Origin of the sequence: Solitalea longa, assembly GCF_002920915.1 — a bacterium.
Classification (GTDB): Bacteria; Bacteroidota; Bacteroidia; order Sphingobacteriales; family Sphingobacteriaceae; genus Solitalea; species Solitalea longa.
This window is the reverse complement of sequence record NZ_PQVF01000017.1, coordinates 1-57671: the sequence shown is the minus strand read 5'-3', so window position 1 is coordinate 57671 and position 57671 is coordinate 1. Positions and strand designations below refer to the sequence as shown.

General features: G+C 38.1%; 51 protein-coding genes, 4 tRNA genes and 1 riboswitch (1 of these 56 running past the window's edge). Of the genes, 33 read left to right on the top strand and 22 right to left on the bottom strand.

The window, feature by feature from the left end; all coding sequences use genetic code 11:
• On the bottom strand, positions 1 to 909 hold the 5' portion of the coding sequence (locus C3K47_RS18190) for a DUF4468 domain-containing protein (RefSeq protein WP_103790592.1). 264 nt of this gene lie to the left of the window's left edge; the window shows 909 of its 1173 coding nt (coding positions 1–909); it begins with the start codon at positions 907 to 909; the stop codon falls past the left edge of the window.
• A gap of 372 nt (positions 910 to 1281) precedes the next feature.
• On the opposite strand from C3K47_RS18190, the gene C3K47_RS18185 reads away from it, so the two are divergent.
• Both C3K47_RS18185 and C3K47_RS18180 read left to right on the top strand, forming a co-directional pair.
• The gene (locus C3K47_RS18185; RefSeq protein WP_103790591.1) at positions 1282 to 2214 is read left to right on the top strand and encodes a PorP/SprF family type IX secretion system membrane protein; all 933 of its coding nucleotides are present in this window, start codon (positions 1282 to 1284) and stop codon (positions 2212 to 2214) included.
• A gap of 250 nt (positions 2215 to 2464) precedes the next feature.
• Positions 2465 to 4870: a gliding motility-associated C-terminal domain-containing protein gene (locus C3K47_RS18180; protein WP_103790590.1), complete on the top strand. Its 2406-nt coding sequence runs from the start codon at positions 2465 to 2467 to the stop codon at positions 4868 to 4870.
• Between the two features lie 73 nt (positions 4871 to 4943).
• Here C3K47_RS18180 and C3K47_RS18175 read toward each other — a convergent pair whose 3' ends face one another.
• The 4 genes from C3K47_RS18175 to C3K47_RS18160 all read right to left on the bottom strand — a co-directional run bounded on the left by C3K47_RS18175 (position 4944) and on the right by C3K47_RS18160 (position 9152).
• Positions 4944 to 6857, bottom strand: a complete 1914-nt coding sequence (locus C3K47_RS18175) for an AMP-dependent synthetase/ligase (protein WP_103790589.1) — start codon at positions 6855 to 6857, stop codon at positions 4944 to 4946.
• Positions 6858 to 6978: 121 nt separating this feature from the next.
• Positions 6979 to 7305, bottom strand: coding sequence for a HesB/IscA family protein (locus tag C3K47_RS18170; RefSeq protein ID WP_103790588.1), 327 nt, complete (start codon positions 7303 to 7305; stop codon positions 6979 to 6981).
• 116 nt (positions 7306 to 7421) lie between these two features.
• Complete coding sequence (gene iscU / locus C3K47_RS18165; RefSeq protein ID WP_103790587.1) at positions 7422 to 7835, bottom strand: Fe-S cluster assembly scaffold IscU; 414 nt, start codon at positions 7833 to 7835, stop codon at positions 7422 to 7424.
• Positions 7836 to 7937: 102 nt separating this feature from the next.
• Positions 7938 to 9152, bottom strand: coding sequence for an IscS subfamily cysteine desulfurase (locus tag C3K47_RS18160; protein ID WP_449441367.1), 1215 nt, complete (start codon positions 9150 to 9152; stop codon positions 7938 to 7940).
• Positions 9153 to 9330: 178 nt separating this feature from the next.
• Here C3K47_RS18160 and mce point away from each other — a divergent pair, with 178 nt between their 5' ends.
• The 15 genes from mce to C3K47_RS18085 all read left to right on the top strand — a co-directional run bounded on the left by mce (position 9331) and on the right by C3K47_RS18085 (position 20977).
• Positions 9331 to 9732, top strand: a complete 402-nt coding sequence (gene mce, locus C3K47_RS18155; RefSeq protein WP_103790586.1) for a methylmalonyl-CoA epimerase — start codon at positions 9331 to 9333, stop codon at positions 9730 to 9732.
• Positions 9733 to 9837: 105 nt separating this feature from the next.
• The gene (locus tag C3K47_RS18150; RefSeq protein ID WP_103790585.1) at positions 9838 to 10296 is read left to right on the top strand and encodes a GNAT family N-acetyltransferase; all 459 of its coding nucleotides are present in this window, start codon (positions 9838 to 9840) and stop codon (positions 10294 to 10296) included.
• Positions 10297 to 10442: 146 nt separating this feature from the next.
• Positions 10443 to 10518: transfer RNA gene (locus tag C3K47_RS18145), tRNA-His, on the top strand.
• A 112-nt stretch (positions 10519 to 10630) separates the two neighbouring features.
• On the top strand, positions 10631 to 11269 hold the full coding sequence (locus C3K47_RS18140; RefSeq protein WP_103790584.1) for an endonuclease III domain-containing protein: 639 nt from the start codon (positions 10631 to 10633) through the stop codon (positions 11267 to 11269).
• A gap of 63 nt (positions 11270 to 11332) precedes the next feature.
• Positions 11333 to 11797, top strand: a complete 465-nt coding sequence (locus tag C3K47_RS18135) for an SRPBCC family protein (protein WP_103790583.1) — start codon at positions 11333 to 11335, stop codon at positions 11795 to 11797.
• Between the two features lie 28 nt (positions 11798 to 11825).
• A complete protein-coding gene (locus C3K47_RS18130; protein WP_103790582.1) occupies positions 11826 to 12695 on the top strand; it encodes an ABC transporter permease in 870 nt (289 codons plus the stop codon).
• Complete coding sequence (locus C3K47_RS18125) at positions 12692 to 13441, top strand: ABC transporter ATP-binding protein (protein ID WP_103790581.1); 750 nt, start codon at positions 12692 to 12694, stop codon at positions 13439 to 13441. The genes C3K47_RS18130 and C3K47_RS18125 overlap by 4 nt, the downstream gene beginning before the upstream one ends.
• Before the next feature lie 149 nt (positions 13442 to 13590).
• Positions 13591 to 13803, top strand: a riboswitch (cobalamin riboswitch).
• Positions 13804 to 13906: 103 nt separating this feature from the next.
• Entirely contained in the window at positions 13907 to 15826 is a 1920-nt protein-coding gene (locus C3K47_RS18120; RefSeq protein WP_103790580.1) for a TonB-dependent receptor plug domain-containing protein, read from the top strand.
• 20 nt (positions 15827 to 15846) lie between these two features.
• Complete coding sequence (locus C3K47_RS18115; protein ID WP_103790579.1) at positions 15847 to 16395, top strand: DUF6580 family putative transport protein; 549 nt, start codon at positions 15847 to 15849, stop codon at positions 16393 to 16395.
• Between the two features lie 108 nt (positions 16396 to 16503).
• Positions 16504 to 17013 (top strand): bifunctional adenosylcobinamide kinase/adenosylcobinamide-phosphate guanylyltransferase, encoded by a 510-nt coding sequence (locus tag C3K47_RS18110; protein WP_103790578.1) that lies wholly within the window; start codon positions 16504 to 16506, stop codon positions 17011 to 17013.
• Positions 17014 to 17727, top strand: a complete 714-nt coding sequence (locus tag C3K47_RS18105; protein WP_103790577.1) for a Dph6-related ATP pyrophosphatase — start codon at positions 17014 to 17016, stop codon at positions 17725 to 17727.
• On the top strand, positions 17728 to 18759 hold the full coding sequence (gene cobT, locus C3K47_RS18100; protein WP_103790576.1) for a nicotinate-nucleotide--dimethylbenzimidazole phosphoribosyltransferase: 1032 nt from the start codon (positions 17728 to 17730) through the stop codon (positions 18757 to 18759).
• Positions 18760 to 18887: 128 nt separating this feature from the next.
• A complete protein-coding gene (locus C3K47_RS18095; protein WP_103790575.1) occupies positions 18888 to 19736 on the top strand; it encodes an adenosylcobinamide-GDP ribazoletransferase in 849 nt (282 codons plus the stop codon).
• Complete coding sequence (gene cobC, locus C3K47_RS18090; protein ID WP_103790574.1) at positions 19721 to 20287, top strand: alpha-ribazole phosphatase; 567 nt, start codon at positions 19721 to 19723, stop codon at positions 20285 to 20287. Before C3K47_RS18095 ends, cobC begins: the two co-directional genes overlap by 16 nt.
• A 3-nt stretch (positions 20288 to 20290) precedes the next feature.
• The gene (locus C3K47_RS18085) at positions 20291 to 20977 is read left to right on the top strand and encodes an SIR2 family NAD-dependent protein deacylase (protein ID WP_103790573.1); all 687 of its coding nucleotides are present in this window, start codon (positions 20291 to 20293) and stop codon (positions 20975 to 20977) included.
• 70 nt (positions 20978 to 21047) lie between these two features.
• On the opposite strand, the gene C3K47_RS18080 is transcribed toward C3K47_RS18085, so the two are convergent.
• The 3 genes from C3K47_RS18080 to C3K47_RS18070 form a co-directional block, all read right to left on the bottom strand.
• A complete protein-coding gene (locus C3K47_RS18080) occupies positions 21048 to 21569 on the bottom strand; it encodes a DUF6580 family putative transport protein (RefSeq protein ID WP_103790572.1) in 522 nt (173 codons plus the stop codon).
• A gap of 48 nt (positions 21570 to 21617) precedes the next feature.
• A complete protein-coding gene (locus tag C3K47_RS18075) occupies positions 21618 to 21860 on the bottom strand; it encodes a hypothetical protein (RefSeq protein ID WP_103790571.1) in 243 nt (80 codons plus the stop codon).
• An 88-nt stretch (positions 21861 to 21948) separates the two neighbouring features.
• Complete coding sequence (locus C3K47_RS18070) at positions 21949 to 22851, bottom strand: nucleotidyltransferase family protein (protein ID WP_103790570.1); 903 nt, start codon at positions 22849 to 22851, stop codon at positions 21949 to 21951.
• Positions 22852 to 23125: 274 nt separating this feature from the next.
• Between C3K47_RS18070 and C3K47_RS18065 the strand changes: the two genes are divergently transcribed.
• On the top strand, positions 23126 to 24442 hold the full coding sequence (locus C3K47_RS18065) for a sugar MFS transporter (RefSeq protein WP_103790569.1): 1317 nt from the start codon (positions 23126 to 23128) through the stop codon (positions 24440 to 24442).
• Between the two features lie 455 nt (positions 24443 to 24897).
• Positions 24898 to 26364: an MFS transporter gene (locus tag C3K47_RS18060; RefSeq protein ID WP_103790568.1), complete on the top strand. Its 1467-nt coding sequence runs from the start codon at positions 24898 to 24900 to the stop codon at positions 26362 to 26364.
• Between the two features lie 184 nt (positions 26365 to 26548).
• On the opposite strand, the gene C3K47_RS18055 is transcribed toward C3K47_RS18060, so the two are convergent.
• Together C3K47_RS18055 and C3K47_RS18050 are read right to left on the bottom strand one after the other, a co-directional pair.
• Positions 26549 to 26773, bottom strand: a complete 225-nt coding sequence (locus tag C3K47_RS18055; protein ID WP_103790567.1) for a DUF2905 domain-containing protein — start codon at positions 26771 to 26773, stop codon at positions 26549 to 26551.
• A gap of 120 nt (positions 26774 to 26893) precedes the next feature.
• Positions 26894 to 29065 carry a S46 family peptidase gene (locus tag C3K47_RS18050; protein ID WP_103790566.1) on the bottom strand — a complete coding sequence of 724 codons (2172 nt, stop codon included), beginning with the start codon at positions 29063 to 29065 and terminating at the stop codon, positions 26894 to 26896.
• Between the two features lie 292 nt (positions 29066 to 29357).
• Here C3K47_RS18050 and C3K47_RS18045 point away from each other — a divergent pair, with 292 nt between their 5' ends.
• From C3K47_RS18045 to kynU, 3 genes are all read left to right on the top strand, one after another.
• On the top strand, positions 29358 to 29834 hold the full coding sequence (locus tag C3K47_RS18045; RefSeq protein WP_103790565.1) for a GAF domain-containing protein: 477 nt from the start codon (positions 29358 to 29360) through the stop codon (positions 29832 to 29834).
• A gap of 35 nt (positions 29835 to 29869) precedes the next feature.
• Complete coding sequence (locus C3K47_RS18040) at positions 29870 to 30478, top strand: DNA-3-methyladenine glycosylase (protein WP_103790564.1); 609 nt, start codon at positions 29870 to 29872, stop codon at positions 30476 to 30478.
• A gap of 82 nt (positions 30479 to 30560) precedes the next feature.
• Entirely contained in the window at positions 30561 to 31835 is a 1275-nt protein-coding gene (gene kynU, locus C3K47_RS18035; RefSeq protein WP_103790563.1) for a kynureninase, read from the top strand.
• 147 nt (positions 31836 to 31982) lie between these two features.
• On the opposite strand, the gene C3K47_RS18030 is transcribed toward kynU, so the two are convergent.
• Complete coding sequence (locus C3K47_RS18030) at positions 31983 to 32435, bottom strand: 6-pyruvoyl trahydropterin synthase family protein (RefSeq protein WP_103790562.1); 453 nt, start codon at positions 32433 to 32435, stop codon at positions 31983 to 31985.
• A 148-nt stretch (positions 32436 to 32583) separates the two neighbouring features.
• On the opposite strand from C3K47_RS18030, the gene C3K47_RS18025 reads away from it, so the two are divergent.
• From C3K47_RS18025 to C3K47_RS18015, 3 genes are all read left to right on the top strand, one after another.
• Positions 32584 to 32889, top strand: coding sequence for a phosphoribosylpyrophosphate synthetase (locus tag C3K47_RS18025; RefSeq protein WP_103790561.1), 306 nt, complete (start codon positions 32584 to 32586; stop codon positions 32887 to 32889).
• A gap of 24 nt (positions 32890 to 32913) precedes the next feature.
• Complete coding sequence (locus C3K47_RS18020; protein ID WP_103790560.1) at positions 32914 to 33471, top strand: glycoside hydrolase family 19 protein; 558 nt, start codon at positions 32914 to 32916, stop codon at positions 33469 to 33471.
• Between the two features lie 64 nt (positions 33472 to 33535).
• Complete coding sequence (locus tag C3K47_RS18015; protein WP_103790559.1) at positions 33536 to 34438, top strand: histone deacetylase family protein; 903 nt, start codon at positions 33536 to 33538, stop codon at positions 34436 to 34438.
• On the opposite strand, the gene C3K47_RS18010 is transcribed toward C3K47_RS18015, so the two are convergent.
• From C3K47_RS18010 to C3K47_RS18000, 3 genes are all read right to left on the bottom strand, one after another.
• Positions 34435 to 35820: an MATE family efflux transporter gene (locus C3K47_RS18010; RefSeq protein ID WP_103790558.1), complete on the bottom strand. Its 1386-nt coding sequence runs from the start codon at positions 35818 to 35820 to the stop codon at positions 34435 to 34437. The two genes, C3K47_RS18015 and C3K47_RS18010, sit on opposite strands and share 4 nt — an antisense overlap.
• A 102-nt stretch (positions 35821 to 35922) precedes the next feature.
• On the bottom strand, positions 35923 to 36546 hold the full coding sequence (locus C3K47_RS18005) for an ATP-binding protein (protein ID WP_103790557.1): 624 nt from the start codon (positions 36544 to 36546) through the stop codon (positions 35923 to 35925).
• A gap of 12 nt (positions 36547 to 36558) precedes the next feature.
• The gene (locus C3K47_RS18000) at positions 36559 to 37044 is read right to left on the bottom strand and encodes a DUF4442 domain-containing protein (protein ID WP_103790556.1); all 486 of its coding nucleotides are present in this window, start codon (positions 37042 to 37044) and stop codon (positions 36559 to 36561) included.
• A 206-nt stretch (positions 37045 to 37250) separates the two neighbouring features.
• Between C3K47_RS18000 and C3K47_RS17995 the strand changes: the two genes are divergently transcribed.
• The 4 genes from C3K47_RS17995 (at position 37251) to C3K47_RS17980 (ending at position 43523) form a co-directional block, all read left to right on the top strand.
• Positions 37251 to 38510 (top strand): MFS transporter, encoded by a 1260-nt coding sequence (locus C3K47_RS17995; RefSeq protein ID WP_103790555.1) that lies wholly within the window; start codon positions 37251 to 37253, stop codon positions 38508 to 38510.
• Between the two features lie 220 nt (positions 38511 to 38730).
• Positions 38731 to 39630 carry an oxygen-dependent coproporphyrinogen oxidase gene (hemF, locus tag C3K47_RS17990; RefSeq protein WP_103790554.1) on the top strand — a complete coding sequence of 300 codons (900 nt, stop codon included), beginning with the start codon at positions 38731 to 38733 and terminating at the stop codon, positions 39628 to 39630.
• A 189-nt stretch (positions 39631 to 39819) separates the two neighbouring features.
• A complete protein-coding gene (gene gyrA / locus C3K47_RS17985; RefSeq protein ID WP_103790553.1) occupies positions 39820 to 42357 on the top strand; it encodes a DNA gyrase subunit A in 2538 nt (845 codons plus the stop codon).
• 32 nt (positions 42358 to 42389) lie between these two features.
• Entirely contained in the window at positions 42390 to 43523 is a 1134-nt protein-coding gene (locus C3K47_RS17980) for a tetratricopeptide repeat protein (protein ID WP_103790552.1), read from the top strand.
• Between the two features lie 77 nt (positions 43524 to 43600).
• Here the strand turns inward: C3K47_RS17980 and mgtE are convergent, their stop codons facing one another.
• From mgtE to C3K47_RS17940, 8 genes are all read right to left on the bottom strand, one after another.
• Positions 43601 to 44983, bottom strand: a complete 1383-nt coding sequence (gene mgtE / locus C3K47_RS17975; RefSeq protein ID WP_103790551.1) for a magnesium transporter — start codon at positions 44981 to 44983, stop codon at positions 43601 to 43603.
• A 252-nt stretch (positions 44984 to 45235) separates the two neighbouring features.
• Positions 45236 to 45979 (bottom strand): polyprenol monophosphomannose synthase, encoded by a 744-nt coding sequence (locus tag C3K47_RS17970; RefSeq protein WP_103790550.1) that lies wholly within the window; start codon positions 45977 to 45979, stop codon positions 45236 to 45238.
• 164 nt (positions 45980 to 46143) lie between these two features.
• The gene (locus C3K47_RS17965) at positions 46144 to 47559 is read right to left on the bottom strand and encodes a peptide MFS transporter (RefSeq protein WP_103790549.1); all 1416 of its coding nucleotides are present in this window, start codon (positions 47557 to 47559) and stop codon (positions 46144 to 46146) included.
• 28 nt (positions 47560 to 47587) lie between these two features.
• A complete protein-coding gene (locus C3K47_RS17960) occupies positions 47588 to 49225 on the bottom strand; it encodes a peptide MFS transporter (protein ID WP_103790548.1) in 1638 nt (545 codons plus the stop codon).
• 328 nt (positions 49226 to 49553) lie between these two features.
• Complete coding sequence (locus tag C3K47_RS17955) at positions 49554 to 51725, bottom strand: S9 family peptidase (protein ID WP_103790547.1); 2172 nt, start codon at positions 51723 to 51725, stop codon at positions 49554 to 49556.
• 31 nt (positions 51726 to 51756) lie between these two features.
• A complete protein-coding gene (locus tag C3K47_RS17950) occupies positions 51757 to 52665 on the bottom strand; it encodes a hypothetical protein (protein ID WP_103790546.1) in 909 nt (302 codons plus the stop codon).
• A 149-nt stretch (positions 52666 to 52814) separates the two neighbouring features.
• Positions 52815 to 53483 carry a hypothetical protein gene (locus tag C3K47_RS17945; RefSeq protein WP_103790545.1) on the bottom strand — a complete coding sequence of 223 codons (669 nt, stop codon included), beginning with the start codon at positions 53481 to 53483 and terminating at the stop codon, positions 52815 to 52817.
• Between the two features lie 260 nt (positions 53484 to 53743).
• Positions 53744 to 54919, bottom strand: coding sequence for an acetyl-CoA C-acyltransferase (locus tag C3K47_RS17940; RefSeq protein WP_103790544.1), 1176 nt, complete (start codon positions 54917 to 54919; stop codon positions 53744 to 53746).
• A 223-nt stretch (positions 54920 to 55142) separates the two neighbouring features.
• Between C3K47_RS17940 and C3K47_RS17935 the strand changes: the two genes are divergently transcribed.
• From C3K47_RS17935 to C3K47_RS17920, 4 genes are all read left to right on the top strand, one after another.
• The gene (locus C3K47_RS17935) at positions 55143 to 57188 is read left to right on the top strand and encodes an HD family phosphohydrolase (RefSeq protein WP_394341690.1); all 2046 of its coding nucleotides are present in this window, start codon (positions 55143 to 55145) and stop codon (positions 57186 to 57188) included.
• A gap of 153 nt (positions 57189 to 57341) precedes the next feature.
• Positions 57342 to 57431: transfer RNA gene (locus C3K47_RS17930), tRNA-Ser, on the top strand.
• Positions 57432 to 57442: 11 nt separating this feature from the next.
• A tRNA-Pro gene (locus C3K47_RS17925) sits at positions 57443 to 57519 on the top strand.
• Positions 57520 to 57549: 30 nt separating this feature from the next.
• Positions 57550 to 57623: transfer RNA gene (locus C3K47_RS17920), tRNA-Pro, on the top strand.
• The last annotated feature ends 48 nt before the right edge of the window (positions 57624 to 57671 follow it).

The following is a 57671-nucleotide window of genomic DNA, read 5'->3' as shown; positions in this document are numbered from 1 at the left end:
TAACTCATCAGTCTCTTTTTGTTTCTTCAACTCCAACTCTAATTTCTTAATGTCGTCTTGCATCTTCTTCAAATCTTCCATTGTTTTTGGAGCTTCTGCTGGTTTGCTGGCCGATAATTGGGCTGCAACCGATTGTTGTTTTACAGGTTCGATCGTCGAAGTGTTATTAGCTACCAAAACCTCTGTTTTGGTTTCAGCTTTAGGTTGATTATTATTTGCAGCCACAGTTTGAACAGGTGCAGTTTTTTGTTCAACAACTACTGAGACTGGATTTGTTGAAGCTACAGTTTGTGCAGGTGTATTTTTATTGAATTCGGAATTTAGTTGATCAGCTCTTTTGGCAATGGCTGATACATCTACCGGATTTAGGAACTTATTCAAACTTGCAATTGCTTCCTTGATTAATTTATCTGTAGCAACTGCATGCATTTTATTTAATGGTTTATAATCGCCATTATCTTTAAATGCTATTTCTTTTAAAAGAAGATCTTCAATAGGAGTGGTCCATGTGGCAGTAAAAGCATTATTGCCCGAAGCGTTTTCTGATGAATAGATATCAGTCATTTCATAATTATACCCACCATTGCGAACTGTAATGGTCATGGTCCAGGTAAGTTTGTTTTGAAACTCAGCGTTGTTTAGTTTAGTAATGTAACCCGCAAATCCTTTTGCTATGATGGTCCCGCTCTTTAAATCATCTTTATGAAGTACTTTGTTTTCCTGTTGGAAATTAAGTTGGATCCATTCTTTTGTACGTTGAAAAAGCTCTACTTTATTGAAAGAGGTATCTACAGAGACAGAAGCTTTGTATGAAATTTTATTGGTACTGTCACTCAATGCAAATTGAGGAGTTTGTGCAAGCAGGGTAACAGGTAATATAAATAGGAGCGGTAGTAAAAATTTCTTCATAAAATTTACAAATAATAAGTATGGTAAGTGTTGGTTTAATTAATAAGTAATAATGTAATAGTTTGGTTAGAGTTTATTACCGTATTTTTGTTTTAAAAGTTACATAAAGCATCATTTTTTTATATGTTGGTTTATATTTGGTAAACACGAAAAATGTAAATCAATAGTTAATATTTTGAATGTTTTTTAGTACATTAATTAGGGCTGTTTTTTATAAATGCTACTTTTAGGAACTGTTAAAAGAATTAATTTTAAAGAGGCTTTTGGCTTAAATTTTGACTACCATTTGTTTTAGATAATGAAACTAATATTAATGATTTGCCGTACAAAAGGAGTAGATTTACCAGCAACGAGACCGTAACCGTAATTTTAATGAAGAATTTACTACTAACGTTTATTTTACTGCTGCTAGGCGGGTTTGTATATAGTCAACAACGACCGCAATACACACTCTACATGCAGAACAATTATATCCTTAATCCTGCTATTGCCGGTATTGAAGATTATTATGATATGAAATTGAGCTACCGCTCTCAGTGGGTTGGTCTTGAAGCTGCTCCTAAAACCGGTTATCTTTCTTTTCAAATGCCAATAGGAGATGTTGATGATCGTCACCATGGTATAGGAGGAAATATCGTTTCTGATAAAACAGGTCCTACCAGCCGCTTATCCTTTGATGGAAGTTATGCCTATCACTTGCCTATTTCAGGTGCGATGAAAGTTTCATTTGGTGTATCAGCGGGCTTTACCCAATATACTACCGATGCAAGTTTGCTAAATCCTGCTGATCCTAATGATCCGGCAATTGCAAATAGTCGTATTTCTCAGTTCTTACCTGACGTATCTGCTGGTATCTGGTTATATTCTGATAAGTTTTATGTTGGAGCTTCTGGCTTGCAACTTGTTCCTGTAACCTTGAATTATGGAAGTGCAGCTAATAATACCGATGATAATCGCTATCGTGCCCATTACTTCTTTACGGGAGGTTATCGTTTTCCTATTGGATATGATTTCTTAGCAACACCATCTATTATGATCAAATGGATCGATCCGGCTCCTGCTTCAATGGATTTTAACTTTAAACTGATGTATCAGGAAACAGTTTGGGCAGGTGTTTCTTATCGTAAAGCCGACAGCTTTTCAGCGTTGCTTGGGGTAAATATCAGCTCATTAATAAATGTGGCCTATTCATATGATTATGGTGTAAACGAATTAACAGATTTTCATAAAGGTAGCCATGAGGTCATCTTAGGTCTTCAGTTGAATAATTCAGGACGATTAAAATGTCCTCGCAACGTTTGGTAACAATCATTTATTTATAAAAAAGAAAAAGCGGTTCTGGATCTCCAGAGCCGCTTTTTCTTTTACTGAAAAGGGTGTAGTAGCAATCTGTGACAATATTGTTAAGGTTTTTATTAATTGACTCTTCCATTTTAATCTCACATTAATTTTTAGTAAATTATTACAACAATCAAATGGTCAGAAATGGTTGTTAATTCTTATAAATGAACATACTTGCTTAAAAATTCATTGTTGCGCTCTAATCTAAATTTACATGCTTTACATTCGTATAAGGAACTTTCTTCCGTTGATATACTGTTTAGGTATATTAAATGCGTTTATTCCACACCAGTCAGTCGCACAAAACTCCAATAAAGGAACCGATTTTTGGGTCGGTTTTATGACACATATCGAAGGTGTTTCCGGACCTCGAGGGGCTATCATGTCTATCTATATTACTTCGGATATTTCCACCTCCGGCACAGTTTCAGTTCCGGGTATCAGTTCCATTCAAACTTTTTCAGTCACAGCAAATACAGTAACAACGGTAAGGATTCCGGTAGGGGCTTATGTCGATAACCAGCAGTCGGTGCTAAACCGAGGCATTCATATTGTTTCAAATGACCCCATTGTTGTATATGCGCATATTTATGCCTTTGTTATCTCTGGCTCTACATTGGTTTTACCAACAAATACGCTAGGCCGAAAATACGTAGTGTCAAGCTATCGACCCAATGCAAGCGAAGGAGGCAGCTTTTCACAGTTCATGGTGATTGCCACCAATAACAACACTACAGTACGAATAACCCCTAAAGCGAATACGGTTAATGGAAATGTAGCTGGTGTGTCTTTTGATGTTACTATGAATGAAGGAGATGTTTACGAGGTTCAATCTAAGGGCGATCTTTCGGGGTCTACAGTCGAATCAATAGGGAATGGGAATGATGAAGAAACCTGTAAGCGGATAGCCGTATTTGGAGGAACGACCTGGTCACCGCTGGGCTGTCCGAATGCCGACACGGGAGATAATTTATTTCAACAAATGTATCCGGTTAATTCATGGGGAAGGGAGTTTATCACGATGCCATTTAAAACAAGGGGGGGAGATTTTTTTAGAGTATTTGCAGCTGAAAATGGGACAACAGTGAGTATTGATGGCTTTAATTCCACATTGAGCGCTGGCGAGTTTATTGAAACCGAGATGGTTAATAAACCTTTGCATATAGTGGCTGATAAGCCTATCTCTGTTGTTCAGTTTAGTGTTACACAGGTTTGTGATGGCAGTTTGGGAGATCCGGAAATGATCATATTGAATCCGGTAGAGCAAAACCTGAAACGTATCACCATGTACTCCACAAATAATTATCAAATATCCAGGAATTATGTAAATGTATTAATTAAAGCGAGTGGCAAAAGCAGTTTTCGAATTAATGGACGACCACCACGTACGAGTTTTACTGATATTGGTGGTACAGCTTATTCCTATTTACAAGAAGATATTCAGGCAGGAAGTTTTACACTCACTGCAGATTCGGGCTTTAACGCAATTGTATATGGATTTGGCGATATAGAGTCGTATGGTTACTCTGCCGGCTCCAATATTGAGGATCTCGACAAAAAGATCATTGTTAAATCTAATAACATTGAAATACAGGGCGCATGTATTGAAGTTCCTTTGACTTTTGAAGTAGTATTACCTTATCAACCATCCGAATTGGTTTGGAACTTTGGTAATGGCTTGATAGTTACAGATGATAACCCAATCAGTACTTCAACAAAGGCACCATTTATTTATGAGTACAGTAATGGAAATGCAGGAAATCAGGTAACGTTTACACAGGCAGGAAAGTATACAATTCAAGTAACAAGCACCAGGCCTGGTGAAGCAGGTTGCGAAGCTATTGATGAATTATTATATGAATTAAATATTGAATCGATACCTGATATTCGCACTCAACCCCTTATCGAAACTTGTCAACGCGATGGTTTGATCAATTTACTAGCGTTATTAAGTCAGCGACCAATTAATACCTATGAATTTTCAGGAGAGGCCATTACAGATTCTCTTTTCAATCCTTTGCTTGCCGGTCCTGGCACGCATGTAATTAATCTTTCTTACAAAAGTGAAAATGGTAATTGCAGTAAGCAAATTTCCTTTTCAATAAATGTTAAAACTTCTCCAATAGCAGACGCTGGAGAGGATGTCTCCATTGATTTAGGTGAAAGTATATCATTGTCTGGTAGTTTAAGCAGTGATGTGTCTTCATTTAGTTGGTCGCCTTTAGCAACCCTTGATAACCCTAATAGTCTCACTCCAATAGCTAATCCAACTGAAAATACAGACTATGTTCTTACAGGAACTGCTGCAAATGGCTGCACTTGTAAGGATACGGTTACGGTAAGAGTTTTTAGTGATTTGAAAATCCCCAATGTGTTTTCACCTAATAGCGACAACTTAAATGATACATGGATCATAAAAGGTATTGTAAACTATCCGGATGCTGATGTGCATGTGTTTAACAGATTTGGTGATGAGATGTTCTATTCACATGGTTATGCAGTTCCATGGGATGGAAGAACAAAAGGAAAGGCAATTCCATCTGCAACTTATTATTATGTTATCCGACCCAATAGCTCCCGGTTACTGCCTATTTCAGGCTCTGTAACAATTGTCTATTGATAAGCGAAATTTGAAACAGAAAGACCGATGCTATAAGGGCATCGGTCTTTTAATTATATAAGCTTTACTTTTATTAATCAGCTTCTACCACATCTTCATATAGTTCATCAATTTCGTCGGCGTATTTCTTTTCAATAATCCTCCGTTTGGTTTTTAATGTAGGTGTAAGTTCGCCGGTTTCAATGCTGAAAGGATGACGTTTAATAGCGAAATTTTTAATCCGTTCGAATTTGGCAAGTTCGTTAGAGAGTCTTTTTATGTCTTCCTTGATCCAGTTAACGATTTGCTCATCTTCAATAAACTGATCGGGTTCATTAAAGAAATCTTCATCCAGGTCAAAGCTTTCTCTTAGCGAATCATGAGAGGGGACGATAATTGCAGTTAGGTAATCCCGCTTATCACCGATCAGGAAAATCTGTTCAATACGGGTACTTTTCAAATAAGTATTTTCAACCTGAGTGGGATAAATGTTTTTTCCGTAAGAATTGATCAAAATGTTTTTTATACGATCAGTGATCTGAAGGTTGCCCTTGTTAAATCTTCCAACATCACCTGTATGAAACCAACCATCTTCGTCTATAACTATTGCCGTTTCTTCTGGTTTGCCCCAATATCCTTTCATTACGCAAGGCCCTTTAACAATGATCTCGCCTTCGGCAGATTCAAAGTTAGGGTCAAAACTCTCATAGGTTTGTTTGGTATAAATTTCTTTAGTATCGGTATTTTGTATAGCTACAACAATTCCCGGGATCACTCTTCCAACCGTACCAATTACCTGACGATGAAATTCGGTAACAGCCATTACAGGAGAGGTTTCCGTCAGGCCATAACCTTCCAGGATCTTAATACCAAGGTTTCCGAAAAACTCACCAACATTTTTAGGTAAAGCGGCGCCACCAGAAATCATAAACTTGAGGTTTCCACCGGTTTTTTCTTTGATCTTGCTGAAAACAAGCTTTTCGGCAAGGCCCAATTGTGCTGACAAAATTATTCCCAATGGCTCTCCAACTTCTTTTCGCTCTCTTGCTTTGCGTCCAATTTCCATTGCCCACAAAAATATTTTTGATTTGAGCCCTCCACCGGCAGTTCCGTTTTTAGTAGCTTTTTCGGTGATTCGTTCTAACAATCGAGGAACAACGCTCATTACCGTTGGCTGCACTTCCATCATGTTTTTTCCCAACAATTCTAAACTTTGAGCATAGGCAATTTGAGCACCTTTGACACAACAAACATGATAGGTGGCTGTGCGCTCAAAAACATGGGATAGTGGTAAAAATGAAAGGAACACATCATCGGAAGTAATCACAGGGATTTGTACAAGACACTCTCTCACATTACTTATAAAGTTCGCATGGGTAAGCATGGCACCTTTGGGTGTTCCCGTGGTTCCTGAAGTGTAAATTAGGGCTGCTACGTCATCAGGCTGAACCATTTCTCGGGCCTGAAATATTTTTCCGGCGTATTTTGATAATAGAGCTTTGCCCTCTTCCAGAACCTCACTAAATGCAATTACCTTCTTTGAACCATGATAATGATGAGTGATCTTCGCGTAATCATCAAAAGCGGGAATAATATATTCAAGGGAAGAACAATTGTCGGCAATTTTTAAAACTTTGCGCAATAAAAAATGGTTACCAACCAACAGGGTTTTCATTCCTGAATCATTGATGATGTGTTCAATTTCAGGTTCGGAAAGAGTAGGGTAAATGGAAACGTTTATTGCGCCTAATTGCTGAAGACCTTGATCGAAGAAAACATACTTAGGTCCATTTTCAATCAGAAGACCTAGTCGGTCAGCCTTTTTAATGCCAATTTCCATGAACCAAGCCGAAAGAGCATCTGCATTGGCCAATGTTTCACCAAAGCTTATCGACTTATATTCTGTACCGATCTTTTCTGATAAAAAAGGGTCATTAGGTGATTTAACTCCCTGAACTACATTTCTTAATAGTTGAGGAATAGTAGTTCGTTCAGTTATTTGCGCCATAAGGTTGTTTCATAAGAATTTTGAAAGCAAAGTTTCAAATGTGCAAAAAAAAAATCCAACTATACAAGAAAAGGCTTCTGTTTGGTACAGAAGCCCCTTTATTTTAATGTAAATCAATTACTTAAACTGAAAAGCTCTCTCCGCAGCCGCAAGTACGGCTGGCATTAGGGTTAATAAAGTTAAATCCTTTACCATTTAAACCGTCTGTAAAATCCAGTTCAGTGCCGGCCAGGTATAAAAAGCTCTTCATATCCAATGCGATTTTGAGTCCCTTATCCTCGAACATCTGATCGCCGGTTTTAACCTCGTTGTCAAAATCTAAATTGTACGATAAACCAGAGCAACCGCCACCTTGTACACCTACCCTTAAAAAATAAGTGTTATCAAGCTGTGCATCACTCATCAGGTTATCAATTTTTGATTTTGCCTTATCTGTTATTGTAATCATTCGTATAGAATCAAGAGTTAAGAAACAAGAGACAAGAAATGCTCTTTTTTCATATTAGAGAAACAAGGAATGCTTTGAATTGTCTTCTGTCTTGTTTCCAGGTTCTTTTATCTCAATTAATGGTGCGATTTTTCTAATTGAATAGGCTCAAAACCGTTTTTAACACGATAATCGTTAATTGCTGATTTAATAGCGTCTTCAGCTAAAACTGAACAGTGAATTTTTACCGGAGGTAAGGCCAATTCTTCAACAATATCCATATTGTCAATTTCCATAGCCTGATCAACGGTTTTACCTTTTAACCATTCTGTAGCAAGTGATGAAGAAGCGATAGCTGATCCGCATCCAAATGTTTTGAATTTAGCATCAGTGATCACATTATTATCGTCAACCTCAATTTGTAAGCGCATTACGTCGCCACATTCAGGAGCACCAACTAAACCGGTGCCCACATTCTTTTTAGCTTTATCGAGAGTACCTACGTTACGTGGGTGAGTGTAATGATCGATAACTTTTTCTGAGTAAGCCATATTTTCTTAATTTTTTAAGTCGTAAGATTATTAAAGTTTAACTGTTGAGGTACAATTTTAGAAGTGATAAATCTAACCTCTAAAATCTAACTTCTTGCTTTCTTAGTGTTCTGCCCATTCAATGCTGTCAAGGTCAATGCCTTCTTTAAACATTTCCCAAAGCGGACTTAATTCGCGTAAGTGAGTAACTGCTTTTTTAGTTACTTCAATCGCGTAATCAACTTCTTCTTCTGTTGTAAAGCGGCCTAAACCAAAACGAATAGATGAGTGTGCAAGGTCATCATTTAATCCTAAGCTTTTTAAAACATACGATGGTTCTAATGAAGCCGATGTACAAGCAGAGCCAGATGAAACAGCAAGATCTTTCATCGCCATCATTAAGCCTTCACCTTCAACATATTTGAAAGAAACGTTACACACATGAGGTAATCGGTTTTGGGTATTTCCGTTTACATATGTTTCTTCCATTACAGTAACACCTTTTTCAAGTTTATCGCGAAGTGCAGCTAAACGAACCGATTCGCTAGCCATTTCTTCCATTGCAATTTCGCAAGCTTTACCAAAGCCAACAATACCAGGAACGTTTAAGGTACCTGAACGCATTCCTCTTTCGTGACCACCTCCATCAATTTGAGCGGTTACTTTAACTCTCGGGTTTTTACGACGAACATATAAAGCTCCACAACCTTTTGGACCATACAATTTGTGGCCAGTAAACGACAGTAAGTCAATTCCATCGGCAATTACGTCAACTGGAATTTTACCCACCGCCTGCGTTGCATCAGTGTGAAATAATACACCGTGTTTATGTGCAATTGCTGAAATTTCTTTAACCGGTTGGATAACGCCAATTTCGTTGTTGGCATACATCACCGAAATTAAAATGGTTTTATCAGTAATAGCATCTTCCAATTCTTTTAAATCGATCAAACCATCAGGTTTAACCTGAAGATAGGTTACTTTTCCGCCAATTCTTTCGATGTGATGTGCTGAGTCTAAAACACATTTATGTTCAGTAACAACGGTAATAATATGATTACCTTTTTGCTGATACATTTCGTATACGCCTTTAATAGCAAGGTTATTCGACTCAGTAGCGCCTGAAGTAAAAATGATCTCTTTTTCAGTAGCGCCTATAATTTTAGCAACTTGACCGCGGGCATAATCAACAGCTTCTTCAGCAACCCAACCAAATGAGTGATTGCGGCTTGCTGCGTTGCCAAATTTATTTGTAAAGTACGGCAACATTGCCTCTAACACACGAGGATCCATTGGTGTAGTGGCGTTGTTATCCAAGTAAATAGGTAACTCCAACATAATTTGTAAATTGTCTAAATAAAGCATTGCAAAAGTAACACAAATTTTCCGATTTGTGCCTTGGGATATGGTTTTATTTGATTGATTTTTACATTTGCTTTACATTTTTTGCAAATGTTTTAATGCCGTCAAAAACCAACTTATTGAATAACATAATTTATCATCAATAGTTTTCACCATGTTAAGAATAGACCATATTGGAATTGCTGTAAAGGACCTCAACTCTTCATCCAAATTGATTGAACAGTTATTGGGAAAACCTAGCTATAAAACTGAAACAGTGGAATCGGAAAAAGTAACCACCGAATTTTTTGAAATCGGTGAGAGCAAGATCGAGTTGTTGCTGGCCGAAAGCGAGGATAGTCCGATCGCTAAGTTCATCGAAAAAAGGGGAGAGGGTATTCACCACATCGCTTTTGAAGTGGAGGATATTGAAAAGGAAATTGAACGATTAAAGAACGAAGGTTTTCAGTTTATTTCCGACAAACCTAAGCAAGGTGCCGATAATAAGATGATTTGCTTTTTGCATCCTAAAACCAGCAATGGTGTTTTAGTTGAATTGTGCCAGAGCAAGGAATAGAATGATAGAATGATAGTATGAGTGAATGATAGAATGATCGAGTGATGGAACGAAAGAATGATGGAATACTGGATGAATAATTATGGTAATTAAAGTGGTTAATCGATGATAAATTGGGTTTTTAAAACTTTTGATGAGCTTACCGCAGCAGAACTGTATGCCATAATTCAGTTGCGGGAGGATATTTTTATTGTGGAACAAAATTGTCCGTTTTTGGATTGTGATGGCAAAGACCCGAATTGCTGGCATTTAATGGGATGGGAAGATGGAAAATTGGCAGCCTATTCACGTATTGTTCCTCCCGGTGTTGCATTTGAAACCGCATCAATAGGTCGCGTGGTTACATCAAGAGAAGCAAGAAGGCATGGTTTTGGCAAATTGCTTATGCAAAAAGCGATTGAGAAAGCGGAAGAATTAGGGTTTAATGAACTTACCATTGGAGCCCAGTACTACCTTCTAGGATTTTACCAAAGCTTTGGGTTTATAGAGTTCGATGAAATTTATTTAGAAGACGGAATTGAACATATTTATATGCGTAGGGAGAAGTTGGAGCCTAAAGATTAAGCCTTATTTCGCATAACTGATAAAAACTCGTAAATTAAAGTGCTTCATTTATTGATAATTATCGATTTTTTTGAAAAAAGATTGCATTAATATTTTGCAAAAAAAGATAGGAGTATTACTTTTGCAGTCCCAAACGGGAAATAAACGGTGGTTTTAGCTCAGTTGGTTAGAGCGCCTGATTGTGGTTCAGGAGGTCGTGGGTTCGAGCCCCATATTCCACCCGGAAATAAAAAGCAGCCCAAAAGGCTGCTTTTTTCGTTATTGCTAATTTGAATTTATTCTTTACTACCTATTATTTAGCTTAGCACTGCAATCTTTAAACATCAAAAACTATATGTCTGCTAACGTAAACTGGCCCGAAGCCATTAAACCGCTGATTGAAAAATATAAAAACACACGTCACCCATTGGAGTATGGGAATATTTACCAATTAGTAGTAATGGTCATACTATCAGCCCAAGACTCTGACCGGAATATTAATAAAATCGCTCCAAAACTATTTGAGGCATTTCCGAATATGGAGTCGCTTTCGAGGGCAACAGCAGAAGCGCTGTACCCTTTTATTAGTGGCGTGCGCAACTTTGGCAATAAAACCAAATGGTTAATGGAGTTGGCTCAGAAAGTGAAAGAGGATAAGAATATTCCAACCAATTTGGAGGAGTTAACCGAATTACCAGGAATTGGCCGTAAATCAGCCAATGTGATCTTACGCGAGTCGGGTAAGCCTGCTGAAGGGTTAATTGTTGATTTACACGTTGTTCGTGTGGCGCCAAGATTAGGAATAGCTACAGGTACGGATCCAAAAAAAATTGAAAAGCAGCTAATGGACACTTTACCTAAAGAAGAGTGGGATGCAGGTATGGCCATTTCGTTTTTGGGTCGCGAAATTTGTCGCCCTACACCTAAATGCGAGATATGTTTAATGAGATCGGTCTGTGAGTATTATAAGACACAAAAAGGAATTGTAAATTAAGAAGTAAGATTTAGGGTGTAAAACTATCTAAATCAAGTTAAATTGTGATTAAAAGAATCCACTATGCAACCACTTCAAGAAATAACCAATCCTTCACCTGATCAGCTGATCGTTACCTCAAGATTGATCAATTTTAATAGAGAACTTGTTTTTAGAGCCTGGACCGAGGCGGAACATCTTAAAAACTGGTGGGGACCTCAAGGTTTTACCAATACTTTTAATGAGTTTGATCTGCGCCCCAATGGTTACTGGCGTTTTATTATGCATGGTCCGGATGGAAGCGATTATCCTAATGAAAGTATCTTTGTAAAGATTGAAAAGCCGGAGAAAGTGGTTTTTGATCATTTGTCGGGGCATTTATTCCAGGTAATAGCCACTTTTGAAGATATAGGCGATAAAACCCAAGTGGTTTTTAAGATGATATTTGATTCGGCTGAGGAATGTGCTAAAGTAAGAAGCTTTGTTGAAGGTGCCAACGAAGAGAATTTTGATAAGCTGGAAGCTGAGCTGAAGAAAATGGCTGAGTAATTCAGCCTAAAAAGATAAATTAGGCCCAATGAATTTTTACATTACCGCGCTTTTATTGGGCCTTAGCCTTTCGGCAATTGCCATGGGAATATTCATTTCCATGAAAATTTTTAACATTCCGGATATAACCACAGATGGAAGTTATACACTTGGAGCCGTTATTACGGCTGTTTGTTTAACTCACGGCTATCCCATTTGGTTAACTTATTTGTTATCTGTAATGGGTGGGGCTTTGGCAGGAAGCATTACTGGTTTTATTCATACCAAGTTAAAAGTGAATGCCTTGCTTGCGGGAATATTAGTGATGACCGCCCTGTATTCGGTTAACTTGAGCATTCTGGGTCGTTCAAACATTCCATTGCTAAATATTCGTAACATCTTCGAAGTCATCAGCCCTACTTCCAACCTCGATATTAATAGTTCCATCGCTTTACTGATCAATATTGCTCTTTTATGGACAGGACTTTCTTTACTTCTTAAAACCGATTTTGGTTTGGCGATGCGTGCCACAGGAAACAGCGAAAGCATGATTAAGGCTTTGGGCGTAAACACCGACCGGATGAAAATTATTGGCTTGGCAATTTCAAACGGCTTGGTTGCAACGGCAGGTTTTTTAGTGTGTCAATACCAGGGTTTTGCCGATATAAGCATGGGTATTGGTATTGTAATAGTAGGTTTGGGCTCGGTAATGATTGGCGAAACGCTAAATAATTGGTTGTCGGTAACCAATATTTGGCTGCAATTGCTATTCGTAATTGCCGGAGCTATTGTTTTTCAATTGGTTTTAGCCTTTACTCTTTCACTTGGTATTGATCCCAATTTACTCAAGCTTTTAACCGCTCTGTTTGTGCTAATTATAGTAAGTATTCCACAATTAGGTTTTCGTAAACAATCATGATCAAGCTGAACAATGTTTCCAAGAGCTTTAACAAGGGGAAAGCCAACGAAGTTAATGCGTTAAGATCAACAACTATTGAAATCAAACATGGCGACAATGTTGTGGTAGTGGGCGCTAATGGATCGGGTAAGTCAACGTTTTTGAATCTTATTGCCGGAAATTTGAACCCAACTCATGGAACGATTTTACTTCAGGATGTGGATGTAACCCAATTGGCTGAGTATAATCGTTCAAAGTGGATTGCCCGTGTTTTTCAAAACCCATTGAGTGGAACAGCTCCAGATCTCAGTATCCTTACCAATTTCCGGTTGGCGGCGCTTCGTACTAAACCTAAAAATCTTACAATTGGTACAGATAAAGCATTCAAAGAGTTGGTTCAGCAAAAGCTTTCAACTCTAAAAATGGGTCTGGAAAACAAGCTGGATCAACCAATGGGAAGTTTATCCGGTGGACAAAGACAGGCATTAACGCTTTTAATGAGTGTGATGGACGATGCTAAAATTCTGTTGTTAGATGAACCTACTGCAGCTCTCGATCCTCGCTCAGCCAATTTTGTGATGCAAACCGCCGATAAAATAATTCAGGATTATAATTTAACGGCCGTTTTAGTGACCCATAACCTAAAGGATGCTTATACTTACGGTAACCGTATCTTGCAGTTTTCGGAAGGTGTAATTCTACGTGATATTTCTTCGGAAGAAAAAAAACAATTGGAACTTACTGATTTGTTTGCCTGGTTTGAATAAGGTGATAGTTCATGGAGTTTCTTTACTATCGACCATGGTCAATGTACGATGGTCAAAAACTAAAGTGCTGATAATTAAAACCAAATAAAATTTCTTCCTGTTAATTTATTGACACTCCAATATCCTCTTTGTATTTATTTAATCAAGTATTACATTTGCGGCGCTTTGGTCTCCATTATAGTTTTTAATGGGGTTAAAAGGGAATCAGGTGAAAATCCTGAACAGGCCCGCTGCTGTAAGCTCGGCCTGATCAATCAATGATCAGGCTTATCCGGCACTCTCACGCCACTGTCTGTATATGACGGGAAGGCTCCGGATGAAAATGAGTAAGTCAGAAGACCTGCCAAGGCATGATAACTTATTCATAGCTTTCGGGGACCAAAGCTGGAATGTAAATACTGCTAGCGTATTTTCATTACTTTCCTTGTTGGTTATGGGCTTTTTTAAACTCATAAACTATCAAAATTGAAAAAACTATTTACTCTTACTGTCCTAACAGCTGTTTCGCTGTTTGCCTTTGGACAAGAAAAGAAACTTGATCTTAATGAAGTTTCTGTTACCGCCACCAAATTCGACAAAAAATCTTCGGAAACCGGAAAAGTGGTTTCAGTCATCACTCGTGAAGAAATTGAGCGCAGCGGTGGTAAAAACATCAACGACCTGCTCAATATTCAATCCGCCTTAAATCTAAATGGAGCTAACTCTAACCGTGGAACCAATATTTCGACCTTTTTGCGTGGCGCACCAAGTGGTTATGTATTGATTTTAATTGACGGTATTCCGGTAAGTGATCCTTCGGAAACTTCAAACAATTATGATTTAAACCTTATCAATTTAGCCATGGTTGATCGTATTGAGATTCTTCGTGGCGGGCACTCAACGCTTTACGGTTCAGATGCCGTTGCAGGAGTAATTAATATCATTACCAAAAAAGGGGGAGAGAAAGCCTTTGGCTTAAATGCCCTGGTTACCGCAGGAACATATAAGACCTATAAACAAAGTCTGGGTGTAAACGGTCGCTTTAAACAAGTTGATTATAACCTGGCCTTAGCCAATGAAAGTTCAAAAGGGTTTTCATCAGCTCAAAAACCAGCTGAGGTTACCAACGCTTTTGAAAATGATAACTTTCGTTTAAAAGGGGCAAATCTTAATCTTGGATGGTCACCTATTTCTGATCTTTCTATCAGGCCCTTTGTGCGCTACAGCGAAACGAAGATGATGCTTGATTTCGGCGCGTTTACAGATGATAAGGATTACGATGGTAAATCTTCTGAATTAGCTACCGGGTTTGCCACGAATTGGAAACGGTCAAAAGCCGATTGGTTTTTTAACTATAGCTATAATAATGTAAAAAGGTATTTCTTAAATGATACCATTGCTGATAAGGTAGAATATAATCTAAACGACACGAAGGGCAACCTGCACAATGCTGAATTGTATGGTAAATTTTCTATTGCAGATCATGTAGAGCTATTAGCCGGAACAAGTTATCGGTTTTCGAATACCGAACAGGAAAGTAAATACATCAATACGTCTTGGAATTATACTTCAATAGCTCACCTAAACCCCGATTCAGCTAAGAATTCAATTGCGAGCCTTTATGCTTCGGTTTTCTTAAATAATTTACATGGGTTTAATTTTGAATTGGGTGGTCGATTCAATCGTCATTCTATCTACGGAAATAACTTTACGTATACCATCAACCCATCGTATTTGGTTGATGAAAACACCAAGGTTTTCGTTAATATTTCCTCAGCCTTTAAAGCTCCATCCTTGTATCAATTGTATTCAATTTATGGAGATATCAATCTAAAACCAGAAAAAATAAATACCTATGAAGCCGGGTTTCAAACCGTGTTTTTTGATGGGCAAGCAAAGCTGGCATTGAGTGCCTTTAAACGTAAGGGAAGGGATGTGATTGCCTTCACCTCAAAATATGTAAATTATAATAAGCAAAATGATGAAGGAATGGAGTTGGAAGCTGAGGTTATACCGGCCAAGGACTTGACATTAACAGGTTTTTACTCCTTGGTTTATGGAGAGGTAACCACTCAAAATGCAACCTTCAATAATTTGTACCGCCGCCCGCGTAATACGTTTGGTTTTAATGCCGGGTATAAATTGAGTGAGAACTTTTTTGTTTCTGCCAATTTAAAACTGGTTGGAAAACGTGTTGATCCGTTCTATGATCCTAACACCTTTCAATCAGTAAATCTAACCTTGAATAAATATTTCCTGCTAGATGCCTACGCCGAGTACAAGTTGCTGAAAAAGCTTAAATTGTTTGCTGATTTAAAGAATATTACCAATGAAAATTATGTTGAAACTACCGGTTATAACAGCCGTGGTTTTAACACAAACGTTGGTTTAAGTTTTAGTTTATAACCTACATAAATCAAAAATAGATGATGAATAATAAACCACGTGTTTTTGCTGTGCTAAGCTTTATTGCTTTGGCTCTACTTACCCGAATTTATTTATTTCCGGTACATGGCTATTCTCCAATTGATGCGATCGCAATTTTTAGCGGTGCTTATTTTGGGCGTAAATGGCTGGCATTTTTATGCCCATTATTAGCGGTGTGGATCAGTGACCAAATCGTAAACCTTCAGTTTTATCATAAAATTGTTCCGTTTTACGATGGTTTTTACTGGCAATATGGCTCTTATATTTTAATGGTTGTTTTAGCTTCGGTAATTATTAAGAAGCCTAAAGTGGCAACAGTTGGCGGCATGGCGATTACTTCGGCATTGTTATTCTTCATCATCTCTAACTTTGGCGTTTGGGCTGGTGGTATGATCTATCCAATGAATGCCGGCGGGTTAACAGCATGCTACATTGCCGGGCTTCCGTATTTAAACAGCGCAATTCTATCTGATTTAATTTACTGTGGATTATTGTTCGGAGGATTTGAATTGTTGAAATACCGTTTTCCTGTTTTGGCCAAAGCCTAAAAATTTCAATGATTTTTAATAAAAACTATTAATCAACCACAGTCAACACAGGGTTTCGCAAAATTAGCTGCGCAACATGTGTTGGCTGTGGTTGTTTCTTTATAACCCATGATCATTTTTGTTTCCGGAGGAGTAAAGTCGGGCAAAAGCCGATATGCTCACAATTTGGCCAAAAGCTTAAGCGCCAATCCTGTTTATGTTGCTACGGCAAAAATTTGGGACGATGATTTTAGAGAACGGGTTGAGCGTCACCAGTCAGATCGCGGTCCTGAATGGGAAAACTTTGAAGAAACCCACCGTGTAAGCTTACTCCCAATTGAAAATAAAGTGGTGGTAGTTGATTGCCTGACCTTATGGCTTACCAATTTTTTCATGGATCACGATCAGGATATTGAAGTCAGCTTAGCACTTTTTAAAGCTGAAATCGATAAGCTGGAACAAATTTCCGGAACCTTTATTTTGGTTTCCAACGAGATAGGTATGGGCGTTCATGCAGATACGGCCATTGGACGCAAATTTACCGATTTGCAGGGCCTCGCTAACCAATATACTGCTTCAAAAGCATGCAAAGTAGTTTTTATGGTTTCAGGAATTCCGATGACAGTTAAAGGGTTTTAAATGGAACGAATTAAAACAGCCCTGTTTTGGAGCGGAGGAAAAGATTCCGCTTTTGCATTGTATGATCTTTTAAATCAGTCTGATCAGTTTGAAGTATGTTGTCTTATTACTACTGTAAACGAAGAATTCAAAAGAATTTCAATGCACGGGGTAAGGGAGGAATTGCTTGATTGGCAGGCCCAACGCATTGGTATGCCATTAAAGAAAATGTATGTTCCTGCCTCTTGTACCAATGAAGATTATGAAAACGCCTTAAATAAGGTGTTTATCGACTTAAAAAATGAAGGTATAACTACAATTGTTTATGGTGATATCTTTTTAGAGGATCTGAAACTTTACCGGGAAAACTTACTCAATAAGGCAGGTTTAAATGGCTATTTTCCATTATGGAAACAGGATACTGCTGCTTTAGTTGCTAAATTTATGAACCTCGGATTTCTATCGGTTGTATGCTGCGTTAAGTCAGAAATATTGGATAGAGAGTTCTGCGGAAAAATAATTACTACGGAATTCATAGCTGCTCTTCCCAAAAATGTTGATCCATGCGGAGAAAACGGAGAGTTTCATAGTTTTTGTTTTGATGGTCCTTTGTTTTCAAAGGCTATTGAATTTGAACTAGGTGAAACGGTTTTTAAACCCTATAGTTTTAAAACAGATGCGACAGAAAAAGAACAGGGTTTCTGGTTCACCGACTTAATTTCTAATGATAAATAGATGATAGCATTTAATATAGAACGACCAGATCAATCGACATTGGACGATATCCAACATAAAATTGATTTTAAGACCAAACCTCTTGGAGCTTTAGGTGATTTGGAAAAGCTGGCTGAAAAGCTGTGTTTGATTCAACAAACACTTGAACCGGCATTACGCAATCCGAACATAATTGTTTTTGCTGCTGATCATGGTATTGCTGAGTCAGGTGTAAGCAAATATCCACAGGAAGTTACCTATCAAATGGTGCTTAACTTTGTTTATGGCGGTGCAGCAATAAACGTGTTTTCGCGTCAGCATGGCATCGAACTTAATATTGTTGATGCTGGTGTAAAAGGAGATTTTGTCGATGTTCCTTTGGTAATTAACCAAAAGATCGCTCAGGGAACCCGCAATTTTGCTATTGAACCTGCTATGAGCATTGCTGACGCTGAATTAGCTATTCAAAAAGGAGCAGATTTAGTAAATCAAATTGCCGCAAAAGGTTGTAATGTTATCGGTTTCGGAGAAATGGGTATTGCCAATACATCTTCAGCTTCGGTAATAATGCATAAAATAACGGGTTTGCCTCTGTTAAACTGTGTTGGCAAAGGCACTGGATTGGATGATGAACAGCTTGCATCGAAAACGCAAGTGTTGCAAAATGCGCTTGCCAAACATGTTGCCAATTCTCCAATAGAAATATTAAACACCTTTGGAGGTTTTGAAATTGCTCAAATGGTTGGGGCCATACTACAGGCTGCTGCAAATAAAATGATCCTTCTGGTAGATGGTTTTATTACCACTTCGGCTTTGCTGATTGCGCAGGCCATCCATCCAGCAGTTATTGATTATTGTATTTTTTGTCATCAGGGCGATGAAAACGGCCACAAAGGAATGCTTGAATATTTAAATGCAAAAGCCATTTTAAAGTTAAATATGCGTCTTGGCGAAGGATCAGGAGTGGCATTGGCTTATCCGATTATTCAGTCGGCGGTTAATTTTATGAATGAAATGGCTTCATTTGAAAGTGCGGGGGTAAGTTCCCATTAGCCCCCTAAAGGGAGATTTGGGAGTGCTTTATGTTAAATCAGCGCTTTTTCATTGTTTGCAACTCAGTGGTTAATTTTTAGCAACAGTTTCAAATTTCCATTTATGGAATTCAGGGTAATACTTTTAACATGCAAGAAACACAGCATTCCATACCAGAACAGTCAAATTTGCACCATACCAGCTCCTTGCTTAGGAGGCCAGGAGGCCTTCAACTTAATTTATTCTTTACTGCGATAATGTTTTACACCCGAATTCCTTGCCCTAAATGGGTAGATCATCGGGCAGAATATTTAAATCGCGCTACAGTTTACTTACCGATTGTCGGCTGGATGGTTGGGGGTGTGTGCGCATTGGTGTTCTGGCTCTCAATATTTCTTTTTCCAGCTACTTTATCTATTCTTTTAAGTATGGTTAGCGGAATTTTATTGACCGGAGCTTTTCATGAAGATGGTTTTGCGGATGTATGTGATGGTTTTGGAGGAGGTTGGACTAAGCAACGAATCCTCGAAATTATGAAGGATAGTAGGGTAGGTGCTTATGGCGTTATTGGAATCATCCTGATGTTAGCGGTTAAGTTTTTCAGTTTAAATGCGATCAATCCATTAATAATTCCTTTTGTAATCATTGTTGCGCATTCCTTAAGCAGGGCAACGGCATTGTCGTTTATCTATACGCATGAATATTCTCGTGAAAATGAAGATTCAAAAGCGAAACCTGTTGCTATAAAGTTGCCACTGCGAAGCCTTTTATTGGCCTTGTTTTGGGGATTGTTACCCTTATTGGTATTCTGCTGGTGGCAAAATGAATGGCTGTACTTACTGGTTATTGTTCCGCTTATTTTACTTCAGTATTTCCTGGGGCGATATTTTCAGAAATGGATTGACGGATATACCGGTGATTGCTTGGGAACCACCCAGCAATTGGCAGAAGTATTTATTTATCTTTTTTTCGGATCAACACTATGGACATCTATTTAATCCGTCATTCGGAAGTTGAAACCGATAAGGGTATTTGTTATGGACAAAGTGATGTAGATGTAAATGCCAATCTGTTAAATGCCACGATTGAGCATTTGATAGGTTTTCTACCTAAACAAAAAGTTGTTTATTCAAGCCCTTTGAAAAGATGTGCCTTGCTGGCTGAATCGTTAGCCGATGAAGTTTATTTTGATGATTATTTAAAGGAAATGGATTTCGGTAATTGGGAACTGAAAGCATGGACAGAAATTGATAAGGAAGAGCTTGATCTTTGGATGGAAGATTTTGTGAATGTTCAGGCTTCGGGTGGAGAGAGTTTTGATCAACTGCACCAAAGAGTAGCTACATTTATGGAGGAGATGACTAATGAATTCGAAGCGGAAAACGTTGTGATTATAAGTCACGCTGGCGTGATCAGGAGTATTTTGTGCGAAGTATTACAAATTCCGTTAATTAATGCGTTCAAATTAGCCATTGACTATAGTTCAGTTTCTAAATTAAAATACAATAAGGGGTATTGGAGCGTTGAGTTCATTAATCATAAGTTTTAAATAATGAAAAAGCTGATAATTTTAACGGGAGCAGGTATAAGTGCAGAAAGTGGATTGAAAACCTTTCGGGATAGCGATGGATTATGGGAAGGTTATGATATTAACGAGGTAGCCACCCCCGAAGGTTGGAGAAGAAATCCTGAACTGGTGCAAGAGTTTTATAATATGCGTCGTAAAGCGGTGGTTGAGGCCGAACCCAATGCCGGTCACATAAGCTTAGCTGCCCTGGAAAAGTATTTTGACGTTACCATTATTACCCAAAATATTGATAACCTGCACGAAAAGGCAGGTTCAACTTCTGTAATTCATTTGCATGGTGTTATTACCAAATCACAAAGCAGTGTTGATCCCAATCTGGTTTATGATATTGAAGGCTATGAAATAAGAATGGGCGAAAAATGTGAGAAAGGTTCGCAGTTGCGTCCGCATGTGGTGTGGTTTGGAGAGGCTGTACCAATGTTCGAACCTGCCGCCAAAATATGCTCAAAGGCTGATCTTTTTGCTGTAGTTGGAACATCATTGCAGGTATATCCGGCTGCCGGTTTAATGGACTTTGTTCAATATGATGCGCCAAAGTTCTTAGTAGATCCCAATGCTCCTTACGTTTCCAGAAATGTACAGGTGATACAAGAAAAAGCCGGAACAGGAGTGCCTAAACTGGCCCAGCTACTTATCGAACAATTTGCCTGATCGCCCTCTAAAGTAAAAAAGACCAACATCCACATGTTGGTCTTTTTTTATATCATTTGATAATGGTGATTTATTTTATAGCTAAAGCAGGGAATTTCTTTTCTAATAAATAAAAACCTCCAAAGAAAACTGCATTAAAAAATGCTGTTCCTGCTAACATATTCCAAAAGAAAGGAATTGCCGCAGTATAACAAGCCATTAAACCTGCGCCATTATGAGGATACATTGTTCCACTGTACCAGGTAAAGAAATTGCTCACTACAAAGAACAAAACTGCTGAAGCAAGAGTAGCAGCTGCTACATTGGTAAAGCCAACTTTATTACGCAGCATAAACCCGATAAGCACTATTCCTGCAAAGCTGAAGTAAACAGAAGGCAAGAAGCCATACGGAATAAACAAGTCGCTGATAAACATAGCTGCGATAGGCACAATGATGGCCAGGCGTTTGTCTGTGTACATGGCCCCCCCAAATAATGCCAATGAACCAATGGCTGTAAAATTAGGAGGATGTGGCAAAAAGCGAGTTATGGCAGCAGCGATTATCAATAAGGTTATCACCGCAAAGCGAGGATTGATCAGTTTATTTTCCATGCGTCAAAAATAATAAAAAAGGCTATTTATAAATAATTCAAAAAATGCTTACAGTTGTGCTAGTTGTTCATCAAAATCATTGTCCATCTGCCTGAAGCGTTCCATTACTTTGGTAATGAATTCTTCATTCAGCATTTTTTTTACATCCTCTAAACCAAAGATCAAATCAATTTCGGCTACTTTATAGGTTTGTTCAAGATTTCCTTTTTCAAATTTGATGATGAACTTTTGGTTCATTGCCAAAATACTCACTTTACAACCAGGCAAGCTTATTTCTTCAACTACACGCATACTTTAATGATGAAGAGCCAGAAAACATGAAAATCATGTGCTCTGGCTCAGTTTTATAAGTTTTAACTCCGTTTAAATTAACGAAGGATTATTTCCAAAGTTTTTCAGGATAAACACCATTGGCAATTAACTTCTTAAGCTCATTGCTAACAAACTCTTTATCTTCTGTATAAGTAACTCCAAACCAGGTGCTATCGGTTTCAAAAACTTTAACCTTGGCTGATTTGTCTTCAATCATTTCCTGAACCGGAAGTGGAATGAAAAACTCAGATTTAGGATCGTGACTGTTTGCTTTTACGAATTTAGCAAAGCGGTCTTTGAATCGTCCGAAAGCATCAGGTGTAAAGCCCCAGAAATTCATTGATACTACTGAGTTATCAGGTAAAATACCTTTACCGGTTGCATCATCATATTCAATATCTCCATTGTCATTGCGCTGTATTTTGGTACGTTCAATAACTTCAGATAGGTTGCCGTTTGCATCTACCTGGCAACAGCCACGAGAAACAGAACCAAAATCAGATAGTGTATTACCTAAAATATAGCCCACCATTGAGTAATCGCCTTCTTTTAAATCTCCTGAAAGGTAATCAGCTAAAATCTTATACGCCTCCGGACCATAATAATCATCGGCATTAATTACAGCGAATGGCTCGTTGATTTTGTCGGCAGCAGCCATTACCGCATGGCCTGTACCCCAAGGTTTACCACGCTCAATACCTTCAGGTATAACATCAGCAGGTTCTGTTAAACGTTGAACAGCGTATTCAACTTCAACTAATGGTTTCAATTTATGGTCGAAAAGAGCACGAACGTCTTGTTCAATTTCTTCGCGAACAATAAATACAATTTTGCCAAAACCGGCTTTTACCGCATCATACAACGAATAATCCATTAAACACTCGCCATTTGGGCCAAATTTGTCAATTTGTTTAACACCTCCATAACGGCTTCCCATTCCGGCTGCTAATATTAATAAAGTAGGTTTCATTCGATAAAGATAGATTTCTTAATTTTTTAAATATTCGATTATTTCTGAAGAGATTCCATAATAAAAACAGCCTTTAGGCTGAAATCGCGTAAATATCTTAATTTATTCTTAAAAGAAAGATTAAAATGAAGGTTAATAATTCAAGAGCACTGTAATTAAAATAATACACTATCGATTGTGTAATTATTAAATTGTTTAAAGAAGTCAGGGTGGGTATGGGAATTTTTTTTTAAGTTAGGCCGGAAATAATTTTAACCAAGAGAAAATTTATATAATGTCAAATTCTACTTCAACACTTGCACCTGAAATTGAAAAACCTTCGATTTCGCGCGGATTCCTTTCTCCAATTGTGGTTATAGGTATCTTGTTTTTCATTTTCGGGTTTGTTACCTGGGCCAATGGAACATTAATACCTTTCTTTAAATTGTCATTCGGGTTATCTGACATTCAGGCCTTTCTTGTAACATTTGCCTCTTATATGGCTTACTTCTTTTTGGCTTTGCCTTCATCATGGATATTAAAGAAAATTGGGTTTAAAAATGGAATTATTGTTGGTTTATTGGTATTGGGTATGGGGTCTTTGATTTTTATTCCTGCTGCTAAGACACGTACTTTTGGATTGTTTTTAACTGGTATTTTTGTTCAGGGAGCAGCTTTAGCTTTATTACAAACTGCGGCTAATCCATATATTGCCATTATAGGGCCAATTGAAAGTGCTGCCAAAAGGATCAGTATTGTGGGTATATGTAACAAATTTGCCGGAATTCTGGTTCCTTTCATTATGGGTAGTGTTTTTTTAAAAAATGCGCATGATGTGGAAGCGAAAATTGCGGCAGCTACAGGTTTGGATAAAGAGCAATTGTTAAATGAGGTTTTAGGGCGTGTAAATACTCCTTATATAGTTATGGCCATTGTTTTTATTTTGTTTGCCCTGTTAATTAAGGTTACTGATTTGCCAGAAGTACAAGTTGAAGAAGATGTTGTTGATGATGCAAGTGGTGAGGTAATTCAACATAAAAGCATATTCCAGTTCCCTCACTTGTTCTTAGGAGCCTTTTGTATATTCGTTTATGTAGCTGCTGAGGTTATGGCAGGAGATATTATTGGTGTATATGGAAAAGAGCTAGGTATTCATGCTGATATAGCCAAATATTTTACGGCATTAACCCTTTCAAGTATGTTAATCGGTTATGTTTTAGGGATTGTGGCTATCCCAAAATATATTACACAGCAAGGAGCTTTGCGAGTTTGTGCTAGCTTGGGAATTATCTTCTCCATCCTTGCATACGTTAGCACCGGCTATGTATCAGTTATATTTATTGCCTTGTTAGGTTTAGCCAATTCATTAATGTGGCCTGCAATTTTCCCATTGGGTATTAGTCATTTGGGCAAGTTTACTAAAATAGGTTCTGCAATTATGATTATGGGTATTGCAGGGGGAGCTATATGGCCTTTGTTTTATGCCTTTTTAAAGGATAATTTACACTTTAACTTTCAATTTGCATACTTTTTAGCCGTATTGCCATGTTACTTATACATTTTATATTTTGCAGTAGCAGGGCATAAAGTTGGTATAAAACACAAATACTAATCAAGATTTTTAATTAAATGATATAAATGAGGCTGTCCATTTTTTGGCAGCCTTCCTTTATTTAGCAGAAAGCTATTGGTTGATTGTGATTGATAAGGTTCCTATTGCTCATGAAGCCTTAAGAGAGCTTGTTGCGGATAGTTGGCTTTTACTTAATATATACTTGTATATTTTGTATTGCGGGAAATAATTGAAAAACCCTAAATAGGCATAGGAGATTGAGATTGAAATGTATTTATAGGAAAGGCTTTGTTGTTGGTGCATTAAGGCGTTTTTTGTAATTTAATGCCCTTAACCTCAATATTGTAAGGTGTACACTAATATTATTTTTTTGATTTTTAGAAATAGTATTTAGATTAGCTCAATTAATATTTTGAGCTTGAGAATAAAGTTCTTGAACATAATAAAACCTATTATTCACAACTAATAAAAATTAAAGTTTACCACTTTTTATCATGACAGATTCATCATTAACTCAGACTTTACCCCCGGCTAAACAGTCGACCCAATGGGGGCAATTCATTCCCTTAGTTATCGTATTCTTCTTTTGGGGATTTGTTGCTGCAAGTAACGACATTCTTATCCCTGTATTCAAAACAGCCTTTAACTTAACGCAAAGTGAAAGTCAATTAGTGGCTTTTGCTTTTTACATTGCTTATACAGTTGGTTCTCTTATTTACTGGGGAGTTTCAGTTATAATAAAAGAAGATTTAGTCAATAAAATTGGATACAAAAATGGATTGTCAGTAGGATTAATTATTTCTGCATTAGGTACACTTTTGTTTTATCCAGCCGCCAACACAGGCTCTTTTGCATTAATGTTAGCGGGTCTTTTTATTGTTGGTCTAGGTTTTTCATTACAGCAAACTGTAGCAAATCCTTTAGCAATTGCCATGGGGCCAATTAAAACAGGTTCACAACGTTTAACATTGGCAGGAGGGATCAATAATCTTGGTACAACAATAGGTCCTTTAATTGTAAGTTTTGCCATTTTCGGATCAAGTGCTGATAGCAATACGAATGCAAGTATTGAAAGTGTTAAGATTCCTTACCTGGTACTAGGAGTTGCTTTTTTAGTAGTAGCTGTTTTATTAAAATTCTCGTCAATACCAGATCGACCTGAATTAGTTGAAGAAGATGATTCTCATGATAAGGTAACCGTAAAAACATCGGCCTTGCAATACTCTCAATTAGTATTGGGTATGATTGCCATATTTTTATATGTTGGAGTTGAAGTTTCTACTGCAAGTAATTTACCTGCTTACATGGAAAGTAAATTAGGTTTTTTAACTAAAGAGGTAGCTCCTTACATATCTTTATATTGGGCAAGTTTAATGATTGGTCGTTGGACCGGAGCTGTTGAAGCTTTTACTGAAAATATGAGTTTACAGAAAATTCTACGTTTCATTGCTCCTTATTTAGCATTCGGTGTTTTCCTGGCTGTTAATGCAATTGCAAAACATGATTTGACACCTTTTTATGTATATGCGGCGGTAATCGTAGTCTTAATTGTTGCTGACATGGCAAGTAAAGGTAATCCAGCAAGAATGCTTCTTATTTTTTCATTTTTGGGAATTTTAGCAACTGCCGTTGGTATGTTAACTACAGGAATGCTGAGTGTATATGCTTTCACAAGTGTAGGTTTATTCTGTAGTACATTATGGCCATGTATCTTTACTTTGGCTGTTAGTGGGTTAGGAAAACACACTAGTCAAGGAAGTAGTTTCTTGATCATGATGATTATGGGCGGTGGTTTTGTCAGTGTATTTCAAGGTAAAATTGCCGAAATCATTGGAATACAAAATAGCTACATCGTTGGTATCGCTTGCTTTGCTTACCTGGCATTTTATGCTTGGAAAGTAAGCGGGATCTTAAAAGCGCACGGTATTGATTTTGATAAAAAAGTATCTGGTGGACATTAAGAGATTTCTCTGGCTCACTAATAACATTTAATTTTTATAAAAGGGATTTCAATTTTGAAATCCCTTTTTGTTTTAGAATGGATTTGTTAATTCATTCCCTGGAGAAGTTCCTGAAGAGTTCGAGGATTAACTTGATTAAAACAATAAAAGGCAGTCCATTTATGGGCTGCCTTTTGTATATACACTAAAAGAAACGTTTGATTATTTGGGAGATGATCGTGAATAACAAACTTGCCAAAATCATAGTGGTTATTGGAAAATAAAACCTGAAGTTCTCTTTTTCCACCCTTATATCACCGGGCAAGTTGCCGATCCAATTTAGTTTATCATGAAAAAAATAGATAACTATTCCAGCCAAAAAGATCAGTAATCCAAGTCCAATAATGATTTTACCCGTTTCTGAAGTCATTTGTTGTTAGCGGTTAGGTTTTAGCCCTTAGCTTTTAGCGATTGGTCATTAGTTGTTGAATTACCTTTTTCTTTTGTTTTAAGCCAATGTTTAACAGCTGATCGCTAAAAGCCATTAGCTCTATTTAATCACTTTTAGCTCTTTTAAGATAAAATCAGCCTTATCTACTTTTTGTGCCACCCAAAGAACATATCGGATATCAACACCAATTGAACGGCTGTAGCTTTCGTTCCAGGCAAAATCATTGATGGTAGCACTGTACGCACGATCGTAGTTCACACCGATCAAGTTTCCATTGGCATCCATGATCGGGCTTCCGGAATTACCACCGGTGGTATCCATGTTATATAATAAGGCAACGGGAACATCGTTCGTCTTAGGGTTTTTGAACATTCCAAAGTCTTTCTTTTTATATAATTCACGAATGGCATCAGGATATCTGAACTCTGGGTTTCCGGTAGCACCTTTTTCAATAATACCTTTAATACCCGTGAATGGGGTGTAATAAGTAGCATCAACAGGGCTGTATCCTTTAATATAACCGTAGGTTAAACGTAGTGTACTGTTTGCATCCGGAATAAAGTCTTTCTTTTTGTAAAGCTCTTTTACAGTTACATAATCACCCATTAGTTTGTTTAATGTTCCTTCGCGGTTTTGTTTAATAGGATCAAGTAGGGCCTGTTGGGCACTAATATCTTTTACAAAACCTAAAATTGGTTCATCAAAAGCCATTAAGTCGGCTTCAGTTGTGCTGTTTAATAATTTGGTAGTGAATTTCTGATCTTTTAATGAAGTATTTAAAACCCGATCTACAGCCTGGTCGGCACTGGTTTCATCTCCAACATCCATCAGCTGCAAACGTTGAACCGCATTTACTTTTTGGTTTTGAGGAAGTTTAAATCCGTCAAGCATCATGCGTTTAAAGATCTTTTTGTCAGATTCATAAACGTAACTTTCGTAAATACCATCTATTGCTTTTTTAATTCGATCTTTATTTTGTTGGAAATAAGTCGTTTTGTCAGGAGCAGCTTCAATTTGTTTTTTGAATATGTTTAATGCATTGGCAACACCCAATAAATTAGTACTGTTAAAAATTTCAGTTAACCACAGATCGCGCTGCGCATCAACAAAAATTTCCTTGTATAAATTGTCGATGTTTTGCATTAAAGAACCATATTGAGCACTTAGTTTAGCATCGCCGTTAATGAATTTTTGCATGTCTTCATCTTCGGCTCTTTTCTGATCAACCAAGCCAATTGATTTTAAGCCCTGAAGTTTTCCTTGATAGTTTTTCAATCGGTTGGCATTACGTTTAATGCGGGTTGCCTGTTTCAATTGAAGTCCTACATCATTGCTGGCGGTTTCTTCCATCGTTTGGTTCTCAAACGTATACAGATCGGCAACATAAGGAAGCAGGTATTTTTCCTGGTACTCTAAATATTGAGCTGGACGATGGCGGAAGGTTCTGCCCGGATAACCTAAAATAAAAGCGAAATCGTTTTCATTAACACCTTTCGGGTTCACTTTTAAGAATTTTTTAGGTTTATAGGGAACATTGTCTTTTGAATAAGCAGCTGCCGAACCGTCTTTGGCAACATAAGCTCTTACAAACGAAAAGTCGCCGGTATGACGTGGCCAAACCCAATTGTCGGTTTCTCCGCCAAATTCACCAACAGAACGTTGCGGTATATAAACCAAGCGAATGTCTTTTATAGTTTTGTACTTAAATAGCACATATGATTTACCGATAAACATTTCTGAAACCTGGGCTTTAATGGTTTTGTCATTGGCTTCAGCTTCTCGTTCCAGTTCCGCACTTTTTGCTTGAATAATTCTGATGCGTTCGGCAGGGTCTGTAGCATTAGCCGCGGCATTTAATATTTTGGTAGAAACATCTTCGTAGGAATCAGTAATTCTAACTGTCAAGCCTTTTGCTTCAATTTCTTGTTCACGGGTGCGGGCCACAAAGCCATTTTCAAGATAATTGCTTTCGGGCGTACTGGCCAATTGAACTGCGCTGAAAGCACAATGGTGATTGGTTATAATTAAGCCTTCATCAGAAACAAATGAACCGGTACAACCGCTTATTTGAACAAGAGCATCAATTAGGCTAATACCTTTAGGGTTGTAAATGTCTGATTGGTTAATTTTTAAACCGGCTTTTTTTAAATCAAGTTTCTTGATTTCACTCAGAGGAAACATTCCTTCATCGAAAGGGGCAACTTTAGTTGTAAATGCCGAAGCAATAATCAAACTAACACCCAAAAGGATGCTTAATAAAAACTTCTTCATAAAAGGTTATTGAAAATTACAGGGAGCTAAGGTACGTATAAAATGAAAAAGCCCCACCGGGGTGGTGGGTGCTTTTCCAACAATTAAACCAAACCAAAAACCAAAAAAAATCTTTATATCTAAACATTCGCTAAGCAGTGTTAGGAATGTGTTTTTTAAACTTTCTTTGTTGACATATCATACATAAAAACTGTGCCAATATTTAATAGCCAATTTTAATGTTTTATCTTCGTAAGGTAAACAATGGAGTGTCAATACCTTATATTCCCGGAAAAATTAAACTTTTATAATCATGGCCGAAGAACTTAAAATTATTGCAGAAGCTGACAAAAAACAGCAATACGAATCGTTAATTCCGCAACTTAAAGAATTGTTAAAAGGGGAGGATGATCTGATTGCCAATCTGGCAAATACGGCCGCTGCCTTAAAGCAAACATTCGATTTTTTTTGGGTTGGTTTTTACCTGGTAAAGGATCAGGAATTGGTTTTAGGCCCTTTTCAGGGTTCAATTGCTTGTACCCGAATTGGTTATGGAAAGGGTGTTTGCGGTTCTTCATGGAAACAACAGGAAATCATTATTGTTGACAACGTTGACGAGTACCCTGGGCATATAGCCTGTAGTTCGCTTTCTAAATCGGAAATAGTTGTGCCTGTACTGAAAAACGGAATTGTTGTAGCTGTTTTAGACATAGATAGTGATGAGCTGGCGCAGTTCGATGAAACCGATGCTCACTTCCTTGAACAAATTGTTACTTTGCTCAAATTTTAGTTTATTCATCTATAGTTAATTAGATTTTAATTTAAGTGTATAAATTACCCTTTGAATTTTATTTAAGAGATGATGTTGTACAAATTAGCAGAGATCTTTTAGGTAAGCATTTGTATACTAAAACTGACGGTGTGCTTACTGGCGGAATGATAACTGAAACGGAAGCATACCGTGCACCTGACGATAAAGCCAGTCATGCCTATAATTTAAGACGAACAGCTCGTACAGAAACCATGTTCAAGACAGGTGGAACGGCCTATGTTTACCTGTGTTATGGCATTCACAGTTTGTTTAACGTAGTGACAAATATTCAGAATGTGCCTCATGCTGTATTGATCAGGTCTATTGAACCGGTTGAAGGGATTGATATACAGTTGCAGCGTCGGGGGTTAACAAAGCTGCATCCCAAAATGACATCTGGTCCGGGTGCAATGGCCAAAGCCCTAGGTATAACAAGGCAACATAATGCCTTGAGTTTGCTTTCTGATGAAATTTGGATAGAAGACAAAGGCTTGGTAATACCTGATCAGCAAATAGTTTCGGCGCCAAGAGTAGGTGTTGACTATGCCGGTGATGATGCTTTGAGGCCCTGGCGGTTTTACCTGGCTGATAACAAGTTTGTGAGTAAGCGATTAAAAGTATAGATCGCCCAGGTTATTTTATATTTCTACTAGCGTTTCCTGAACGCATTTTTTTACTTTTGACCATCATTCTTTAAACCTAAACATGAATTTTGAAAATACATTGAGTTTTGCTCAGGATTTAGACCGGCAAGATAAGCTGAGTTTATTCAGAAATGAATTTTTAATTCCTCAGCATAATGGCAAAGACATTATTTACCTCTGTGGCAATTCACTTGGATTGCAACCAAAATCAACCAAAAAACAGATTGAAATTTTATTGAACCAATGGGAAAACCATGCTGTTGAAGGTTGGTTTACCAAAGGCGTTGAATGGATGCATTTTCATGAAAGCATGCAGCATTCGCTTGCCAAAATTTGTGGTGCAAAACCTTCGGAAGTTACTCCAATGAATAACCTGACGGTTAACCTGCATTTGATGATGGTAAGCTTTTACAAGCCTACGGCAAAACGTCATAAGATTTTGATGGAAGCCAGGGCTTTTCCATCTGATCAGTATGCAATTGACAGTCAGGTGCAGTTTCATGGCTATCAACCAGAAGAGGCCGTGATAGAACTTGGTCCAAACGAAGGGGAGAACCTGTTAAGAACCGAAGATATCTTGGCGACCATTGATAAGCATAAGGATGAACTTGCATTGATTTTAATGGGAGGCATCAATTACTTATCGGGTCAATTGTTTGACATGGAAACCATTACCAAACATGCCAAACAATATGGAATTACCGTTGGATTTGATCTGGCTCATGCTATGGGTAACGCACCATTAAAACTGCATGACTGGGGAGTTGATTTTGCCATGTGGTGTTCCTACAAATACATGAACTCTAGTCCCGGAGGTATAAGCGGAATTTTTGTTCATGAAAACAATTATGCAAATAAAGAGTTGCAGCGCTTTGCCGGTTGGTGGGGTTATGAAAAAGAGACCCGCTTTTTAATGACCCGTAAGTTTAAGCCAGAACAGGGTGCTGAAGGTTGGCAAGTAAGTACTTCGCAAATGCTTTTACTTGCTGCGCATAAGGCATCTTTGGATATTTTCGATCGTGCAGGTTTTGAGAACCTTCGTGCAAAAAGCGAATTGCTTACCGCTTATTTAGAGTTTATCATTGATGGGGTGAATCAGAAAGCCGGAAAACTATTATACGAAATTGTTACTCCTCGTGATAAGAAGCAACGTGGTTGTCAGTTATCGATTATAGCACATCATCCAGAGCCTAAAAAAGTTTTCGAAAAGCTAACTGAAAACGGCGTAATAGGCGATTGGCGCGAACCAAATGTTATGAGATTCGCTCCGGTTCCGCTGTATAATACCTTTGAGGATGTTTATCGCTTTGGAGAGATATTAGCCCTTAACTGTTAGCTAAAATAGTAGATAGTCCATGGTCTATAGACCATAGTTTTTAAGGGTTTGAGTATAGGTTACCGCAAAACTATAAGATAATTTAGTTGCTGTTCTTAATAAATAACCATTAACAATCGACTATGGTCTATGGTCTATGAACTATAGTTATTCATTATCACTAGCAAACCACTCTGCAAACGAAGTAGGTGTTTCGTGTAATTTCAACGAATGCAGTTTAATATTATCCGGTAAGCGTTTTTTGATACGCTGTGCAAAATCAGCTAGCATATTTTCGCAGGTTGGCTGATATTCGGTTAAAAGAACGCGTTCCATATGTTCCATTAACTGACTTGCCAGTTTAATATGCGGTGAGTTTTTGTTCAGCACTGTTGCGTGATCAAAAACGTCAACAATTTCCGATTTTACTATTTTCTTCAGATCACCAAAGTCCATTACCATACCGTTTTTTACATGGTTGGCATCCTCAATAGCATCCCCAACAACAGTTACATACAATTCGTAGCTGTGCCCGTGAACGTTTCTGCATTTTCCATCGTAGCCGTATAAGGCATGAGCTGTTTCAAAATTGAAATATTTGGTCAGTCTGATTTTAGCCATTACTTAAAATTGAGGCGCAAAGATACGGTTTTGATTTTTTTACGATGAATAAGTTTTAATTCTGCTTTGTTTGAATGAGTTTCTTATTGTCAGATTATCAATTGTTTATTAGTAAAAAACTGGATAAATTTAAGAAAAACATTCCTCTATGTATACTTACGATACACTTATAGAAGCCTTAGATGGCCTGAAAGAGCGTGGTTATACACTCAACTTCAATTTAAAGAAAGATCACTTGGCTTGTGAAGAGCATGACCTTTTTTGGCATCCCGAACATTTTGAAATTGTGGAAGTATACCGTTTTGAGGGTATGACCGACCCGGATGAACAGGCCGCTGTATATGCTATTCAGTCGGATGACGGACAGAAAGGCGTTTTTGTAAGTGCTTACGGCATTTATGGAGACCCGATGTCGGAAGAATTACTGAAAAAGCTGACAATACATTCCCATTAATAATATCAATTTAAACACATCTATATGAAAATTACTACTGAACAGCTTGCTGCTATAATTAAACCCACAAAATATGAGCAAGCGCAACTTGAAAAAATTACCGAATCAATAGCTCAAACTTTTGATCGTTATGATATTTCTACACCCTTGAGAGCCTGTCATTTTTTGGCCCAGGTGCTACATGAGTCCTCGGCCTTTAAGTTTACTGTAGAGATTTGGGGGCCAACTCCGGCTCAGCGTCGTTATGACACTCGGGTGGATTTAGGTAATTCTCCGGAATTGGATGGGGATGGGTTTAAATTTAGGGGGAGAGGTTGGATTCAACTGACGGGGAAAACAAATTATAAATTGGCAACGACTGAATTTGGTCAGGATTTTATTAGTGATCCCAGTTTGATCCATGATTACCCTTGGGCGGCTTTGGTTTCGGGTTGGTTTTGGAAACGCAAAAAATTAAATGACCTGGCCGATCTGGATGATATTACCTCCATTACCAAAAAAGTGAACGGTGGCTTTAATGGATTTGACGACCGGAAAATGTGGCTGGCTAAATCAAAGGCTGTTTTGCTGAATGCTGTTTAATCATTTTCTGAAAGTAAATCTTTGCTTTATCAAATCTTAAGTTGAATTTTTGCGTTCTTTAACTATGTTGAAAATCGCATTCCATCCAATTTATGCTCATCCCTTGCCCGAAGGTCATCGCTTTCCGATGGTAAAGTATGAACTAATCCCAGAGCAGCTTTTACATGAAGGGACTATTACCAATGAGAACCTTTTTGCACCGGATCTGATTGATGAGGAGATCATATTATTAACTCATGAGCCCGACTATTGGAATAAATTAAAAACACTTTCGCTAACTCCTCAGGAAGAACGAAAAACCGGTTTTCCGCTTTCACAACAATTGGTTCAGCGCGAAATTACCATTGCCCGGGGAACCATTGATTGCTGTTATTTTGCCATGGAATATGGTGTGGCGCTAAATGTTGCCGGAGGCACTCATCATGCGTTTACAAATAAAGGCGAAGGTTTTTGTTTGCTGAATGACATAGCTATTGCAGCCAATTATCTGTTGAACAAAGGAATTTCAAAGAAAATACTGATTGTTGATCTGGATGTTCATCAGGGCAATGGAACGGCTGAAATCTTTCAAAATAATCCTGCTGTTTTTACCTTTTCGATGCATGGAAAAGGTAACTGGCCCTATAAAAAAGAGCGGTCCGATTTAGATATCGAATTGCCTGATCATACCGATGATCAACTGTACCTGGGATTGTTAAAGGAAACGCTGCCTCATTTAATCAAAAGGGAACAGCCTGATTTTATTTTCTATCTATCGGGCGTAGATATTCTTGCAACCGATAAACTGGGAAAACTTTCTGTAAGTAAAGCTGGTTGTAAAGAACGTGATCGCTTTGTTTTTGAGCAATGCATTCACAATAAATTACCTGTAGTGGTAAGCATGGGCGGTGGTTATTCTCCACGTGTTGCTGATATTGTTGATGCCCATTGTAACACCTTTCGGCTGGCAAAAGACCTGTTCTTTTAAGATAATCGGTTCAATTCAACTTTAGGCATAGACCTTTCTAGTTTACGGGTAAGTATTTGAAATCGGATAAATAGCAAAACTGCAGCAACCAACAGTCCGAGTAATAAAGCCCACCAAACACCATTTACACCCATATTTAGTTTAAATCCGAAGAAATATCCTAATGGAATACCAATGATCCAGTAGGCAGTAAGTGTAATTGCCGTTGGTATTTTCACATCACCCATGCCTCGTAAAATACCAAGGCCAACCACTTGCATGCCATCAAAAAGTTGAAAAAGTGCAGCAATGATCAAAAGTCCTGCTGCAATGTTTATCACTTCCGTATTTTGAATATATAATGAAGGAAGGAAATGGTTGAAAACGGTGAATATGAAAGCCGTAGTTAGCATAAAGGCGATGACCATATGATAACTTGCAATGGCTGAAAAACGAAGGTCCTTATAGTTTTGCTGACCGAAATAATTTCCTGCTTTAATCCCTGCTGCTGCTGATATGCCGCTTGCCATCATAAAGGTTAAGGAAGCCATACTTAAAGCAATTTGATGAGCGGCCAATTCTTTAGCCCCTAACCAACCGATCATAATAGCAGCGCCACTGAAAGCACTCACTTCAAAAATATATTGCAGGGCCACCGGAACACCTATACCTAATATCTGCTTGCTTAAGGTCCATGATAAAATCCGGAACTTAAATTCCTGCAAATATTCTTTAAAACGGGCCGAACGAAATACATAAAGCCCCATTGCAATGGCCATTAAAATACGATCGGTTAAAGTGGCAATACCTACACCGATAACACCCATCGGTTTTATGCCAAATAACCCAAATACCAATGTTACTCCCACTAAAATATTAAGCAGGTTGCCCCATATGGTAATGTTCATGGCTTGTTTGGTAAAACCCAATCCTTCAGTAAACTGCTTAAAGGTTAAGAAAACCATTAATGGAATTATCGAAAAGCCAAGCAGCCCTAAAAAAGGTCTAGCTTGTCGTGCAACTTCGGCAGGCTGGTTAAGATATTGAATAAGAAAAACTCCGGAAAAGATAATGGCAAACAAGATTAGCCCGGTAATGATATTGATTATTAAGCTGTTGGCTAACAAGCGACCACATTCTGCTTTGTTTTTTCGGCCGTTTTCCTGAGCTATTAGAGGAGTAAGTCCATAAGAAATGCCAATTCCTGTAACCATAAATAAGGTGAAAATACTACTGCCTAAGGCTACAGCAGCTAATGAAACATCACTGCCGGTTTTTTGTCCAATGATGATACTATCGGCAATGGCAACGGCCACATGGCCTAATTGCGAAATAACAACAGGGTAGGCGAGTTTGAAATTACTTTTATATTGATCCTGATATTTATAGTAAAGTTGCTGCATATAAGTGAGATCCATGAAGCATGAATCATGAGAAAAGAAAAACTAATAACTTAAAAAGAGAAGATTTGTTCTCAATAATTAATTACTAAATCAAAAATGCGATTAGCTCGCTGTGTAAAACTCAAATTTTTCAGTGGTATGTACTCTAATTACTCCCGAAAGAACAAGGTTGACCAGTATACGAGAAGCAGTTCGTTTTGAAATGTTAAGCATTTTAGTGTATTCGGGCAAAGTAATTCGGTCATTGCAGGCCAGATATTCCAATAAGGCTTTTTCTTTTGAAGAATACTCGATCAGTACGTTATCTCCTTTGGTTTCTTTGCTTAAAACATCAACCACAATCTTACTGGCTAATACACTATGATCTTTTATCCGAATATAAACCCACCATTTATTGTCTTCGCCAAGTGCATAATGAGGCTTAACATCACTTTCTTTTATTTCAACTGATAAAACAATTTTATCATCCCAAAATATCTCCTCAAAAATGGGTTCCAATTGTGGGCGACAATAAAGGGTTGCGGCTTGGGTAATCATGTAACGTTCCTCATCTTCTGATTTAACCCCTTTAATAGTACCATCATCAGCCACGCCAATAAGCAGTCGGCCACCTTTGGTATTGGCAAAAGAAACCATCGTTTTTGCTATTTTCTCAAAGCTGGTAATTGTTTTCTTAAAATCGAGGGTAGCACTTTCTCCTGACAGGATCAATCGTTTGAGGTTCATAGCTGTAACGGTTTAAAAACCCGCCTGAGAATGCTGATCGGGCTTTATTTTTCGCATCCAAATTTCGGTATAGATCATTGCGCACAATTCTCCTTGTTTGTTTCGGGCTTCTACCGGATAAGCTTTTGAAAACTTACCTACCGAATTTAATGCATTTTCGGCCTCTGATACATCTTCGTCGGTAAGGGTAAAGATAAGAGTTAGGTTGGTATTTCCCGGTTTTTTATACTGAATGTCGGCACTTTTTAACCAGCCTAAAACTTTAAAATCTTTCTGGCGGAAATGCTGCCAAAACATTACCGAATAAAACGGATCGGCGGCACTGAAAATCGTTCCTCCGAATATAGTTCCGTTATAGTTTCTGTTCAATAAGCTTTTGTGAATAACAACCTCAATAGTTTTAAAATCTTTAGAAATATGCTTCACCCATATACGCTGAAAAAATAACGGTGGGTAAAAGCGCATTAACCATTTAAGGGAGTTGTTGGATAGCTTCATTGATTGAACTGATTTTGTAAGCCTAAACTACAATTTTGAACCATTTAAACAATTGGTCTGGCTAAAATATTATGCACACATATGAATGCCTATGCTTTAAAAATTGTAAATGTGACCCGCAGGCAAGATATTTTGAATATTCTGCTATTTTAGGGATTCTAAAAAATGTAAGTCTAAACTTTTAGCAACCAATTACTAATTTATATATGCAAATTATTGAACCGGCTCAGCAAATGGAGAAGGAAAAATCATCAACAAAGAAAAACATTACGCTTTTAATCATAGTGGCAGCACTTGGTTATTTCGTCGACATCTATGATCTGATCCTGTTTTCGGTTATTCGGATTAAAAGTTTAAATGGCTTAGGAATTACAGATCCGGATCAGCTGGCTTCCATTGGTTCGTTCTTGCTTAATTGTCAAATGATTGGAATGTTAACCGGAGGGATTTTATGGGGTGTTTTAGGTGATAAAAAAGGGCGTTTATGGGTGTTGTTCGGCTCTATTATTACATATTCACTGGCTAATATTGCTAACGGTTTTGTAACGAGCGTTGATCAGTATGCTATTTTACGATTTATTGCAGGAGTTGGTTTGGCAGGTGAACTGGGCGCAGGGATAACTTTGATCACCGAAACCATGAGTAAAGAAAATCGTGGTTATGGCACGATGCTCATTGCAGGTATAGGGTTATTTGGTGCCGTTGTGGCAGCACAAGTGGGTAAGCATTACGATTGGCAAACCTCGTTTATTGTAGGAGGTATTATGGGGTTAGTGCTCCTGTTGCTACGTTTGGGCGTTATTGAGTCGGGGATGTTTCATAAGGTTAAAAGTGAAGAGGTTCAGCGTGGTAACTTTTTTATGCTGTTCACTTCGTGGAATAAATTTAAACGTTTTATCAATTCAATATTGATAGCGGTACCGGTTTGGTTTGTTATAGGGGTTATAGTAACATTTGCCAATGATTTTGGGAAGGAGATGAACGCCACCGAACCGCTCAGTCCGGGTAATGGTATTATGTACGCTTATATTGGTATTGCCATCGGTGATTTGCTATGCGGAGCATTAAGCCAGGTGTTTAAAACACGTAAAAAGATTGTTTTTATATTTTTAACGGCAACACTTGTATCAGTAGTATTCTTCTTATTCTCACGCAATTTTAATGCACAGTTTTTTCATATTATGTGCTTTATCATGGGACTTTCGACAGGATATTGGGTGGTGTTTGTGACCATGGGAGCTGAACAATTTGGAACTAATATCAGGGCAACGGTGGCCACAACGATTCCCAATTTTGTAAGAGGTTCATTGGTGGTGGTTTTACTTTTCTATAATTGGTTAAAACCTACACAGGGCGTTATTCATAGTGGTTTGATTGTGGGTCTTTTCACTATTGGTATCGCCTATTTTGCACTATTTAACTTATCTGAAACCTACGGGAAGGATTTGGATTACGTAGAGAAATAGGTCGGTTCTCAGTACTCAGTCGGCAGTATTTAGTTGTTAGTCTCCAGTACTCAGTTGACAGTTGTTAATTGTTAAAGCCTGAATAATGTTGACTGCTGACTGTGGATTGCCTACTGCCGACTGCAGTCTATGGTCCATTGATTATCGACTATGGACTGTTTACTACGGACTGTCGACTGCCAACTGGTATAACTCACAACTAAAACCTATTTTTGTCTTTATGATCACAAAAGAACATATTGCCGATTGGTTTAAAGGCTTACAAGATGATATTTGCAAGCAGTTAGAAGCTGTGGATGGCCTTGGAAAATTTCAGGAAGAAAACTGGATAAGAGCTGAAGGCGGAGGTGGTCGAAGCAGGGTTTTGCAAAATGGTAATGTTTTGGAAAAGGGTGGAGTTATGTTTTCTGCTGTTCATGGTGATTTACCTGAAGCGATACAACGTTCATTTAAACTCGATCAAAAAACTACTTTCTTTGCTACCGGTGTCTCCATCGTAATCCATCCCAATCATCCTTTGGTGCCGATCATCCATATGAATGTACGTTATTTCGAGACTCCAGAAGCTGATTTAAAATGGTTTGGAGGAGGGATAGACCTAACTCCGCATTATGTAAACGAAGAGGAAGCTAAATTTTTCCACCAGCAGCTCAAAAATACTTGCAACCAGTTCAATGAGCATTATTACGAGCAGTTTAAACGTTGGGCCGATGATTATTTTTTTATAAAACATAGAAATGAAACCCGTGGAGTGGGAGGGATTTTCTTTGACCGTTTGGGTGAATCAGAGCACTTTACAATTTCCGATCGTTGGGAATTCGTGAAGGCGGTTGGTGAAACGTTTACTAAAGCTTATATTCCTTTAATTGATCAAAATCGAAATAAAGAATTCAGTCCAGAACAAAAGAATTGGCAGTATTTGCGACGCAGCCGATATGTTGAATTTAACCTTTGTTATGATGCAGGTACAAAATTCGGATTGGAAACCAATGGCAGAATAGAGTCGATATTAATGAGTATGCCGCCGCAGGCTAACTGGGCTTATAATTACCAACCTGAAAAGGATTCGGTGGAATATAAAACGCTCAATTTGCTGCGAAAAGACATTAATTGGGTATAAAATACCCGTTTAAAAATACACCAGAGTTCGATCGTTAATTGATTTTAGCGATCGAATTTTTTTTTGAACAAAATAGGAAAACTTAATGCTCAAATGGCAGGATTCAACCTTAAAAAAAGACAAGATTATCATTCTATTTTGTTAAATTCGCACGCATTCTATAATTTCTGAATCACCAAAAAGCAATAAATGGCAGAAGAGAATAACGACCAGACAAACGGAAGTAAGATAATTCCAATAAATATTGAAGAGGAAATGAAAGCGGCCTACATCGATTATTCGATGTCGGTTATCGTTTCCCGAGCATTACCCGATGTTCGCGATGGCTTAAAACCTGTTCACCGCCGTGTTTTATTCGGTATGTTGGAACTGGGAGTTGGCAGCAGTAAACCCTATAAAAAATCAGCCCGTATTGTGGGTGAGGTGTTAGGTAAGTATCACCCTCACGGCGATAGCTCTGTTTATGATACAATGGTACGTATGGCCCAGGATTGGTCGCTACGCTACCCATTTGTTGACGGACAAGGAAACTTTGGATCGATTGACGGTGATAATCCAGCAGCAATGCGTTATACGGAAGCCCGTTTGCGCAAAATTGCTGAAGAGATGCTGGCCGATATCAATAAGGATACAATCGATTTTCAGCTTAACTTCGACGACTCGCTGGAAGAACCAACCGTTCTACCGGCTAAAATCCCTAATCTTTTAGTTAACGGTGCTTCAGGTATTGCTGTGGGTATGGCCACCAATATGGCCCCGCATAATTTATCTGAAGTAATTGATGCAACGGTAGCTTATATCGATAATCGCGATATTACTATTGATGAATTAATGAAATACATTAAGGGCCCTGATTTTCCTACCGGAGCAACCATTTATGGATTCGAAGGAATTAGGGATGCCTGTACAACCGGACGTGGACGAGTGGTAATGCGTGCTAACGCTGAGATCGAAACACTTGACAACGGTCGTGAGCGTATTATCGTTAATGCGATCCCTTACCAGATCAATAAATCGGCAATGATTGAGCGTACAGCCGAATTGATCAACGAAAAGAAAATTGAAGGTATTTCTGAAATACGTGATGAATCGGATCGTGAAGGGATGCGCGTGGTGTACGAGGTAAAGCGTGAGGCAAATGCCAACATCGTTTTAAATAACCTTTATAAATACACTGCATTACAAACTTCTTTCAGCATCAACAATATTGCCCTGGTAAAAGGGCGTCCGATGTTGCTGAACATTAAAGACATGATCCATTACTTTGTGGAGCATCGTCATGAGGTTATTGTTCGTCGTACCAAATTCGAATTATCAGAGGCCGAAAAGCGTGCGCATATTCTAGAAGGTTTACTGATTGCCCTGGATCACCTTGATGAAGTGATTGCCCTGATCCGAAGCTCTCCAACTCCAGAGGATGCCCGTTTAGGCTTGATGGAGAAATTTGGTTTGTCGGATATCCAGGCTCGTGCCATTTTAGATATGACCTTGCGTCGTTTAACCGGACTGGAACGCGATAAGATCAAAGATGAATATGCTGAATTGATGGCCACAATTGAACGCTTAAAAGCTATTTTGGCTGATGAAGGTTTGCGTATGAATATCATCAAAGATGAACTGGCTGAAATAAAAGATAAATACGGCGATGAGCGTAAAACTCAAATTGTTCATGCCGAAGGTGAGATCGATATTGAGTCACTGATAGAAAATGAGGAGGTAGTAATTACCATTTCTCATGCCGGTTATATTAAACGTACCAAAGCAACCGAATACCGCAAACAGGGAAGAGGTGGCCGTGGTTCTATGGGTGGCAGTACCCGAGATGAGGATTTCATTGAACATATACTTATTGCCCAAACGCATAACTATATGTTATTCTTCACAGAAAAAGGGCGTTGTTTCTGGCTAAAAGTTTACGGAATACCTGAAGGAAGCCGTACCTCTAAGGGTCGTGCTATTCAGAATTTGCTGCAAATTGATAAAGACGATAAAGTAAAAGCATTCATCACTGTTAAAACGTTGAATGATCCGGCTTATCTCGAAAGTAACTTCATTATGATGTGTACCAAACAAGGTACCATTAAGAAAACCACTTTAGAGGCTTATTCTCGTCCTCGTGTTACGGGTATTAATGCGATCTCAATTAATGAAGGCGATATGCTTCTCGAGGCAAGGTTAACTACCGGAAGTTCGGAGATTTTAATGGCATTGAAATCGGGCCGCGCCATTCGCTTTAACGAAAGCACTGTTCGTCCAATGGGTCGTACTGCGGCTGGAGTGCGAGGTGTCACCTTAAGCGGTATTAACGACGAGGTGGTTGGTATGATTGCTGTTGATGATAGTGAAACCAATATTTTGGTGGTATCGGAAAAAGGATACGGTAAACGCTCTGATATTGATGAGTATAGGGTGACCAACCGTGGCGGTAAGGGTGTTAAAACCATCAATGTTACTGAAAAAACAGGACAACTTATTGCCATCAAAGACGTTAAGGAAACAGATGATTTGATGATTATCAACAAATCGGGGATAACCATCCGCATTGGAGTTGATGAGCTTCGTGTTATGGGTAGAGCTACTCAAGGCGTTCGCTTAATTAAGCTTGGCGAAGATGATGAAATTGCTTCGGTAGCTAAAATTGAAGATGCAGGTGAGGATACTGATGAGATGGATGGTTCACAAGAAGCAACCGGTAATGAATCGGAAGCGTCATCAGAGAATGAATAAAATTAATTAATTCGATAAATAGACATTCAGTAATGAAAAAAATCTTGTTATCAGGTTTGTTGTTAGCAGCTGCCGTTGTTGCTAAAGCACAGAATTCAGAAGTCGATAATGCCGAAAAGATGATGTTACTTGGTCAATTGGATCAAGCTAAAGCATCAATCGATAAAGCAGCTTTACATCCTAAAACAGGCATTCAGCCTAAAACCTATTTGCTAAAGGGTAAGATCTATGGTGCAATTGCCTTAGATACTGCTAAAAAGAATTTGGATTATGATCCGACTCAAATCGCTTACGAATCTTTAAATAAGGCAAAAGAGTTAGATACTAAAAAGCAATTGGATGAAACCGAATTGAAAAACGGTTATTTCAATGTATATGCTTCGGCTTATAATAAAGGGATTGCAGCCAACAATAAAGAAGATTATCAAACAGCTTTAAAAGAATTCAAATTTGCTTCGGAGGTAAATCCACAGGATACTTCTTTGTACTTGAATATCGGTATTATGGCTGAGAAGGTTAAGGACAATGCTTCAGCTAAAGCATCTTATCAAAAGCTTGCTGATATGAATTATAACAAGGAGCCTTATGTTTACCATCAGCTGGCAGAATTATATAAAGCTGAGGGTAATAAAGAGGCTGTTGTAGCAACTTTAGATAAAGGCCGTAAAATTTTCCCTAGTGATAACACTTTAATGATTGATGAAATCAATTTTTATTTAGGGGAAGGAAAATCAGATGTAATAGTTGATAAGCTGAATAAAGCTATTGAAGCAGACCCTAATAATAAAACCTTATATTTCACTTTAGGTGTTACTTACGAGAATGCTAAAAAACCAGAAGATGCCAAAGCTGCTTACAAGAAAGCATTACAGGTAGATCCAAATTACTTTGATGCCAATTATAACCTTGGTGCTTTGTATTATAATGAGGCGGCTGAGATCATTAAAAAGGCAAATATGTTGCCTGCCAACAAAGTAAAAGAATACGATACTGAGCGTGCTAAATTCCAGGCTAAGGCTAATGAAGCATTACCGTATTTAGAAAAAGCTTACGAGATCAATCCAAAAGACAGAAATGTTATCATTTCATTGAAAGAGGTTTACGCCCGCACCAACCAAAAACAAAAATATGATAAGGTTGATGCTGCTTTAAAAGCGTTGGAATAATTTACACAGATCGATCTTAAATAACATAAAAAGGCTTCCGCAAAACGGAAGCCTTTTCAATTATAAAGGTTTTAAGCTTAAAGTAGTATTCCGGAAAGAATTATTGAAGCTACTGTAAAATAGATGACCAAACCAGTTACGTCAACTAAAGTAGCAACAAATGGAGCTGAAGATGTTGCAGGGTCGAAGCCAAGTTTTTGTAAAACCAAAGGCATCATGGAGCCCGACAGGGTTCCCCATAAAACCACACCAATCAATGATATGCCAACTACCAAGGCTATCAATAGCCAATGAGGGCCGTACATATAGGGGAATATGGCATGCCAGATGGCTATACGAGCAAAGCCTACAATTCCAAGCATTGATCCTAAGATAATACCCGAAACGATCTCTTTGTTCATTACTTTCCACCAGTCGCTCAATGAAATTTCGCCTAGTGCAAGCGAACGGATAATAAGTGTAGCCGCTTGAGAACCTGAATTACCACCGCTGGAAATAATTAATGGAACAAACAAGGCAAGTACCACCGCCTTCGAAATTTCATCTTCAAAATAGCTCATGGCCGTTGCGGTAAGCATTTCACCCACAAAAAGGATAATTAACCAACCCGCACGTTTCTTGATCATTTCAAAAAGAGGTGTTTCTATGTAGGAGTCTTCCAAAGCCTCCATACCACCGAATTTCTGAATATCTTCGGTATCTTCTTCCTCCACAATGTCAAGGATATCATCAATGGTAACGATACCGATCAGTACATTGTCGGAGTTTACAACGGGTAGCGAAACACGGTCGTATTGTTTAAAAACCTCAATGGCATCTTCTTTATCGTCATTTGCATGCAGGTAAATAAAATTGCCATCCATCAGTTCGTTTATTTTTCGATCTATAGGCGAAAGAAGGATATCATTAATTCGAATTTCATCGATTAAATGTCCACCACCATCAATAACATACAAAATGCCTAATGATTCGGTTAAATGGCCATAACGACGAATATGGTCGAGTACGCGCTCAACGGTCCAGTATTCTTTTACAGAAATATAGTTAGGAAGCATGGAACGCCCAACGCTGTTTTCGGGGTAGCCAAGTAAGGTACTGGCCACGCGACGTTCTTCGGGACTTAAAAGTTCAAGGAGTTGTTTAACCACCGGACCCGGTAGTTCTTCGAATAGCGCAGTACGGTCGTCGGCCCACATTTGATTCAAAATGTCGGCAACGCGTTCCTGTCCTAATCCCTTCATCAGATCTTTCTGGATCTTGATGTCGAGGTATTCAAAAGTATCGGAGGCTAATTCGCGGGGAAGAACCCTGAAAACAATAGCGCGGTCATCAATCGGAATATCTTCAAACAACTCGGCTAACTCACTAGGGTGCCAGTCTTTTATAATTTTTCTTAGGGCAAAAAACTTTTTTTGCTCAATCAGTTCTAAAATTTCCTGGATCTGAGTTGTTTCAATCATGTTTTCCGACTAATAAAATGCTACATGGGTGTGAATTTAATTTTTTGCAAAAGTAGAATAATTTATGGTTTTAAGTTCACATTTCTGCTTAATAAAAGTCATCAATTAATAGTTTCTTGCAACGCAAAAACCGTATGGAAACTCCATACGGTTTTTGAAAAAGAACTCTTATGATCATTCAGGAAATAAAATTCATTTATACCTTGGGCAGCCTCAAATAACGACTGGATCTAAAACCGTCCTTCTAAAATCTTACTTTAATTCGGCTTGCTTATATTTCTTGAACCAGCTTCTTAGTTTAAGTTGGATAACGCCCAAAATTGCTTCCCTGAAAATCTTCGGGCTCATTTTGGAAGTGCCTGCTGTACGATCGGTAAAAATAATGGGTACTTCTACCAGTTTAAAACCATGCTTAACGGCGGTAAATTTCATTTCTATCTGAAAAGCATAACCAATGAATTTGATCTTGTTCAGTTCAATGGTTTCTAAAACCTTCCTGCGGTAACATTTAAATCCTGCGGTATAATCGTGGATCTCAACGCCTGTAATCACACGGCAATAACGGGAAGCAAAATATGACATTAGAACACGTCCCATTGGCCAGTTAACCACATTTACCCCGGTAATATACCTTGATCCAACGGCTACATCCGCTCCTCCAACACAAGCCTCGCGTAAACGAACTAAGTCTTCAGGGTTGTGCGAAAAATCACAATCCATCTCAAAAATGTATTCGTACTTGCGATTTAGTGCCCAGTTAAAACCATGAATATAGGCAGTACCTAGTCCTAGCTTACCTTTACGTTCTTCCAGGTACAAGCGCTCCGGAAATTCTTTCTGCAATTCTTTTACAATTTCTGCAGTTCCGTCAGGTGAGCCATCATCAATGATTAAAACGTGAAAAGGGAAATCTAATGAGAACACTTTGCGAATCATTCGTTCTACGTTCTCTTTTTCATTATAAGTAGGAATTATGACGATGCTATCTGAAAACACTGCTAATTGATTTGGAATGCGAATATACTTTTAAGAAGTATTAAAACGGAATTTCGATTTAAATATTACTGTAAGTTTTACATGATGAAGCGTCCATGGCTCAATAAAAAAGCCCTTTCTTACAATAGAAAGGGCTTCTTAAAGAATAGAATTCTGAATGAATATTAATGAACGCCGTGCATCATTTTGATGATTGCTTTGTAAATCAGGAATAATACACCTGCTGCACCTAATGACATAAACATTAATAACATGAAGAAGTCATTAAGGTTATTGATAGCAAATCCAAAGAATTCGGTGACTTTGCCTGGCTCCGGATAATAACCGCTTAATACGCCAGCAAATTTGTTTGCAGCTGCGTTAGCAAGGAACCAAACAGCCATCATTAAAGAAGCAAATTTTGCAGGAGCTAATTTATTTACCATTGATAAACCAATAGGAGATAAACATAACTCTCCAAAGGTGTGCATAGCATACATGCCTACCAACCACATCATGCTTACTTTAGTAGTTGAAGCTACATCTTTTACACCAAATGCGATGTATAAATAACCTACAGAAAGTAATAAAAGACCGATTGCCATTTTCAAAGGAGAAGATGGTTCTATACCTTTTTTACCTAAATAAGTCCACAGCATGGCAAATAAAGGTGCACAAGAGATTACAAAGAATGCATTAACTGATTGGAACCAACTTGCAGGAATAGTATATCCAAATAACACACGGTTGGTTTGTTCTTCAGCAAAGAAGTTCAAAGAAGCACCTGCTTGTTCAAATGCAGCCCAGAAAAATACTACGAAGAACGATAAAATGAAGATTACTGCAATTCGTTGAATTTCTATAGAAGTAAGTGGAGCATCTTTTTTTACAGTTCCATCAGCCGATTTAGCAGCTTGAGTAGGTTTTCCGCCAATTGCTGCTCCATCAGGAGTAACAATGTATCTATCTTTTAAGAAATGGAACATGATTAAGCCTAGCACCATGCCCACACCGGCAACAAGGAAGCCCCATTTAAAATCAGCAGCTGAACCAGTATCTCCAACAAGTCCACAAGCTAAAGGAGCAATGAATGCACCTAAGTTGATACCCATGTAGAAAATGGTGTATGCAGAGTCTTTTCGGCTGTCTTGCGGCTCATATAGTTGGCCTACCATTGTTGAAATGTTTGGCTTAAAGAAACCGTTACCTAAAATTAAAAATCCTAAACCTGCATATAAAAATGGAGTGAACATGGCAGGATCGGAGTAATAATGTCCAGAGAAAAACATCAATAACTGACCAATAGCCATTAAAATACCGCCCACCATGATGGAACGACGATTACCCCAGTAACGATCCGCAACATAACCTCCAATTAAAGGAGTAAGGTATACTAACGAGGTGTAGTTACCATACAATGCTGAAGCAGCTTGTTTATCAAATAATAATGCTTTTGTTAAAAATAGTGTTAGCAATGCGCGGTTACCGTAATAGCTAAAACGCTCCCACATTTCAGTGCCAAACAACACATACAAGCCTTTAGGATGTCCTGTGGCTGCTTTTTGCTCCAATACAGGAGAGTGTGATGGATTTTGATTCATTTCTGTATTATTAATGTGCTTTATTAGTTTAAGAGTGCTGATTGATGATGTTTCGTAACCACTTGAGCATTATGGCAATAGCTAAAGCAGCTACCATGCAAGCTGCGAAATTTACGAAGAAAAACCATGCTTTGATGTCATATTTATCCCACATGCTTGCCAATACTCCTGATAGTTTATTACCAATAGATGTGGCTAAAAACCATCCTCCCATCATCAATGAAGTTAAGCGTGGAGGACTTACTTTGGAAACTAATGATAAACCAATTGGGCTTAAACATAATTCTCCAATGGTAACCACCGCATAGGTGCTTATTAACCACCATGCTGATGTTTTTTCAGTAGTTATATCAGTACTTAGTACAGCTGCTGCCATTACTAAGGTTGATAATCCAGTAATGACCAGTCCCCATCCAATCTTTGCCGGCGTTGAAGGTTCTTTACCTTTTCGTCTTAAAAATCCAAAGAATGAAATAACAACAGGTGTTAGTATAATTATAAAGAAAGGGTTAATTGATTGGAAAATCTCTGTTGAAACAAGATCTAGTTTTTGACCCTCTTGAGGCCATTTATCTTTTGACAGATTCTGGAAATAAGGATCAGGTGTTAAAACATTTTGTTTATGCCCATCCAACATTACTGGTCGGAAATAAGCATCATATTTTGGAAATGAATCAACTTTGCTGTCCAGTTCCTGAATCATTCCAAACGGTTTGGCAATGGGCGCGACTTGCGGAGAAATTGAACGATCAGTATGAGTTTCAGCATAGAACGTTAGAGCTGATGCATTTTGCTTGAATACAGCCCAAAACACAATGACCACAACAAATACTGCTAACAGCGCTGAAATCTGCTGTTTATCATTTTTATCAGCTTTCCACCAGATGCTGAAATAATAAATAATTACAGGGATACATCCGAAAATAAAGGCATCTGTTGAATCAGAACCCAAAATATTACCCGGAATAGCTATCCATGCTAAAGCTCCAACTACAATTACCGGCAAGAAAACGAAAAGCAGAACTTTAGATACTGGGGTGTCATTAGGATTGGCAGGTTTAATTATATCAGCTTCCTTAATGTGTTTGGTTCCTGCTAAGAACCATGCCAGGCCGATAAACATTCCAATGCCTGCAGCAGCAAAGGCATAACCCCAACCATAGGCGTTACGCATATACGCAGCCACAAAATTGCATATAAAGGCCCCTATGTTAATACCCATATAAAACAGGTTATAACCGGAGTCCTTATTGGCTTTAAATTCTTCAGTTGAATATAAATTACCCAGGAGGGTAGAAATATTGGGTTTAAAGAAACCGTTTCCGATAATGATTAATAAAAGGGAGATCCACATGGCGGTATACCCAGGAACGGCTAATCCAAGGTAGCCTATACCCATTAAAACGCCACCAATTAAAATTGATTTGCGATAACCCAATAAACGATCAGCTAATAAACCTCCAAGAAAAGGTGTAAGATAGACTAAACCTAAGTAGGTGCCAACAATATCAGAAGCTTCTGCCCGATGAAGGCCCATACCCCCTTTAGGATCCATGAGATATAATGCCAGAATACCCAGCATTAAGTAATACCCAAATCGTTCCCACATTTCTGTAAAAAACAGAACCCTCAGCCCTTTTGGGTGGGCAGATTTATTAATTGGCATCTTTCGGTTACTTGGTTTTATATTTATTCTTTTATTGATTGGTTTAGAGGGAAAAGATTTTCCCAAAGGTGCTAAAGTAGAAATATTTTTCTGTTATGGAAATGATAAGGATCAAGAAAAAGCCCTGAAGAGGGATTTTGATCGCTATTGATTGAATATCAAATGGTTGCTAAGTTTGAGGATGGAGGGATTAGTTTATGTGCGGGTGGTAGGTATTGATTATCAGTTTGTTATTTCTGTATGGCGTAACGGTACTTTTATAAGTATGTTGTTACAAAACAGAAAAACACGCCAGATACGTGCTTTTCTGTTATATTTTAATTTAAAACTATAAATTATTAAGAATAAAGTTAATCATCATGGTTTGCAGTTGATAGCGGTAATTTACTCCGTGATGCTCATTAGGGTAATAGAAACTCTCAAACTGTTTATTCTTTTTAATTAACGCTAATGACATTTCTGCCGAATTTTGGAAATGAACATTATCGTCAAAAGTGCCATGAATAATTAAGTATTTACCTTTTAGTTTATCGGCATAATTGATAGGGGAGTTGTCATCATAGCCAGAAGGATTTTCCTGCGGAGTTCTTAAGAAACGCTCAGTATAGATCGAGTCATAATATCTCCATGAGGTTACCGGTGCACCTGCAATAGCCATTTTAAAGACATCGGCACCACGGGTAATAGCTAATGATGCCATATACCCACCAAAGCTCCATCCATAATAGCCTATGCGCGATGCATCAACGTATGATTGGGTTCCTAACCATTTGGCTGCATCAATTTGGTCCTGAATTTCATATTTACCCAATTGCAGGTACGTTGCCTTTTTGAAATCGGCTCCACGAGCACCAGTTCCACGGTTATCCATGCAGAATACAATGTATCCCTTATCTGCAAGGGTTTGAAACCAGATGTCACCACTGTTCCAGCTATCTAATACTAACTGATGACCCGGACCGCCATAAGCATACATAAACACAGGATATTTTTTGCTTGCATCGAAGTTAGCCGGTTTTACAACCCATGCGTTTAATTTGGTTCCATCCGGCATTGGAACTTCCATTAACTCCTTTTTTTGGTAGTTAAAACCTGCAAGTTGTGTGTTCAATTTTTGGTTGTCTGCTAAAACACGAACTTCTTTTCCGGTTTTATCTTTTAAACTGAAAACAGCAGGCGTATTGAAATTACTATATGAATTAATGAAATAAGAAAAATCAGTACTGAAAGTAGCATTATTGGTGCCTTCAGTAGTGGTTAATTTCTTTTTGCCGGTACCATCTAATTTAATTGAATAAATGTCTCTTTTGGTTGGCGAAGTCTCAGCAGCCTGATAATAGATGATTTTTGATTTTTCATCAAATCCATAAAGAGATGTTACTTCCCAAGGCCCTTTGGTGATCTGACGGATTTGTTTTCCGTTTAAATCATATAAATAAATATGGCGGTAACCATCTTGCTCAGTAGTGGTGATAAATGATTTATTGTCGCTTAAAAAGGATAAGTCATCGGTTACTTCAACATAACGTTTATCAGTTTCAGTAAACATTAATTTCGTTGTTCCGGTTTGTGCGTTTGCCAATAAGTATTCCAACTTATCCTGATGACGATTCATTCTGAATACACATAAAGTATTCGCGTCATTGGTCCATTTGATTCGAGGAATGTACTGATCTTTTTCCGGTCCAACGTTAACGGTTGTAGTTGAACCACTGCCAAGATCATAAACATGGATGCTTACAATTGAGTTTTTCTCGCCCGCTTTAGGGTATTTATAACGATATTCTTCAGGATATAATCCGTTATAAACCGGGATGCTGATTTCCGGAACTTCCGTTTCATCAAATTTATAATAGGCTATTTTCTTGCCATCCGGCGACCAGAAGAAAGCTCGGGCAAATTCAAATTCCTCTTCATAAACCCAGTCAGTGCCTCCATTAATGATCTTGTTTTTTACCCCGTCAGTGGTGATCTTTTTCTCTTCGCCGCTAAGAAGGTCTTTTATGAAGATATTGTTATCACGAACGAATGCAATTTTTGAAGCATCAGGTGAGAAATTAGCATATTTCTGCTTGCCGCCTTCAGAAACAGGAGTTAATGTTTGGGTATTTCGATCTAAAATATAATTGTTGATCAGATTTGAACGACGATAAACAGGCTCCGTCTCGGTTGCGATCAATACTTTGTTCTCATCGTTACTAAATGAATAATCATCTAACTTAATGTTTTTGCCGTTGTATTTCAGCTGGCTGTTTTTAAGAATGGTGTCTTTAGCCTGGCCTGTGGCATATTCGTATTTCACCACATAACTATCGCCTTTGGTTCGGTCATTAACCAATGATGAATAGTTTTTTCCATCTTTCATTGAATTTAAACCGAAAACTCCTCCTGCCACAAAACTGCGTTTCATGTAAATATCTTCGAGGGTAATTGGCTTCTTTTGTGCAATGCCTGCCAGCGGTACTAAAAATAAAAGTACCAGAGTAAAAATCTTCTTCATAATAATTTGAACAGGTTATTGATATGGGTGATTAGTTCTTCTTTTTGTTGATTGGTATTCCTTGAGGGTTTGCAAGTTTTTTGGGATCGTTATAAAGTTCATCCGCTTCTGAGGCCTCATTGGTTAAGTTTATATTGGTCATATAAACCCATTTGCCTTTTTCATATTTCAAACCATCGTATGAAAGATCGGGCCCATAATATTCGAAATTCCCTTTTTTACTCTGATCAGTCGGAACCAGATGGTCAAAAACAATCCATTTTTTCGATGGAATATACTTTAACATCATCGAAGCTGATTTACTGTATTCAAAAATCATACGGTTAACAGTTTTACCGGTACTGTCTTGCAATATTGGAGCTCCCATGCTAATAAATCCATCAGAAATGGTCAAAGGCTCAATTACTCTCATCGAGGTTTTAGGGCTATTGCCTTTCCAGCCAAGTAATAAATAAGGTTCATTTGAGCTCGATGGAGCTATAATTTGATAATACTGAGCACCAAACCAATTTTCATTGGATGTAACCGTATCTTGTCGGTTGATGATAAAGTCGGTATAGTCTTTTAAAGGATAAAGCTCCAGTTGCTTTGAATTATTTATTTGAATCGCTCCATAATAACGATAAGTGCCATCTTCATTTGCGAAAGGCCAGCTAAAAATTCTAAACTTATTTGAAGGATCTTTAGTGATCGAAATGGTTTTTAATGAATCAAATGGATAGTTAAATGATCCGGGCGTTTTAAGAGCAGTAACTAATGTTTTAATAAATGTATAGGTGGAATTGCGTCTTTCCATCTCGTTTTCACTGTTTATTGCCTCGGCGTCAATCTTTCGTAACGTTTTTTCGTACTCTTTAAGCTGTTCAACCGTTCTTGTTTGTGCAAATGCAGTGGTTAACATCAAACAAAAACAGGCCATTAAGGTTATACTCTTTTTCATCTGCCTTATAATCTGCCTCAAATATAATTAATGGCTAATATTCCAACTTTAAACTTTTATTTGTCACAAAAATGATAGCTAAATGATGTAAACGAAAAGGCCAACCACGTAAATGATTGACCTTTTATTTATTAATTGATAAATCGGTTTTATTTAGCTTTAGCTATTGGGCTAACAACACCATCGCTGCTCATTTTAGCCACAATAATATTAGCAAATTCGGTAGCAGCTTTATCAATATCGGTAGGGTTTAGCGTAGATGACTGACCAGACCATACTAATTTTTCAGTGGTAAGATCATATAAGTTAGTTTCGAGGTAATAGGTTTTATCGGTAGTGTAATAACCCGGATCGTACATGGCGCCCATTCCACCATAATATCCATAGAAATTACCATAATAGGGGCCTGGCATATAGGTGGTTCCGGGAACGTAGCGAGTTTCTGAATCTTTATTTACTAATGCCACTGAAACAATTCCATCGCAACCCGCTTCTTTGAATTTTTGAATTAGTTTTTCTTTGTCTATGTTTTTGTCTTTTGTAAAATCAGGAGGAAATACCGATGTACTTTCGGTTGCTTTTGCACCAGTGGTTGTTAAAGCCGCCGCCATTTTGTCTTCTATTGTTTTTTTATAGGCTAAATTCTGGCCTAAAGCAACAATGAACAAGTTTTTATAGGCTTTAGGTGCAGCATCTTTATCTTTCCAGGTGGCGGTTACTTTTGTGGCGGGAGAGCAGGAATTAAATAAGATAGCAGAAGAGATAATGAGTGCCAGACACCTGGTGCCAACACTTTTAAGAGCGTAATTTTTGATCATAAGTCTATTAGTATAGATTTCTAATATTTAGCGATTAGTGTTTTTTTAACAATTAGCTGATAACTAAGTGTCTATATTAAATATATATAAAATCTGTCAAAAGATTACTTATAGTTTATAATTTAAATATTACAGTTTGATAAAATAGGTGAGAAATAGATTTTAGTTATTAGTAGTGAGGCGAATGTTATTGATTGTTAATTATTTAACATAAAAGAGCCGGCTTTTGCCGGCTCTTTTGTATGCTATGTAAGATTTAACTAATTCAGGTTTTCAATTACTATGGCAGATGCTCCGCCTCCGCCATTACAAATACCAGCTACGCCAATTTTACCGTTTTGTTGTTTTAATACCGATAGTAAAGTAATAACAATACGCGCTCCCGACATACCAATTGGATGACCAAGTGCAACAGCTCCACCGTTGATATTAACTTTTGCAGGGTCAATATTTAACTCACGATTATTGGCCACTGACACTACAGCAAATGCTTCGTTAATTTCAAAAGCATCAACAGTTTTTATATCGATTTTACCTTTTGATAAAGCAAGGGGGATTGCCTTTGCAGGAGCAGTGGTGAACCATTCAGGTGCCTGCTGAGCATCAGCAAAAGAAACAATGCGAGCTAATGGTTTAATGCCCAATTCTTTTGCTTTGTCGGCACTCATTAATACCACAGCCGCAGCGCCATCATTAATGCTGGATGCATTTGCCGCGGTAACAGTTCCTTCTTTTTTGAAAACAGGACGCAAGCCTGGGATCTTATCAAATTTAACTGCTTTAGGCTCTTCATCTTCACTTACCACTGTTATCCCTCCTTTGCCTTCAATTTCCACCGGAGCGATCTCATCTTTGAATAAACCTTTTTCCTGAGCATTCAATGCTCTTTTGTATGATTCGATGGCGAAGTTATCCTGATCTTCACGGGTAATATTACATTCGGTGGCGCATAATTCAGCAGCGCTACCCATATGGTAGTCTTTGTAAACATCCCATAAACCATCTTTGATCATGGCATCTACCACCTGCTGATTACCTAACCGGTATCCTTGGCGGGCTTTGTCGAGGTAATATGGCGCATTGCTCATGCTTTCCATTCCACCGGCAACCATAATATCGTTGTCGCCATTCATTATTGATTGAGCAGCCAACATAATTGCTTTTGTTCCCGATGCACAAACTTTGTTTACCGATGTTGCAGGAAGGTAAGGTAAGCCAGCGAATATGGCGGCCTGCGTGGCGGGTGCTTGTCCTAAATTAGCCGAAAGAACATTTCCCATAATAACTTCCTGAACTTGTTCAGGCTTTATTCCGGCTCTTTCAACTGCCGCTTTAATAGCTACTGCGCCTAATTTAGTGGCTGATAATGATGATAAGCTGCCTCCCAAACTGCCAATAGGAGTACGGGCTACAGAAACTATAACAACTTCTTTCATGCTAAATTATAAGGTTATATTGATTGTTTAAGAGCTGCAATTTAGACAAATTTTATGGATCTAAAATTGCAATTTAAAACCGTAAATAAGCCTTTTGAACATATATTCGCATTATTGTGTTATTTTGTATTTCTTAGTTTTATTTATTTGTTAACACGTGATCATTAACAGCAAATTACTCCGATTGTTCAGGGTTAAACATGCAGGGCTCTATCATATTTTTATGTTGCTTATTTGCGTGTTAGTAGTTGTAATCATACTGCCTAAAGAAAAAAGATTTAAGTTCGAATTTGAAAAGGGGAAGGTATGGATGCATCCCGACCTTATTTCTCCATTTAATTTCGCCATTGAAAAATCATCAAGAGAGCTAGAAAGCGATAAAAAAGAAGCTGTGGATGCTGTTTTGCCAGTATACAGGTTTGATAATAAGGTTACCGCTATTGAACAAGAAGCTTTTCGGATTGATTTTGACTTTAAATGGAAAGCCCGGTTTCAGGAAAAAACAAACAGGGCAAAAAATTTTAAAGCAGGAATTGACCTGATCGATGAGTTTTACAAAAAGGGTATAATTCAATTAAATAATCATTACCAAAAGAGGAAAAACGCCGACTATTATCTTACCATTGTACAGAACAACGTTGCGGCCAGCACGAACTCATCTGCTTTATATACACCTTCAAGAGCCCTTGATCAGGCTCGTATGGCTGTTCAGAAGGATAAGAGTCTCGAGTTTTCTTTTCTTATCGATATCATTCAGGATCATCTTCAGCCAAATGTGATCTTTGATGAAGGGCTGACACAAAAATTAGAACAGGAAGCTGTTGAAAGCGTATCCTTATATCGTGGTATGGTTCAAAAGGGTGAATTGATCGTGGCTCAAAAAGATGTGGTTACGGAAGATGTTTACAAAAAAATTGAATCACTCCGGAAAGAATACGAGCAGACAGGGCTGTTTTCCGGTAGCAGAAGAATAGTTGCGCTTGGACAATTAATTGTAGTGGGTATTACGCTTTCATTGTTAATGATATTCCTTTTCCTGTTCCGTAAAGATCTCTATTACGATTATAGGCAGCTTTCATTAATCCTTTTTATAGTTTCCGGAATGCTCATTACGCTTTCATGGGCTATCAAAGTAGAACTTCCCAGCTTATATTATATACCTTATTGTATAGTGCCTATAATAATAAGGTTGTTGTTTGATGCCCGATTGGCACTCAATATTCATATTTTGGTAGTACTTATTGCCGGGTTCTTTGTGCCGAATGGTTTTGAGTTCGCATTTTATCAGATCACTGCGGGCATGACTGCCATTTATAGTATTCAAACTTTATTAAGACGATCACAATACCTGGTTTCTGCCTTTTTAATTTTGATGACCTATTTTATTTGTTTTGCAGGCACTTCATTCATTCATGAAGGAAGTTTCGTGCAGATAGATTTTATAAATTTTGCGCCTTTTGTATTAAGCGTTCTGCTTTCATTGTTGGCTTACCCGATGATCTATTTGTTCGAAAAGCTTTTTGGGGTTACGTCCGATATTACATTAATGGAGCTTTCCAATACAAATAATCCTTTGTTGCGAGAACTGGCGTTTAAAGCTCCAGGAACTTTCCAGCATTCAATGCAGGTTGCAAATTTGGCTGAAGCGGCCATTTATAAAATAGGAGGGAATGCCTTGCTGGTCCGAACCGGTGCACTTTATCATGATATCGGTAAAATGCGCGCGCCGAATTATTTTATTGAAAATCAAAAGAAAACCGGTAATCCTCATGATGAGCTGACCTATGAAGAAAGTGCTCAGATCATTATCCGCCATGTTACTGATGGAGTGGAAATAGCGCAGAAAAATCATATCCCTGAGACGATCATTGATTTTATAAGAACCCATCATGGAAATACACGGGTGGACTATTTCTATCAATCTTTCCTTAAAAACTTTCCTGATAGGATCTTTGATGAACAGATATTCAGATATCCAGGACCGATACCATTTTCAAAAGAAACAGGCGTGCTCATGTTAGCTGACTCAGTTGAGGCTGCATCTAGAGCACTTAAAGATCCTGATGCACGTAGCATTGATAATTTAGTTGATAAAATAGTTAACTACAAGCTTGATCAGCAGCAATTGGTAAACACTGATATCACACTAAAAGATATAGAAACTATTAAGCAAATGTTTAAGCAAATGTTGATGAGCATCTATCATGTACGCGTTGAATACCAAAGTATGGGTGTTAAAATACCCGAGAAACCCTTTGTAGAGTCATAATTGAAGAGATTTTGAAAAAAATAATTGGCTGAAAGTGAGCTAGTGAGCTCAATTGGCCGAAAATTATTTGAAAAAGTTTTTGGTGGAAACTTCTTATTTCTATATTTGCAGTCCCGTTACGAAACGGAGTTCTTAAATAAGTTTTCGAAAGCAGGTGAGGTGCCTGAGAGGCCGAAAGGAACGGTTTGCTAAACCGTCGTACGCNCCAAAAGTGTACCGAGGGTTCGAATCCCTCCCTCACCGCTTAAAGTTTTCGGGGTGTAGCGTAGCCCGGTATCGCGCCACATTTGGGATGTGGAGGTCGTAGGTTCGAATCCTGCCACCCCGACCAGAAAACTTTAAGACAACGTTAGTAACGCCTCGGGGTGTAGCGTAGCCCGGTATCGCGCCACATTTGGGATGTGGAGGTCGTAGGTTCGAATCCTGCCACCCCGACGGAAAAAGAAAAGCTCAATCATGAAAATGGTTGAGCTTTTTTGTTTT

What these genes read in the sequence shown, in the direction of transcription:
- C3K47_RS18075 (WP_103790571.1), bottom strand. Translation starts at nt 21,860, where the DNA reads ATGCGTGTAGTTGAAGAAATAAGCTTGCCTGGTTGTAAAGTGAGTATT.
- C3K47_RS17965 (WP_103790549.1), bottom strand. Translation starts at nt 47,559, where the DNA reads ATGAATCAAAATCCATCACACTCTCCTGTATTGGAGCAAAAAGCAGCC.
- C3K47_RS17980 (WP_103790552.1), top strand. Translation starts at nt 42,390, where the DNA reads ATGAAAAAAATCTTGTTATCAGGTTTGTTGTTAGCAGCTGCCGTTGTT.
- C3K47_RS18160 (WP_449441367.1), bottom strand. Translation starts at nt 9,152, where the DNA reads ATGTTGGAGTTACCTATTTACTTGGATAACAACGCCACTACACCAATG.
- C3K47_RS18005 (WP_103790557.1), bottom strand. Translation starts at nt 36,546, where the DNA reads ATGAACCTCAAACGATTGATCCTGTCAGGAGAAAGTGCTACCCTCGAT.
- C3K47_RS18175 (WP_103790589.1), bottom strand. Translation starts at nt 6,857, where the DNA reads ATGGCGCAAATAACTGAACGAACTACTATTCCTCAACTATTAAGAAAT.
- C3K47_RS17955 (WP_103790547.1), bottom strand. Translation starts at nt 51,725, where the DNA reads ATGAAGAAGATTTTTACTCTGGTACTTTTATTTTTAGTACCGCTGGCA.
- C3K47_RS17995 (WP_103790555.1), top strand. Translation starts at nt 37,251, where the DNA reads ATGCAAATTATTGAACCGGCTCAGCAAATGGAGAAGGAAAAATCATCA.
- C3K47_RS18045 (WP_103790565.1), top strand. Translation starts at nt 29,358, where the DNA reads ATGGCCGAAGAACTTAAAATTATTGCAGAAGCTGACAAAAAACAGCAA.
- cobT (WP_103790576.1), top strand. Translation starts at nt 17,728, where the DNA reads ATGATAGCATTTAATATAGAACGACCAGATCAATCGACATTGGACGAT.
- C3K47_RS18110 (WP_103790578.1), top strand. Translation starts at nt 16,504, where the DNA reads ATGATCATTTTTGTTTCCGGAGGAGTAAAGTCGGGCAAAAGCCGATAT.
- cobC (WP_103790574.1), top strand. Translation starts at nt 19,721, where the DNA reads ATGGACATCTATTTAATCCGTCATTCGGAAGTTGAAACCGATAAGGGT.
- C3K47_RS17940 (WP_103790544.1), bottom strand. Translation starts at nt 54,919, where the DNA reads ATGAAAGAAGTTGTTATAGTTTCTGTAGCCCGTACTCCTATTGGCAGT.
- C3K47_RS18015 (WP_103790559.1), top strand. Translation starts at nt 33,536, where the DNA reads ATGTTGAAAATCGCATTCCATCCAATTTATGCTCATCCCTTGCCCGAA.
- C3K47_RS18050 (WP_103790566.1), bottom strand. Translation starts at nt 29,065, where the DNA reads ATGAAGAAGTTTTTATTAAGCATCCTTTTGGGTGTTAGTTTGATTATT.
- C3K47_RS17950 (WP_103790546.1), bottom strand. Translation starts at nt 52,665, where the DNA reads ATGAAAAAGAGTATAACCTTAATGGCCTGTTTTTGTTTGATGTTAACC.
- C3K47_RS18135 (WP_103790583.1), top strand. Translation starts at nt 11,333, where the DNA reads ATGCAACCACTTCAAGAAATAACCAATCCTTCACCTGATCAGCTGATC.
- C3K47_RS18020 (WP_103790560.1), top strand. Translation starts at nt 32,914, where the DNA reads ATGAAAATTACTACTGAACAGCTTGCTGCTATAATTAAACCCACAAAA.
- C3K47_RS18115 (WP_103790579.1), top strand. Translation starts at nt 15,847, where the DNA reads ATGATGAATAATAAACCACGTGTTTTTGCTGTGCTAAGCTTTATTGCT.
- iscU (WP_103790587.1), bottom strand. Translation starts at nt 7,835, where the DNA reads ATGGCTTACTCAGAAAAAGTTATCGATCATTACACTCACCCACGTAAC.
- C3K47_RS18130 (WP_103790582.1), top strand. Translation starts at nt 11,826, where the DNA reads ATGAATTTTTACATTACCGCGCTTTTATTGGGCCTTAGCCTTTCGGCA.
- C3K47_RS18105 (WP_103790577.1), top strand. Translation starts at nt 17,014, where the DNA reads ATGGAACGAATTAAAACAGCCCTGTTTTGGAGCGGAGGAAAAGATTCC.
- C3K47_RS18085 (WP_103790573.1), top strand. Translation starts at nt 20,291, where the DNA reads ATGAAAAAGCTGATAATTTTAACGGGAGCAGGTATAAGTGCAGAAAGT.
- C3K47_RS18070 (WP_103790570.1), bottom strand. Translation starts at nt 22,851, where the DNA reads ATGAAACCTACTTTATTAATATTAGCAGCCGGAATGGGAAGCCGTTAT.
- mce (WP_103790586.1), top strand. Translation starts at nt 9,331, where the DNA reads ATGTTAAGAATAGACCATATTGGAATTGCTGTAAAGGACCTCAACTCT.
- C3K47_RS18180 (WP_103790590.1), top strand. Translation starts at nt 2,465, where the DNA reads ATGCTTTACATTCGTATAAGGAACTTTCTTCCGTTGATATACTGTTTA.
- C3K47_RS18095 (WP_103790575.1), top strand. Translation starts at nt 18,888, where the DNA reads ATGCAAGAAACACAGCATTCCATACCAGAACAGTCAAATTTGCACCAT.
- C3K47_RS18025 (WP_103790561.1), top strand. Translation starts at nt 32,584, where the DNA reads ATGTATACTTACGATACACTTATAGAAGCCTTAGATGGCCTGAAAGAG.
- C3K47_RS18065 (WP_103790569.1), top strand. Translation starts at nt 23,126, where the DNA reads ATGTCAAATTCTACTTCAACACTTGCACCTGAAATTGAAAAACCTTCG.
- C3K47_RS18125 (WP_103790581.1), top strand. Translation starts at nt 12,692, where the DNA reads ATGATCAAGCTGAACAATGTTTCCAAGAGCTTTAACAAGGGGAAAGCC.
- C3K47_RS18010 (WP_103790558.1), bottom strand. Translation starts at nt 35,820, where the DNA reads ATGCAGCAACTTTACTATAAATATCAGGATCAATATAAAAGTAATTTC.
- mgtE (WP_103790551.1), bottom strand. Translation starts at nt 44,983, where the DNA reads ATGATTGAAACAACTCAGATCCAGGAAATTTTAGAACTGATTGAGCAA.
- C3K47_RS18055 (WP_103790567.1), bottom strand. Translation starts at nt 26,773, where the DNA reads ATGACTTCAGAAACGGGTAAAATCATTATTGGACTTGGATTACTGATC.
- C3K47_RS18150 (WP_103790585.1), top strand. Translation starts at nt 9,838, where the DNA reads ATGATAAATTGGGTTTTTAAAACTTTTGATGAGCTTACCGCAGCAGAA.
- gyrA (WP_103790553.1), top strand. Translation starts at nt 39,820, where the DNA reads ATGGCAGAAGAGAATAACGACCAGACAAACGGAAGTAAGATAATTCCA.
- C3K47_RS18140 (WP_103790584.1), top strand. Translation starts at nt 10,631, where the DNA reads ATGTCTGCTAACGTAAACTGGCCCGAAGCCATTAAACCGCTGATTGAA.
- hemF (WP_103790554.1), top strand. Translation starts at nt 38,731, where the DNA reads ATGATCACAAAAGAACATATTGCCGATTGGTTTAAAGGCTTACAAGAT.
- C3K47_RS17960 (WP_103790548.1), bottom strand. Translation starts at nt 49,225, where the DNA reads ATGCCAATTAATAAATCTGCCCACCCAAAAGGGCTGAGGGTTCTGTTT.
- C3K47_RS18170 (WP_103790588.1), bottom strand. Translation starts at nt 7,305, where the DNA reads ATGATTACAATAACAGATAAGGCAAAATCAAAAATTGATAACCTGATG.
- C3K47_RS18080 (WP_103790572.1), bottom strand. Translation starts at nt 21,569, where the DNA reads ATGGAAAATAAACTGATCAATCCTCGCTTTGCGGTGATAACCTTATTG.
- C3K47_RS17945 (WP_103790545.1), bottom strand. Translation starts at nt 53,483, where the DNA reads ATGATCAAAAATTACGCTCTTAAAAGTGTTGGCACCAGGTGTCTGGCA.
- C3K47_RS18000 (WP_103790556.1), bottom strand. Translation starts at nt 37,044, where the DNA reads ATGAAGCTATCCAACAACTCCCTTAAATGGTTAATGCGCTTTTACCCA.
- C3K47_RS18060 (WP_103790568.1), top strand. Translation starts at nt 24,898, where the DNA reads ATGACAGATTCATCATTAACTCAGACTTTACCCCCGGCTAAACAGTCG.
- kynU (WP_103790563.1), top strand. Translation starts at nt 30,561, where the DNA reads ATGAATTTTGAAAATACATTGAGTTTTGCTCAGGATTTAGACCGGCAA.
- C3K47_RS17935 (WP_394341690.1), top strand. Translation starts at nt 55,143, where the DNA reads ATGTTGCTTATTTGCGTGTTAGTAGTTGTAATCATACTGCCTAAAGAA.
- C3K47_RS18185 (WP_103790591.1), top strand. Translation starts at nt 1,282, where the DNA reads ATGAAGAATTTACTACTAACGTTTATTTTACTGCTGCTAGGCGGGTTT.
- C3K47_RS18030 (WP_103790562.1), bottom strand. Translation starts at nt 32,435, where the DNA reads ATGGCTAAAATCAGACTGACCAAATATTTCAATTTTGAAACAGCTCAT.